Raw genomic sequence first — 55,280 nt, 5'->3', positions numbered from 1 at the left:
GCGTCGGCGGCAAGCACGCGGTGATCCACCCGGAGTTGCCGGTCATCGACAACATCTCCTACCTCGTCGACGACGGGACCCATCGCGCCCGGCTCATGCATCCCGGTGACGCCTTGTACGCGCCAGGCGAACCGGTCGACGTGCTCGCCACCCCCGCGGCCGCGCCGTGGATGAAGATCTCCGAAGCGGTCGATTACCTGCGCGAGGTGGCGCCGACGCATGCGGTGCCCATCCATCAGGGCATCATCGATCCGAGCGCCCGCGGGATCTTCTACAGCCGGCTCACCGAGATGACCGACACCGATTTCCAGGTGCTCGAACCCGAGGACGGCACGCAATTCTGATTCGCGGTTCTTCGAAGTCAGGCCGTGTCACGTGCGGCCGCGCGGCCGGCCGCGCGCCCGGAGAACACACAGCCGCCGAGAAACGTGCCCTCCAGCGACCGATAACCGTGCACCCCGCCACCGCCGAAGCCCGCCGCCTCTCCGGCGGCGAACAGGCCGTCGAACACGTTGCCGTCGGGCTTGAGCACGCGCGCGTCGAGATCGGTTTCCAATCCGCCCAACGACTTTCGCGTAAGGATGTGCAACTTCACCGCGATCAGCGGCCCCGCCTTGGGATCGGTCAACCGGTGCGGTGCCACGACGCGGCTGACGCGGTCGCCGAGGTAGTTGCGTGCCACGCGGATCGAGGCGATCTGCGTGTCCTTGGTGAACTTGTTGGCCACCTCGCGGTCGCGGGCGGTGACCTCGGCCTCGACGGTCGCGTAGTCCAGCGGCAGCACATCGGGGACGTCGTTCATCGCCGACACCAGGCCGCGCAGCGAGTCGGCGCTGACGAAGTCGACGCCACGGTCGACGAACGCCTGCACCGGCGCGGGCGCCCCGGCACGGACCCGCGCCAACACGTCGCGGATGCTGCGGCCGGTGAGGTCGGGGTTCTGTTCCTGACCCGACAGCGCGAACTCCTTGGCGATGATGCGGGCGTTGAGGATGAACCAGGTGTAGTCCTGGCCGGTCTGCGCGATGTGTTCGAGCGTGCCGAGCGTGTCGAAGCCGGGATACAACGGCGACGGCAGCCGGTTGCCGTTGGCGTCCAACCACAGTGACGACGGCCCGGGCAGGATACGGATCCCGTGCAGCGGCCAGATCGGGTCGTAGTTGGTGATGCCCTCGGTGTAGTGCCACATGCGGTCGCTGTTGATCACCCGCGCCCCGGCCGCCCTGGTGATCCCGATCATGCGCCCGTCGACGTGTGCGGGCACACCGGACAGCAGTTGTTCGGGTACGCGGCCCATCCGCTTGGGCCAGTTCTGCCGCACCAGGTCGTGGTTGCCGCCGATACCGCCGCTGGCGACGATCACCGCTTGGGCACGAAATTCGAACTGTCCGACCGGTTCTCGGGAGCTGGCCACGCCGCGGGGCGCGTCGGAGGGTTCGAGCACCGTTCCGCGAACGCCGACGACGGCACCGTGGGAGACGATGAGCTCGTCGACTTTGTGCCGGTGCGCGTACCGGACCCGCGCGGTCAGCCGACGAGCGAAGATGTCGACGATCGCGGGGCCGGTGCCCCAGGTGATGTGGAATCGCGGCACCGAGTTGCCGTGTCCGCGCGCGTCATATCCGCCGCGCTCGGCCCACCCGACGAGCGGGAACGTCTGCAGGCCGCGCTCGCGAAGCCAGCCGCGTTTCTCGCCGGCGGCGAAATCGACGTAGGCGTGCGCCCATTGGCGCGGCCAGTGGTCCTCCGGCCGGTCGAAGCCCGCCGAGCCGAGCCAGTCTTGAAGCGCCAGTTCGTGGCTGTCGCGGATACCCAGCCGCCGCTGCTCCGGGCTGTCGACGAAGAACAGCCCCCCGAACGACCAGTACGCCTGGCCGCCGATGTTGTTGGCGTTCTCCTGGTCGACGATCAGTACGCGGCGGCCACGCTCGACCAACTCGCAGGCCGCCACCAGACCCGCCAGCCCGGCTCCGACGACGATGACGTCAGCATCTGCCATGGCCGCCACGTTAGCGGGCGGGTGCTAAGCGGCGGCAGTCATTGCGGCGTCCGGACGCCACTTGTAAACATCGGGCGCGCATCGGTGCATGAGTGCGAGGTCGACGGCGTCGAGCATCGCGTGTCTGATGCCCGGCCTGCGCAAGTGCCGGGCGGTGACGGCGACTCGAACGATTCCGCCTCGCCGGGCCGTCCGCTCGGCCGACAGCACCAGCGTGCGGCACCACCATGGTTCGCGCAGGAAGCCTTCACCGATACCGAGCACGCGCGACCGCACGGCCGTCCCGCGGACCAGGTCGGCGATGTCGGTCAGCCCGGCGAGAAGTCGAAATCCCTTGCGCAGCAGCATTAGTGCGGTGCCATCGGATACGGTCCATCCCGGCGCCGCGAACAGCCGGGTACGCAAATCCATGTGCTCCATCACGCGGTCGGCGGCCATCAGCCGCAGGCCGGCCTCGTGTGCGGGCAGCGTCGCGAACTCGCCGCGGCGCTTCTTGGTTGCGGCCTCGTCGAAGCCGTGCAACACGATGGCGTCACCGGAGTCCCCCCGGGCGGCGAGCCAGTCGACCGTGGCGGCGTCCTCTTCAAGCCGGTAGCCGCCCTTGATCCTGGGCGCCACCAGCAACGAGACCGGCACGCCCCGGGCGTCCAGTTGGGCGCAGAAGTCCGCGACGTCGGGGATCGTACGATCGCTGATACCGGAGAGGGAGACGATCAGCTGTCCTGCCATGCCGCCAATGTGGCAACCTCAGGTGTCGCAACGGTTTACCACACGCTGACGGCAGGTGACCATCGGGCGCTATCGCGGCAGGACATCCTCGATCGCCGTGATGACCTCGGGGGCGTCGGGTTCGGTGCGCGGCCGGAACCGCTTGACGACCGTTCCGCCCGGCGCCAGCAGAAACTTCTCGAAGTTCCACTGGATGTCGCCGGCCTCACCGCTGTCGTCGGGCGTCTTCGTCAGCTCGGCGTACAGCGGGTGCCGGTCGGCGCCGTTGACGTCGGTCTTGGCCAGCAAGGGGAACGTCACGCCGTACGTCGTCGAGCAGAACTGCTGAATTTCCTCGGCCGAACCGGGCTCCTGGCCCATGAACTGGTTGCACGGCACGCCGATCACGGTCAGCCCGCGGTCGCGGTAGTCCTTGGCCAACTGTTCGAGCGCGGTGTACTGCGGAGTCAGACCGCATTTGGAGGCGACGTTGACCACCAGCGCGGCGCCGTCGGCCAATTCGCCGAGCGTGGTGTCGCGGCCGTCGAGGGTGGTCACAGCGATATCGGTCAGCGGTGTCTGGGGCATGCCCGCACGTTACCCGGTCTCGAACAGCATGCCCGCGACCCGGTGCACGGTCGCTATCGGATCACCCTCGGCGTCGATCGCCTTGTTGAGCCACAACAGCGAAAAGCCGTGCACCAGTGACCAGGCCGCGAGCGCCGCCGCCGCAGGGTCCTCTGCGGCGCGCGGATCGTCGAGAGTGCCGACACCCTGCCTCAGTTGCGCACCCGCCGCGTCCCGGGCCGATTTCAACTCCGCGTCGCCCGGGTCGACGAGCGAGCGGTCGAACATCACCGCGTAGTGCCCGGGATGGTCGAGTGCGAACTGCACGTACGCCAGTGCGGCATCGATGAATTCCGGCTCTGCCTCACCGAGCGCAACGGCCAGCTTGCGCCAGCCCTGTGCGGCCAGCGCGGTGAACAGGCCGCGCCGGTCGGTGAAGTGGTGCGCCGGCGCGGCATGCGACACCCCCGCGACCCGTGCGAGCTCTCGCAGCGAGATTCCGTCGGCGCCGCGCTCGGCGACCAGGCTCGCCGCCTCGGCGAGGATGACCGCCTTCAGATCGCCGTGGTGGTAGGACGCCCTGCTCATGCGGCCATCATAACCGAAATCTTGACACTGGCTAGATTGTTACCTACGTTCGCAACTAGTCACTGTCAAGATTGGAGTTCGTCATGGCTGTACTCGTCACGCTGATACTCGGGACGCTCGGCGCCCGGCTGGTCGGCTTGTCGGGCGTGGACTACGTCGACGGCTGGCCGTCGGCGATCGCCGTCGGATTGGCCGCGATGTTCGCGCTCACCGGGGTCGCGCACTTCGTCAACCCGCTGCGCCGCGACATGATCGCGATCGTTCCGCCGCGGCTGCCCGCCCCGGCGCTGCTGGTCACCGTCACCGGTGTGCTCGAACTCGTCGGCGCGGTGGGTCTGCTCTACCCGCCCACCCGCGCCGCCGCAGCGGTCGGCCTTTTCGTGCTGATGATCGCGATGTTCCCGGCCAACGTCCACGCGGCACGGATGCCCGACCCGCCGAAGTCGATGACGACGCGGCTGGATCTGCGCACCGCCGAGCAGATCGTGTTTCTAGGGGCGGCGCTCGTGATCGGCCTGGGCAGCGTCCAGTAGCCACGCGTACTGGAAGGCGGTTTCCTTCCAGCGTTCGTATCGCCCGCTGATACCGCCATGGCCGGCATTCATCTCCGTCTTCAGCAGCACGGGATGACTGTCGGTCTTGGCATGGCGAAGCGCGGCAACCCATTTCGCCGGTTCGACGTAGTACACCCGGGTGTCGTTGAGCGACGTCATGGCAAGTATTCGCGGGTAGTTCCTCGCCTCGATGTTCTCGTAGGGCGAGTAGGACTTCATGTACTCGTAGACGTCCTTGTTCTCCAACGGGTTTCCCCACTCGTCCCACTCGGTGACCGTCAGCGGCAGCGACGGGTCGAGGATCGTGGTGAGCGGGTCGACGAACGGCACCACCGCGAGGACGCCCGCGAACAGCTCCGGAGCCATGTTGGCCACGGCGCCGACGAGTAGACCGCCGGCGCTGCCTCCGTAGGCCACCAGGTTCTGCGGCCGGGTGACATCGGTCTGCACGAGATGCTGCGCGGCGGCGATGAAATCGGTGAAGCTGTTCTTCTTCTCGAGCATCTTGCCGTGCTCATACCATGGCCGGCCGAGTTCACCGCCACCTCGGACATGCGCGACCGCGAACACCATCCCGCGGTCCAGCAACGACAGTCGCGCGATGGAGAACCGCGGATCTTCGCAGGCCTCATAGGCGCCGTAGCCGTACAGCAGCGTGGGCGCCGGATACTGCAGGCCGATCTTGTGCACGATCGAGATCGGTATCCGCACACCGTCCCGCGCGGTCGCCCAATCACGCCGCTCCACATAGTCTTCGGGCCGGTAGTCGCCGAGCACGGGCTGTTCGCGCAGCAGTGTCCGTTCGCCGGTGGCCAGGTCGACGTCGTAGATGCGCACCGGGGTGGTGTAGGAGGTGGAACCGATGCGCAGTTTGGGTGCGCTCCAATTGGGGTTGGCGCTCAGTCCCGCCGACGTCAGCTCGGATTCGAAGGTGAAGTCTTCTGGACTGCCGTATTCGCCGCCGGGATGGAGGGGCCAGAGCTGGATCCTCGGCAGCGCCTCACTGCGGTAACTGACGACGAGGTGCTTTTCGAAGGCGTCCACGGAGTCGAGGCGGACGTCGGCGCGGTGTTCGATCAGCGTGCGCACCGCGGTGGGGTCGCCGACTGGCGCCTCGACCAGGGTGAAGTTTTCGGCACCGTCGTTGTGCAGGATGAGAAACCGATCCTCGCCGCCCACGACGGCGTGCTCGACGGAGTACTCGACGAAGTCGAGGCGCGGCCACACGATCGTGAATTCTGCGTCCGGGTCGGTCGCGTCGGCGTAGCGCACCTCGGAGGTGACGGCGCTGCCGGCGGCGATGATGACGTACTTGTCGCTGCGGGTGCGCCCGACACCGAGCCAGTACCGTTCGTCGGGTTCGTTGTAGACCTTCTGCGCGGGCCGGCCCGAGCCGAGGCGGTGTCGCCAGATGGTGTCCGGGCGCCATGCCTCGTCGAGGGTCGAGTAGTAGAGCGTGCGGTTGTCGGCCGCCCACGTCGCCCCCGGACCGATACCGGCGATGGTGTCCTCATAGAGTTCACCGGTGCGTAAGTCCTTGAACCTCAGCGTGTACCGCTCGTCGCCTTTGAGGTCGACCGAATAGGCGAGGATGTTGCCGTCCAGGCTCACCGAGGCCGCGCCGAGCGAGAAGAACTCGTGGCCTTCGGCCTCGACGTTCTCGTCCAGCAGTACCTGTTCGCCGGGGATCTCGGTGTTCTCGTCGAGCACCGGAGGTGTCCAGTCGTCGAGATCGGCGACTGGACAACGGCAGTGCACGCTGTACTGCTTGCCCTCGAAGCTGCGGCCGTAGTACCACCACGCGTCGCGCCTGGTCGGCACAGAGAGGTCGGTCTCCTTGGTGCGCGCCTTGATCTCGTCGAAGATGGCCTGTCGCAGGGGCGCAAGGTGCTCGGTGACATGCTCGGTGTAGGCGTTCTCCGCCTCCAGATGCGCGATCACCTCGGGGCTGGTCTTGTCGCGCAGCCACTCGTAGGGATCGAGGAACACGTCGCCGTGATGCTCACGCCGGGTGTCGACGCGCTTGGCCACCGGCGGCTTCATCATCTGTTGATTCGCTCCGCAAGCGTTGCTCATGCACCGATCCAGTCGTCGAACTTTAGACCCGAAATGCGTTCGTAGGCCTCGATGTAGCGGGCGCGAGTGGATTCGACGACGTCCGGCGGCAGTGGCGGCGGAGGTGTATCACCGCTGCGGTCCCACCCCGACTCTTCAGAGGTGAGCCAGTTGCGGACGAACTGCTTGTCGAAGCTGTTCTGCACGACGCCTTCTTTCCAGTCGTCGGCTCGCCAGTACCTGCTCGAGTCGGGGGTGAACACCTCGTCGGCCAGTCGCAGTTCACCGTCCTCGTCCACTCCGAACTCGAACTTGGTGTCGGCGACGATGATTCCCGTGGTCAAGGCATGCTCGGCGCCGCGGCGGTATGTCTCCAATGTCCGATCGCGCAGTTGTTCGGCGCGCTGCTGACCGATCAGCTTGACCACATCGTCGAACGAGATGTTCTCATCATGTTGTCCCAGTTCGGCTTTGGTCGCAGGGGTGAACAGCGGCTCGTCGAACCTGCTGGCCTCGACCAGCCCGGCGGGAAGCGGGATACCGCATACCGCTCCCGTCTTCTGATAGTCGATGAGCCCGGAGCCGGTGAGGTAGCCGCGGGCCACCGCCTCCACCGGCAACATCTCGAGCTCCTGTACGACCAGCGCGCGGCCGAGCACGTCGGCGGGAATGCGCTCGTCGTCGGGTGGACCGGCGAGGTGATTGGGCGTGCCAGCGGTCCGGCTCAGCAGGTCGAAGAAGAACACGCTCATCGCCGTCAGGATGCGGCCCTTGTCGGGGATCAGCGAGTCGAGGACGTAGTCGTAGGCGGAGATGCGGTCGCTGGCCACGAAGAGCAGCGTCTCGTCGTCCACGCGATACAATTCGCGAACCTTGCCGCTGGCCAGATGTTCGTAGTCGGACAGAGCGGGGCGCATCGGGCCAGCCTATCGGGCAGCATCTAGTTCCATGACTTCGCGGTTTATCCCCTATGCCACCACGCCGACGCGGATCTTGGCCCAGCTCGTCAGTGACTTCGTGGTGGTCGCCTGGACCACGGTGTGGGTGCTGGTCGGCATGGCCGTGCATTCGGCGGTCTCCACGATCGCGGCGGTGGGTCGCCAGGTCGAGACCGGCGCCAACGGCGTCGCCGACAACCTCGACGCGGCCGGCGAGCGCACCGACGACTTCCCGCTGATCGGCGACGCGCTCAGCAAGCCGTTGCGCGCGGCCAGCGAGGCAGCACTCGACATCGCAGGCGCGGGTCACAGCCTCGACACCACGGCGTCGTGGTTGGCGTGGGTACTGGCGCTGGCGGTGGCCGCACCGCCGATCCTGTTCGTCGCGATGCCGTGGCTGTACCTTCGGCTGCGTTTCTTCCGCCGCAAGTGGACCGCGATCACGCTGGCCCGCACCCCCGCCGGTGAGCAGCTGTTGGCGCTGCGAGCGCTGGCCAACCGGCCGCTGGCCAAGCTGGTCGCCGTGCACGCCGATCCCGTCGAGGCGTGGCGCCTGCACGACGCAGACGCGATCCGCGGCCTCGCGGCGCTGGAGTTGCGCTCGTCAGGCGTCGCCCGCCACCTCTAACCGGCTCCGCCGCCGCGATTTGTGCACATCGAGGAGCGCTCACCGCTCCCGGATGTGCACAAATCGTTCCGAGGGAACCGTCCGGAGCCGCCGACGCGTCGAACTGGAACATGCTCGACGACCATCTTCGGCAGCACGACGGTGTGATCACGCTGGCGCAGGCTCGACAGTGCGGCCTCAGCAGGCACGCGGTAAATCGGCGTGTGCGATCGGGCCATTGGCTTCGGTGTTCGCCCGGGGTGTTCTTCGCCAATGACCGAACCTTCACCGACTCCGCACGTATCAGGGCTGCGGTGTGGTCTCTCGGTCCGCGAGCGACAGCCAGCGGATTGGCGGCGGCATGGTGGCACGGGATCACCCGGTTCGCGCCAGACAAAGTCGAGATCACGGTTCCGCGGGTGAGCAACTACCGACCGAGGTCCGGCACGCGGCTGCGGCGGCGCGATCTGTCGCCCCGTGACGTCGTCGAGCGGACGGGGCTGCGGGTCACCGCGATGCCGCTGACCGTGATCGAAGCCGCGGTCCGACGCGGCGGCGGACCGAAACTGATGGACGCCGCCCTGCAGCGTCACCTCGAGCTCGCCCAACTGTGGCGCGCGCATCTGCGCAACAAGGGCAGACACGGTTCACCGGCAGCACGGCGACTGCTTCGTGCGGCCGAAGACGGTGCGCGTTCCGAAGCCGAACGACTCCTGGTGAAGCTCCTGCGCGACGCCGGATTCACCGGATGGAGGACGAACTATCCCGTCGGCGGCTACAAGGTCGACGTGGCATTCATCCGAGCGAAGGTGGCGATCGAGGTCGACGGTTGGGCGTTCCACACCGACAGCGAGGCATTCCAGATCGACCGCAATCGGCAGAACGTGATCGCGCTCTTGAACTGGAAAGTGTTGCGTTTCACCTGGCTTGACTTGACGGCTTATCCCGAGCGGGTGATCGCCGAGGTCGCCGCCGCGACCGGTCAACGACCCTCATCCCAACATGCGCCGTAACGTGTGACCGAACGGATAGCGCGCAGTCACAGACCCGAATCGCACCCGGCCGCGCGCCACGAGATGCAGCCTTTGCGAGGGCGGACCGTGCGGCACCTTGAGAGTGGTGCTGCCTGCGAATGTCTCGACGCCGTTGAGGTCGGCGGTGGCGCCGTCGGGCAGGATCAACTCGGTCGAGCTGAAGTAGTCGTCGATGTCCAGGACGACGGTCGGGCTCTGCAATGTCGCGGCGGTGAAGTCGAGCGTGGTGTCGCACATTCGGGTGTTGAGGTCGACGCGCGCAGGTACAGTCCACGGTCCGCGTCGCGAGATCGACGACATCCGGCCGCGCAGCTGTTCGCCTCCGACCGCAACGGGCTGCATCGCATCCGTCGAGGGCAGGTCGGCGATCACCTTGCGCAGCTCTCCGCGGGTCCGCGCGGCAAGCACGGCGTCGATCCGCTCGCTGAACTCATCGAGCGTGAGCATGCCTTGGCCGACTGCCCGTTCGAGCAATTGCCTCACATGATCGCGGTCGGCGTCGGAAATCCGCACGTTCGCGTCATCGATGTCCATGCCCCGAGGGTAGGGGGCGGAACCGCGCGCTCACTCGCAGCACTCCGGCGATCGAGACAGCGATCCACGCAGCAAACGCTATCCAGAAGAACACCAGCGAAATCGTCGGTAGGCCATGCCATCCGGTCTCTACCGCCATGGCGTGGCTGGCCGCCGAGTACATGCCCAGCGGGAAGACCATCGCCCACCACACGCCGGCGAATCGCCGGGCATCCGGCCGTCCGAGGTGCCGCACAGCGAAGTACACGAGCGGCGGGATCCATGCCGACGCCAGACACCACGTCGCGACGGTCACCCCAAGAACGGCGTCGATGCCTGCGCGATGGATGTGGTCGCCCGCCAACGTCGCGATCGCGAGCCCACCCATCAATATCCACGCGTCGGGCTCGAATCCACCGGGATCCAGACGCGCAGCGAACGCACGCGCCAGGATCAGCGCGGTCATGACCCCGTAAATCGCGACGGCAACGATCCATATCGCGACGGCGATCAGCAGTAAGGCATGCCACACCGTGTCGTGCGCAAGGGCGACCGCGACGATCGCCAAACCGGACGAGCCGACGCTGCACAGTTCCCACGCCCCACGTGCTCGTCCCTGCAGCTCCGTCCAAGACCGACTCGCGAAGTTGCGCGCTGTCAAGACGACCAAGACCGACCACACCAGCGCGGCGGGGACGGCCAGAGCCCACATGATCGCCGAGTTCGCCATCAACCGGTTGTCGAGCACCGCACACGCCGCGACGAACGTGAACAAGCCGATCGTCACATCGAGGTCAGACAAATCGGGCGGCCGCCGAAGCCACGAAACCACAGCTGCCGCAACCAGAACCAGCAACGCAAGAACGGCCAGCACGGCCAGAGCGCCACTGACGTATGTCAAACCGTGGTCGACCGCGGCGATGGAGACGATACCGGTCGCCATCACGAACGCGAACGCGTCGGGCCTCACCGCCAGCCGCTCACCGCAACTCGACTACCAGATGGCGGATACCGGTGTGCCGATTGCTCCGCGTCCATTCGACGGGCTTAACCAGACGAGCTTCGGAGAAGCGGGGCAGCAACTCCTCGAACAACACGCGTAGCTCGAGCCGCGCCAGGTTCGCGCCCAGACAGTAGTGCACACCCTGGCCGAAGCCCAGGTGCGGATTGGGCTGACGGGCGATGTCGAACACGTCGGGTTCGGCGAACACCGCATCGTCGCGATTGGCCGAACCCTCCCAGATCTGCACCTTCTGCCCGGCTGCGATCTCGCATCCGCCCAACGTCACGTCGCGAGCTGCGGTGCGCCGCTTGGACGGTGAGGGCGACGACCAGCGCACCATCTCCTCGACCGCCGAACCCAGCAACGCGGAATCGTCGCGCAGCGCTGCCAGCGAGTCGGGGTTCTCGATCAACGCCAGCAGGCCGCCCGCCACCGCGTTGCGTGTCGTCTCGGCACCCGCACTGAACAACAGGCTGAAGAACAGATAAAGCTCCAGGTCGGATAGCGCACCGTCGTCCACCGACGCGTTCGCGACCACCGACAACATGTCGTCGGTCGGCGAGGCGCGCTTGGCGGCGATCAACTCCTGTCCGTAGGTGTACATCCGCGAACCCGCTTCTTCGGCGGTCAACTGGCCGACAGACGCTTTTCGCGATCCTCCGAAGTCGAACTGCGGCTCAATGGCGTGAAACAGCCAATGTCGTTCAGACTCCGGCACTCCCAGCAGGATGCAGATCATCTGCATCGGCAACTCGGCCGCCACGTCGACCAGGAAGTCAAAGGGCTCGCCAGGCGAGACGCAATCCAGCAGGCGTCGTGCCCGCGAGCGAAGATCGTCTTCGACCCTGCGGATCATCCGCGGCGTCAGGCCGGAGCTGACCAGCCGCCGGATCTGCGAATGCCGCGGGTCGTCCATCATGTTGAGCACCTGACCGGCGATCGCCAGATCCTGCAGCAGCGTGCCGCCGTAGGGCCGGGAGCCGCCGGTCACCGACGAGAAGGTCTGCGGATCACGAAACACCGCAAGCGTTTCGGCGTAGGTGGCCACGGACCAGAATCCCTCGCCGTCGGGCGTGTGCTCGGTCGGCTCGTGCCAGTACACCGGGGCCTCGCGCCGATGCAACGCGAACAGTTCGTGCGGAAAACCGTTCGCGAAGTTGTCCAGATCGGTGAAGTCGATCCCGCCCAGGGTCACAAGATGGCACCCGAAGTGTATTTGGCCGCTTCGGGATAGCGGCTCACCAACTCGTCGACGGCCGCAACCACACGGTCCACCTGATCGCCTGCCGCGCCGGTGAACACCTGCTTGTCGGCCAGCGCCGCATCGAGCGCCGGCCGGTCCAGCGGCAGCCGCGAATCGGCCGCCAACCGATCCAGCAGATCGGGTTCCTGACCCTTCTCCCGCATGGCCAACGCCACCGCGACGGCGTGCTCCTTGATGACCTCGTGCGCGGTTTCGCGGCCCACCCCGGCCCGGACGGCGGCGATGAGGATCCGCGTCGTCGCCAGGAACGGCAGGTAGCGATCCAGTTCGCGCTGAATCACCGCGGGATAGGCGCCGAACTCGTCGAGCACCGTCAGGAACGTCTCGATCTGTCCGTCGACGGCGAAGAACGCATCCGGCAGCGCCACGCGGCGCACCACCGAGCAGAACACGTCGCCCTCATTCCATTGCGCGCCAGCCAGTTCGGCCGCCATGGAGCCGTAGCCGCGCAGCACCACCTGCAATCCGTTGACCCGTTCACACGACCGCGTGTTCATCTTGTGGGGCATCGCCGAGGAGCCCACCTGCCCGGGTGCGAAGCCCTCGGTCACCAGTTCGTGGCCGGCCATCAGCCGGATGGTGTGCGCCAGCGACGACGGTCCTGCGCCCACCTGCACCAGCGCGGAGACGACGTCGTGGTCCAGCGAGCGCGGATACACCTGCCCGACACTGGTGAAAATCTCGGTGAAGCCCAGGAATTCGGCGACGCGCCGCTCGAGCTCGGCCAGCCGCGAGGCGTCGCCGCCGAACAGGTCGAGCATGTCCTGGGCGGTGCCCATCGGACCCTTCACACCGCGCAGCGGGTAGCGGTCGATCAACGAGCGCAGGCGCTGCAGCGCGATCAGCAGCTCCTCTGCCGCGGAGGCAAACCGCTTGCCCAGTGTGGTGGCTTGTGCGGCGACGTTGTGGCTGCGGCCGGCCATCACCAGGTCGCGGTACAGCACGGCGCGCTCGGCCAGCCGGGCCACCACCGCCACTCCGTGGGAATGCACCAGTTCCAGCGAGCGCCGGATCTGGAGTTGCTCGACGTTCTCGGTCAAGTCGCGACTTGTCATGCCCTTGTGCACGTGCTCGTGGCCGGCCAGCGCGTTGAACTCCTCGATGCGCGCCTTGACGTCGTGGCGCAGAACGCGCTCGCGGGCGGCGATCGATCCGAGGTCGACCTGTTCGAGCACCCGCTCGTAGTCGTCGACCACGCCGGAGGGCACATCGACGCCCAGTTCGGCCTGGGCGCGAAGCACCGCCAGCCACAGCCGGCGCTCCGCGACGACCTTGGCTTGCGGTGACCAGATCGCCACCATGTCCTCGCTGGCGTACCGATTGGCCAGCACGTTGGGGATCGTCACAAACACTCAGCTTACGACCCGGGTAGTGCAGGCTGGTCCCATGTACTTCGTTGGGCTCGATCTCGCGTGGGCGGAGGGAAACCAATCCGGGGTGGCAGTCCTCGACGACGACGGACGGCTTGTGCAGGTGGGCGCGGCGGTCAGCGACGACGACATCGAAGCGGCCCTCGCGCCGTTTGTCGACGGCCCATGCGTCGTGGGCATCGACGCGCCGCTCATCGTCAACAACCCCAGCGGGTATCGGCTCGGCGAGACGCTCTACAACCGGGACTTCGCACCGTTCGAGGCGACCGCCCAGCCCGCGAACACGGGTAACCGTCTCTTCGATCCACCCCGCGCCGAGGTGCTCTGCCAACGCCTGGGCCTGGATCCCGACCCGCTGTCTCGCGGCGACCGGCGCGCGATCGAGGTCTATCCGCACGCCGCGACGATCTCGCTGTTCAAACTCGGCAAGACGCTCAAGTACAAGCGGCGCGCCAAGGATGTCGCCAAGCGCAAGGACGAGCTGCTGAGAATGGTGGGGCTGATCGAGGGGTTGAACGACGCGACACCGCGGCTTCGCGTGCGCAGCAGCCCCGCCTGGCTCGAACTTCGCAGGAGGATCGAGGCCAGCGATCGAGCCTTCCAGCTGAACGCTTGTGAGGATCCCGTCGACGCGGTGCTCTGCGCGTACGTCGCGCTGTTCTTCGTGCGGCGGCGCGAGGACGTCACGATCTACGGCGACCGCGAAGGCGGCTACATCGTCACGCCCGCACTACCGCCGGGGCTGACGCCCGCTCCCCGATCCCGTGCTGCGGCCAACCCCGAGGGCGGCGACGTGTTACCGCGCCTGGAGCAGGTTCAACAACTGATCGAGCGAGCTCAACGCGAACTCACCGAGATCCGCAGGCAGTTGGGCGGTTAATCCGGCGACTGCGCGAGCTGGGTCGGATCGTTGATGCCCGCGTCCTTGATGCCGAGTCGCCTGTTGATCACCATCGTGATGAGGAAGAGCACGATTCCGATCACCACCAGGATCCCGCCCAGCAGATACTGCGTGCCGGGGCGGCCCGACAGGGGCGTCACCAAATACACCGACGTGATGAATCCGATGATGGGCAATGCCGTGGGTGTTCGGAAGTGCCTGTCATCCTTGGGGACATCGCGACGCAGGACCAACACCGCGACGTTGACCGTCGCGAACACCGCCAACAGCAGCAGCGACGTGGTGCCGCCGAGTACCGAGAGCGCCTTGCTGCTCGCGAACGCCGAGACGTAGAAGATCAGCCCGAACGCGATGATGGTGGTGAAAATGATTGCCACCCAGGGGGTGTGGCGAGTCCGGTGCACCGAACCCAGAACCGGCGGCAGTACATGCTGGCGTGCCATGCCGTAAATCAACCGGCTGGCCATCAACATGTTGATCAGCGCGGTGTTCGAGACCGCGAACATCGTGATGAACGGGAACAACTCATCGATCGGAAGGCCCGGTGCGGCGGCCTCGACAACGCTCACCAGTGGGGTGCTGCTCTCCCTCAATTCGCCGATCGGCACCATCGCCACCGCGATGATGGACACCAGGATGTACACGACACCCGCGATGCTCAGGCCGGTCAACAAGACCTTCGGGAAGATCCGGACGGGGTCTTTGGTCTCCTCGGCCATGTTGACCGAGTCCTCGAACCCGACCATGGCGAAGAAGGCAAGCGAGGTCGCCGCGGTGATCGCGACGAATGTGCTTCGGTCCTCACTGCTTTCGAACATCACGATGCGCGAGAAGTCGTGGTCGCCGGCCTGGGTGAAGGCCCACAGACCGACGAAGATCACCAGCAGCAGACCGCTGATCTCGATGATGGTCAGGCCGACGTTGAGTTTGACGCTCTCACTGACGCCGCGCAGGTTGATCGCGGCGAGGACGGCCATGAAGCTCAGGGCGATGAGGGTAACGCCCGCCTTACCCCAATCCAGGCCGAACCCCTTGATCAGGTTGGCCGCGAACGCCTGTGATGCGGTCGAGGCCGACGTGATACCGGAACACATCACCACGAACGCCACCAGGAATGTGAAGAACTGGATCCCGAATGCCTTGTGCGCGTACAACGCTGCGCCCGCGGCTTGCGGATACTTGGTGACAAGCTCCAGATAGGAGAACGCCGTGACGGTGGCGATGGCGAACGCGAGCAGGAACGGCAGCCACGCCGCCCCACCCACTTCCCCGGCGACCTGACCGGTCAGCGCGTAGACACCGGTACCGAGGATGTCACCGACGATGAACAGCAGCAACAACCCCGGACCCATGACCCGCCGAAGCTCCGGTTGCGTGTCGGTCGGCGTACTCATCGGCCTCCTACGTCACACCTGCGCCACTCGCTCGTCGATTGGTGCCAACACGTCTATCACGTCGATCAGCGTCGCGCGTGCTGTTGCGCGAGGCCCGTCGCCCTCGGCGACGAGCGCCGCCACCACCGCACCGTCGACCGCGTTGACCAATGCGGTGAGGTACTCGGCGCGCACCGAACGACCCGAGCGCTCGATGACCTCGATGACGGCATCGGTGCGCTGGCGCATGATTCGCCGTTGGATGTCGCGCAGCATCGGGTGGCGCGCGCACGCGATGTAGCGCTCGTAGCGTGAGATCAACTGCTCGCTGACCCGTTGCCCCGCCACGTCGTCGACCAACAGATCCACCAGGATGTCGGCGGTCGACTCCGCGCCGCGGCGGCGCCGCGACAGCATCGCCACCCGGGCGCGCAACTGCTCGGCCTCACGCTCGCCGACGTATTCGACGGCCCTGGCGATCAGATCGTCCAGCGACGAGAAGTAGTAGGTCGTCGACGCCAGCGGCAGGCCGGCGCGACGGGCCACCGCGCGATGTCGCACCGCGTCGAAGCCGCCCTCGCACAGCAGATCGGCAGCGGCGCTGACCAGCGCAAAGCGTCGACGTTCTCCCTTGGGAGTGACCGCTGCCGTCACCTTTAGCATGCTGCCAGTCGGGCGGCCCTACCATCGCGCTTTCGCCTAATCGTCAGGTTTTCGAACCGAAGTCGGGGCTGGTGTTTCTGGAGCGACTGTCCAGCCGCCGCTCGTCGGGCAGACAACCCGCGATGGCATCATGTCCGCCATGCCCGAACTGAGCCGCCGTTCGCTTCTGCGCCTCGGGGTCGGTGCGGCCGCCGGAGTGGCGGCGCTGCGGATGGCGCCCGCGGCCCCTGCCGCGCCCGCCGCCCCCACCTACGTCGAGGGGTCCTTCGTCTCGGCGGCCCGCGGCGGGCGGAAGACCAACTGGGCGATCGCCCGGCCGCCAGGCCAGACCGCGCCGCTGCGTCCGGTCATCGCGCTGCACGGTAAGGGGCAGGACGCAGCGGGTGTGATGGCCGGCGGTGTGGAACAGGGCTTGGCCGAGGCGGTCGCCGCGGGCCTGCCGCCCTTCGCGGTCGTCGCCGTCGACGGCGGTGGAAGCTACTGGCACAAGCGAGCCTCCGGTGAAGACTCCGGGACGATGGTGCTCGACGAGCTGATCCCCATGCTGGACTCACAAGGTTTGGACACCTCGCGAGTCGGCTTCCTGGGCTGGTCGATGGGCGGCTACGGGGCGCTGCTGCTCGGAGCGCGGCTCGGCCCCGCTCGCACCGCCGCGATCTGCGCCGTCAGCCCCGCGCTGTGGACGTCCCCCGGGGCCGCCGCGCCCGGTGCGTTCGACAGCGCGGAAGACTATGCCGCCAACAGTGTTTGGGGCCTGCCCACGTTGGCGTCGATTCCGATCCGGATCGACTGCGGGACCGGCGATCCGTTCTACTCGGCGACCAAGGAGTTCATCGCGCAGCTGCCGAATCCGCCCGCGGGCGGCTTCTCGCCGGGTGGGCACGATGCCGGGTTCTGGAGCGCGCAGCTGCCCGCCGAGCTGTCCTGGATGGCCCCGTTGCTGACGGCCTAGACGCTGATGCGCCCCTCGGCCGCGGCGAGGGCGATGTCCCTGCGAAAGTGGCTGCCCGGCAGCCGAATCGACTCGATTACCTGATAGGCGGCCTCACGCGCTGCCGACAGATCCGCGCCGGTACCCACGATGGAGAGCACGCGGCCTCCCGAGGACACGACGGCACCGTCCTCGCGGCGACTCGTGCCCGCGTGCAGCACGCCCTCGACCTCGGCACCGGTGATCACGTCGCCGACACGCGGGCGAGACGGGTAGTTCTCCGCGGCCAACACCACGGTCACGGCGGCGCCGTCGCGCCACTGCAGCGGCGGCTCGTCGGCGAGCCTGCCCGTTGCGGCCGCGTACAGTAGCTGACCGAGCGGCGTCTGAAGCAGGGCCAGCACCGGCTGGGTCTCGGGATCGCCGAAGCGACAATTGAATTCGATCACCGCCGGGCCTCGTGAGGTGATCGACAGCCCGGCGTAGAGCAACCCCGAGAACGAACTGCCGCGCTTGACCAGTTCGGTGGCAACGGGTTTCACAATGTCGTCGACGATGTGGGTGACCATGTTCTCGGGCAGCCACGGCAGCGGCGCGTAGGCCCCCATACCGCCGGTGTTGGGGCCGGTGTCGTCGTCGCCGACCCGTTTGAAGTCCTGGGCGGGCAGCATAGGCACCACGGTCTCGCCGTCGACGACGCAGAACAGCGACACCTCCGGCCCGTCGAGGTACGACTCGAGCAGCACCGGGTGTCCCGCGTCGAGCAGGCCCGCGGCATGAGCCCTGGCGGCCGCGCGATCGGCGGTGACCACCACACCCTTGCCCGCGGCCAGACCGTCGTCTTTGACCACCCATGCCGCCTCGCCGCTGTCGGGGCCGAAGCGGTCGAGCGCCGCGTCGAGGTGAGCGGGGTTGTCGACGACCTCGCTTCTGGCGGTGCGCACACCGGCGGCCGTCATCAGCTCCTTGCCGAACGCCTTCGAACCCTCGATGCGGGCCGCGTCCTTGCTCGGCCCGAAGCAGGCGATCCCGGCGCTGCGCACCGCATCGGCGACGCCGAGCACCAGCGGTACTTCCGGCCCGATGACGACGAGGTCGACCTCCAGCCGCTGCGCCAGCCTGGCGACGGCCTCGCCTGAGGTGATGTCGACGTCGTACTGGTCGGCGATCGCGGCGGTACCCGCATTGCCCGGCGCGATCGACAAATCTTCGACCCGCGGGTCACGCCGCAGCGCCAGCAGCAACGCATGTTCACGGGCACCGGATCCGATTACCAGGACTCGCACAACTGCTCACCCTAACCGCAGTCTCGATCTCGGTTCGGTCGACGACGCCAGTTAGGCCATACACTTGACTAACCAGTGTATGGTCGAGTGTATGACGCAGGCCACATGCCCGTTCGGACCGGGATATGACTTCACCGACCCCGAGGTGCTGCTGCGCGGTATCCCCGTCGCCGAGTTCGCTCAGCTGCGCAAGACGGCACCGGTGTGGTGGAACGAGCAGCCCGAGTCGATCTTCGACGACGGCGGCTACTGGGTGATCAGCCGCCACGAGGACATCAAGGCGATCTCGCGCAACGGCGAGCTGTGGTCGACCAACCGCAAGGGGGCGGTGATGCGCCTTCCCGAAGGCGTCACCTCGGATCAGCTCGAGCTCACCAAGGCGCTGCTGATCAACCACGACGCGCCCGAACACACGAGGTTGCGCAAACTCGTGTCGCGGTTGTTCACCCCGCGAGCAATCACCACGCTCGAGGAGCGGTTGGCGACCGCCGCACGCGAAATCGTCGCCGAGGCAAAGCAAAAGGGCAGTGGCAATTTCGTCGACGACATCGCGATGCGCCTGCCGCTGCTGGCCATCGCCGACCTGATCGGTGTGCCCGAGGCCGATCGCGAGAAGTTGTTTGGATGGACCAACGCGATCATGAACACCGACGACCCCGACTTCGACTCCGATCCGACCGCCGCCAATGCGGAGCTGATGGGGTACGCCTACGCGATGGCCGAGGAGCGCCGTCGGTGTCCGGCCGACGACATCGTGACCCGGCTGATCGAGGCCGACCTCGACGGCGAATCATTGGACGACGTCGAGTTCGCGTTCTTCGTGATCCTCCTGGCCGTAGCCGGCAACGAGACCACCCGAAATGCGATGACCCACGGCATGAACGCGTTCTTCGAGAATCCCGAGCAGTGGGAGCTGTTCAAGCGCGACAGGCCCGCGACCGCGGCCGACGAGATCGTGCGATGGGCCACCCCCGTGCACTGCTTCCAGCGGACCGCGCTGGCCGACACCGAACTGGCCGGCGTCACGATCCGCGAGGGCCAGCGGGTGGGCCTGTTCTACAGCTCGGCCAACTTCGACGAGGAGGTCTTCGACCAGCCGTTCCGGTTCGACATCTCGCGCGACCCCAATCCGCACCTCGGTTTCGGGGGCAACGGCGCCCACTACTGCATCGGCGCAAACCTGGCCCGCATGGAGATCAAGCTGATCTTCAACGAGATCGCCGATCAGATCCCCGGCATCGCCAAAGCCGGTGAGCCTCAGCGCCTTCGGTCGGGCTGGATCAACGGCGTCAAGGACCTGCAGGTCTCTTACACCGGCTGACCGGGAGAGCTGAGTAGGATTTTTGCCGTGCGCACTCACGGTTGGTCCGGCTCGGCGCCGTCGACGGATGAGGAGGCGGTGGCCCGAATCCTCGACGCCGCGGGCAAGGCGATCGACGCGCGCGGTGCCGAGTTCTCGATCAGCGACGTCGCGCGCACACTCGGGGTGACGCGGCAGACGGTGTACCGGTACTTTCCCAGCACCGACGCGCTGCTTCAGGCCTCAGCACAGCGCGCGGCCACCGGCTTTCTAGACCGGCTCGCCGACCACCTGCAGGGGTTGACCGACCCGCAGGAGGCGGTCGCCGAGGGCATCGCCACCGCACTCGAGTGGCTGCCCCAGGACAAACACATGGGACTGTTGCTGATGCCCGCGCGGGCCAGCGAGTTCAGCCAGACGGTCACCTCGGACGTGGCATTGGAGTTCGCCAATTCGATGCTGCGCCGCTTCGACGTCGACTGGGCCGCGCAGGGGTTCGACGACCACGACCTCGACGAACTGGCCGAACACCTGCTGCGGATCATCCAGTCGTTCATCATCGACCCGGGACGTCCCCCGCGCCGCGGCCCCGAGCTGCGGAGCTACCTGCGACGCTGGGTCGGCGCGTCCGTGGCCGTTCCGACCGCGGCCCGCTAGGCGCCGCAATTGGTGCTCGGCCAGCCGTCTGGCGGGCCGTAAACTCACGATCGTGAGTGTCGTCGATGCCTTCCTCTCGACGTGGGCGCGGGCGCGCGCGTCGTTCGGTGAGGGCATCCCGCAGGACGGCGGCGGGCTGGACCACAGCGCCCGCCTGGAGTCCCTGCGGGACGAGGTGGAGTCGGCGACACCGGGTTCGGATTGGACGGGCGCGGGCGCCGAGGGCTATCGAGACCGGAACGCCAGGCAGGCAAGGGCTCTGGGGGCATTGGCCGACCTGGATCGCCGCCTCGCAGCCGAGGTGGACAGGTCGGCCGCGGTCGTCGCGGCCGGCAGGCGTGAGCTCGACGCGGTCCGTCAGTGGGTGCTGGACGCGGCGGCGACGACGCCCGAAACCCCGGCCGGCCAACAGATGCTGTGGCCGGTCATCAGCAAGGGCGCAGGCGAGGTCGCCGAGATCATCCAACGCTCACACAGCGACCTCGCTGCCATTGCGGCCAGGATGCGCACGCTCGGTGCGGAGTACGAGGAACTCGGTAGATCCGCGCGCTGAACAGACGGGTGCGCCCCGCTGATCGCGAGGCTCAGAGCACGGTCAACGGCAATGACTTGCGTTCTTCGAACTCCCATGTCGAACCGCCGCTGACCCTGACAATCGACACCTCGGAGAATTCCTTGGCTTCGCTGTCGGTCTCGACGACCCGCGCGGTCCATTCCTGGGCGGTGCCGGTGACCTCGACATCGAGATGCTTGTCGATCGCCGTGACGGCGGCCTGCAACGGACGCACCTCGTCGGGCGTCACCAGCGACACCCAGGCGCCGTCCTCGTGCGCCGCCGAACGCCGCACGTGCACCACATCCGGACCGAACTCGGCGTCCACATAGGCCGCCGGGTTGAGCATCGGATGCAACTGCAGTGTGCGCACGGCGCCTTCGATGCCGCCGGGCAGTCTCAGCGCGCGGTGGATGCGTTCGGCGGCGATGCCGGCGATGCCGATCAGCTGTTTGGTGCAGATCTCGGTCGCCAGTTCGGTGTTGGTGCCCGCGCGCTTGCCCACCGCGATCACGAACGACAAGTTCAGCAGGTGCATCTGCAGGGTCACCTCGTCGGCAATGCGCACCAGCGCCGAGTGTGAGAATGCCCCGAAGTCGAAGTCCGACACCAGCGGTCCCGAGTAGTCCGACTGGCCCTCGTCGTCACGGTTGATCGGTTCGAATTCGGTTCTGGCGGCGCGGGTTCGGCGCATCACGTCCAACACCGGGTGATCGTCCACCTCGGGATAGGACTCGTCGATCACGACCGTCCACGCACAGTGCGGATGCCGGTCGGCCGGCGTGCGCGGAGGCCGGTGGATCGGACGGATCTGCGCGCGACGATTGGTGGCGGCCGCGGTCGCGTCGAACGTCGGGTCCTCGATGTCGTGGCACATCCCGCGCACGTAGTCCTCGCCCATCGGCTCCACGTCGAGCAGCGCGCCGCAGTGGTCGAGGTGGAACTCGCCGTGCCACCGGTCGTGCACGGTGTAGCGGAAATCCATGAACTGCGGTGGGGCGCCGATGTCGAGCTGCATGCCTTTGAAGATCGTGACGACGTCGTCGCCCTCGAAATCCAGTGCACGCTGCATGCGTTTGGCGTAGATCGGGCTGGCGCCCATCCACTCCTCGATCGCGACCTGCAGCATCTCCTCCCGGCCGAAATTTGCGATGGTCCAGGCCATTCCGGACCGGTCGATCAACTGACCGATCAGCAGCAGCTCGGGCAGCAGGACCGCGAGTTCTTCCCGCGACAGCGACGCATACCTACTCGTCATGGACCGTCCCACCGGAATGCATCTTCACCGCGGCGTTGACATTGGCCTTCTTGTCTTCCGCCGGACGCTTCTTGCGGTTCTTGATCACCTTGCTGACCGCGCCGTCGAGCTTGGACCCGAGCGGGAAACCGAGGTAGTGGGTCAGAAAGACGGCCATCTCCTTGAGTTCGTCCTCGGTCATCTCACCGTTGGCCAGCGCTGCGTTGGCCTGGATTTCGGCGAGATCGGAGTTGCCGACGGCGGTCACGGCGGTCAGCGTCATGATCCGCTTGTCGCGCATCGACAGCCCGGGTCGCGTCCAGATGGTGCCGAAGAGGTGGTCGACGGTGAGATCGAAATACGGATCCCCCTCGATGTTGGGCATCTCCCAGCCGTAGACCTCGTTCATCTTCTCGAGGCCCTTGCGACGCAACTCGTCCATCGTCACTCCTTCGTGTGCGGCACGCCGAGCCCGGCGGCCAGGTTCTGCAGCGCGATCTCGGCCAGCGGGAGTTCGGTCCCGGTGGCCTCGCCCAGCGCGAGCGCCAGGCTGAGGTCTTTCTCTGCGAGTCCACGCGTGTGCGTGAACATGTCGTACAGCCAGTGGTCCGGTGTGAGGTCACTCATGTCGTCGCGCACGATGATCGCGCCCGGCCCACCGCTCTGCGCGTCGCTGTGCCGCACTACCCGACCGAGCTTCTGCAGGTCCAGCCCCGCCGATTCGGCGAGCCGCATCGCCTCGCACGACGCCGCGAAACCGATGAAGGTCAACATATTTCGCGCTAGCTTCATTCGGGTTCCCGCCCCGGGCTCACCGGCCCGGACCACCAACGACGCCCACTTTTTGAACACGGGCTTGACCTTGGCGAACGCCTCATCGTCGGCGCCGACCATCACGGCCAGCTCACCCTTGTCTGCCGCTCCGGCGCCACCGCTGACCGGTGCGTCGACGATGTGAATCCCCTTGTCGCGCAACCGCTCGGCGAGCTCACCGGCCGTGTCGGGCTCGATCGTCGAGTGGATCGCGATCACGGTGCCCGGCGCGGCGTGTTCGCCGAGTTGTCCCACCACGTCGCGCACCTGGGCGTCGTTGAGCACGGTGACGCTGATGATGTCGGCTTTCGCGACGTCGGCGACGCTATCGGCGAGATTGGCCCCCAGTTCGACCAGCGGGGTCATCGCCTCGGCGCGCACATCGAACACGACCAGCCCGCCGGGCCAGTCGACCAGGCGCTTGGCCATCGGCGCCCCCTGGTTGCCCAGGCCGATGTATCCCAGCTTGACGTCGTCGCTCACCTGATGATCTGCCCGCCGTCGACGTTGAAGATCTGACCGGTGATCCACCTGGCCTGATCCGACAGCAGGAAAAGGCACATGCCGACCAGGTCCTCCGGTTGCCCCATGCGCGACAACGGAATTCCCTTGACGATGTCGGCGACCATCTCCTGCGGCGTAGTGGTGCGGTTGGCCTCGGTGTCGATGGGGCCCGGTGCGATCGCGTTGACCCGAATGTTCTGCCCGCCGAGTTCGGTCGCCAACTGCTGGGTCAGCCCGTTGACCCCGACCTTGGCCAGACCGTAAAAATTCGAGTACAGCCACGCCGCCGTCGAGGACTGGTTGACGATCGCGCCGCCGCCGCGTTTGGCCATCTTCTTGTACACCGCCCGGGTGCAGATCAGCGCGCCGTCCATGTTCACGCTCATGAACTTCTTGTAGTAGTCCCAGTCCACGGTGATCAGGAAGTCCAACTTCATGCCGCCGAAGATGGCGGCGTTGTTCACCAGGTAGTCGATGCCGCCGAACTCCGAAAGCGTCTGCGCGGCCATCTCCTTCGCCGATTCCGGGTCGGAGACGTCGACGCGGACCGCGAGCGCGTTGCCGCCCTCGCCCTTGATCCCGTCGGCCACCTTCTGGGCGCCCTCGGTGTTGATGTCGGCAACCACCACTGCGGCGCCCTCGCGCGCCAGCGCCTCGGCATACGCTTGGCCGATACCGCCGCCGGCGCCGGTGACGATCGCCACCTTGTCCTTGAACTGGTCCTCGTAGAGCCCCATCGTGTTCCTTCCTCGTTGCCGAATGTGGGGTTGTGTCACGCCTCGCGACGTTTTGCGTGCGGGTAACCCACGTTCGGCGTGATCGTCACACCGCCGTAGCGATCGCCTTGATTTCCAGGTATTCCTCGAAGCCCGCCAGTCCCATCTCGCGACCGAGCCCGGACTGCTTGTATCCGCCGAACGGCATATCCGCCGAATACCAGACGCCGCCGTTGATGTTGACCGTGCCGACCCGCATCCGTGCCGCGACCCGGTTCGCGCGTTCTTCGTCGGCCGAGAACACCGTGCCTGAAAGGCCGTAGGCCGAATCGTTGGCGATGCGGACCGCGTCGTCGTCGCCGTCGTGGGCGATGACCGTCAGCACCGGTCCGAAGATCTCCTCGCGCGAGACCTTGGCATTGTTGTCCAGTCCGGCGATGACGGTGGGCTCGATGAAGAAGCCGGTATCGCGATCGGCGGGGCGGCCACCGCCGACGGCGAACTTGCCGCCCTCGTCGATCGCCGAGTCAAGGTAGCCCTGAACCCGGTCGCGCTGGCGCGCGGAAATGAGTGGGCCGCAGATCGTTCCGGCGTCCTGAGGGTCGCCCGGCTTGAGTCCGCCCATCGTCGCCGCCGCGGCTTCGACCGCCTCGTCGTAGCGAGCCCGCGGTACCACCAGTCGGGTGGTGATGGCGCATCCCTGTCCGGCGTGCATCGACGCGGTGAATGCCGACATCGAGCAGGCGGCGGCCAGGTCGGCGTCGTCGAGCACGAGGAATGCCGACTTGCCACCCAGCTCCAGGAACACCTTCTTGATCGTGGCGGCGCCGTCGGCCATCACGCTGCGGCCGGTCGCCGTCGACCCGGTGAACGAAACCATGTCCACCCGTGGGTCTTTGGACAGCAGCGCACCGACCCCGTGGTCGCTGGAGGTGACGATGTTGACGACGCCCGGCGGGATGTCGGTGTGCTCGGCGATCAACTCCCCGACCGCGGCAGCACACCACGGGGTGTCCGGGGCCGGCTTGAGCACGATGGTGTTGCCGGCGGCCAACGCCGGGCCGATCTTGGCCAGGTTGATCTGGTGCGGGAAGTTCCACGGCGTGATGGCGCCGACGACGCCGACGGCCTCGCGGGCGAGGCGGCGCCGGGTCTTGATGCCCATCGGCGACGCGACCCCGAGATCGGTGTTCCACTCGTAGGACTCGGCGGTGTCGGCGCAGAAGCTCAGGTCGTCGACCGGCCCCTCGAGCTGAGCCGCCGACGTCAACATCCGGGGCGCGCCCACCTCGCCGATCGTGATCTCGCGCAGTTCCTCGATGTGCTCCTTCAGGACGGCCTGCAACTGGCGAAGGCAACGCACCCGCAAGTCGGTGTCGGTCGACCAGTCGGTCTCGTCGAAGGCGCGCCTGGCCGCCTCGATGGCACGACCCATGTCGTCGGCGGTGGCGTCGGCCGCGACACCGAGCACTTCCTCGGTCGCGGGGTTGACTGTTTCGAACGACCCCCCGCTACCCGCGACGAGCTTGCCGTCGATGAGCAGCTGACTTTCCCGATTCGCCAGCACAGCCATGCCATCTCCGTTCACCAATGCTGGACAAGTGTCCGAATTGTTGGACTGGACGATAGTCCCCTCGCAGTGCGGCTGGCAAGCATAGCGTTTACTAGCTGCATACTTGCGGAGCCGAGCCCGCGTCCGATAACTTGGACAGGTGTCCAGCGAGCCCGTGATAGCGGTCGCAGGCCCGGCGCCTGTCAGCACCGGCGAGACACCGCGGAACCGCCGCCAGGAGGAGACGTTCCGCAAGGTGCTCACCGCCGGCGTCGAGATGCTGCGCGAATCCTCCTACGCCGACCTGACGGTGCGCGCCGTCGCCGCCAGGGCCAAAGTCGCCCCGGCCACCGCCTACACCTACTTCTCGTCGAAGAACCACCTGATCGCCGAGGTGTACCTGGACCTGATGCGTCAGGTGCCGTACTTCACCGACGTCAACGACAGCCGGGTCACCCGCGTCGAGAAGACTCTGCGCGCGATGGCGCTGATGGTCGCCGACGAACCCGAGGTCGCGGCGGCGTGCACCACCGCGCTGCTCAGCGGAAGCGACTCCGCGGTGCGCGCGGTACGCGACCGCATCGGTGCCGAGATCCACCGCCGCATCCGCTCGGCCATGGGCCCGGACGCCGACCCGCGCGCATTGGCCGCCCTGGAGATGACGTTCTTCGGCGCGCTGGTCAACGCGGGTAGCGGCGTCTTCACCTACCACCAGATCGCCGACCGGCTCAGCTACGTCGTCGGCCTCATCTTGGGAGACGAGCAGTGACCATCAGCGAAATCGTGCTTGACCCATACGACTACGACTTCCACGAGGATCCGTATCCGTACTACAAGCGGCTGCGGGACGAGGCACCGCTGTATCGCAACGACGAACTCGGTTTCTGGGCACTGTCGCGGCACCAGGATGTCCTGCAGGGTTTCCGCAACAGCACCACGTTGTCGAACAAGTTCGGCGTATCGCTGGATCCCGCGTCGCGCGGACCGCACGCCTCCAAGACCATGTCCTTCCTGGCGATGGACGACCCCGACCACTTGCGACTGCGCACACTGGTGTCGAAAGGTTTCACGCCTCGGCGCATCCGCGAGTTGGAGCCGCGCGTCACCGAGATCGCCGTGCAGCATCTCGATGTCATGTTGGACAAGGCACGCTCGAACGAGACCGTCGACTACGTCAACGAATTCGCGGGCAAGCTGCCGATGGACGTCATCTCGGAGCTTATGGGTGTGCCCGAGCCCGATCGAGTCCAGGTGCGCGCGTGGGCCGACGGTGTCATGCACCGCGACGAGGGCGTCAGCGACGTACCGCCCTCGGCCGTGGAGGCGTCGATCAACCTGATCGTCTACTACCAGAACATGGTGGCCGAGCGCCGCAAGAAGCCGACCGACGACCTGACCACCGCGCTCCTTGAGGCCGAGATCGACGGCGACCGGCTCACCGACGACGAGATCATCGGCTTCATGTTCCTGATGGTGATCGCCGGTAATGAGACCACCACGAAACTGCTTGCCAATGCGGCATTCTGGGGCCACAGGAACCCCGACCAGCTGACCCCGGTCTACGCCGACCTGCAGCGGATTCCGCTCTGGGTCGAGGAATCGCTGCGATACGACACCTCGAGCCAGATCCTCGCGCGCACGGTCTCGGGCGAGCTGACGTTGTACGACACCACCATCCCCGACGGTGATGTCCTGCTGTTGCTGCCCGGGTCCGCTCACCGCGACGAGCGGGTCTTCGAGGACCCAGACCGTTTCCTCATCGGCCGCGAAATAGGGTCCAAGCTAATGAGTTTCGGCAGCGGTGCCCACTTCTGCCTTGGTGCGCACCTGGCGCGGATGGAGGCCAAGGTCGCGCTGACCGAGTTGTTCAAGCGAATCCGCGGCTACGAGGTGGACGAGGCCAACGCCGTCCGCGTCCACTCGAGCAATGTCCGCGGATTCGCTCACCTTCCCATCACTGTGGAGACTGTCTGATGCCCCGGTTCGACCCCCTGCCCGAACGACGGCCCGTCATCGTCGCCGGCGCCTCATCCGGAATCGGCGAAGCGACGGCGATCGAGATGGCCGCGCGCGGCTTTCCGGTCGCGCTCGGCGCCCGGCGCGTCGAGAAACTCGAAGACATCGTCGGCAAGATCAACGCCGACGGCGGTGAAGCCGTCGGGTTCCATCTCGACGTCACCGACCCCAACTCGGTGAAAACGTTTGTCGCCCAATCGGTGGAGGCACTCGGCGAGATCGAGGTATTGGTGGCCGGTGCTGGTGACACCTACTTCGGCAAGCTGGCCGAGATCAGCACCGACGAGTTCGAGTCGCAGCTGCAGATCCACCTCGTCGGGGCCAACCGGCTGGCGTCGGCGGTGCTCCCGGGCATGCTCGCGCGCCAGCGCGGCGACCTGATCTTCGTGGGATCCGATGTGGCGCTGCGTCAGCGGCCGCACATGGGCGCCTACGGGGCGGCGAAGGCGGCGCTTCTGGCCATGGTCAACAATTTCCAGATGGAACTGGAGGGCACCGGTGTGCGCGCCTCGATCGTGCACCCCGGCCCGACGAAGACCAGCATGGGCTGGAGTCTGCCCGCCGAGAAGATCGGCCCGGCACTCGAGGATTGGGCGAAGTGGGGCCAGGCCCGGCACGACTACTTCCTGCGGGCGGCCGACCTGGCCAGGGCCATCACCTTCGTTGCGGAGACACCTCGCGGCGGGTTCATCGCCAACATGGAACTTCAGCCCGAGGCGCCGCTGGCCACCGCGCCGGCGGAACGCCAGCAACTCAAGTTGAACGAGGAGAACCTGAAGTCATGACGACGGCGATCGTGCCCCGGGTTTCCGGTGGTGAAGAAGAGCACGGACACCTCGAGGAGTTCCGCACCGACCCGATCGGCTTGATGCAACGGGTCCGCGACGAGTGCGGTGACGTCGGCTGGTTCCAGTTGGTGGACAAGCACGTCATCCTGCTGTCCGGCGCCGAGGCCAACGAGTTCTTCTTCCGTTCGGCCGACGAGGATCTCGACCAGGCCGAGGCCTATCCGTTCATGACGCCGATCTTCGGCAAGGGTGTGGTGTTCGACGCCAGCCCCGAGCGGCGCAAGGAGATGCTGCACAATTCGGCGCTGCGCGGTGAGCACATGAAGGGCCACGCGACCACCATCGAGGGCGAGGTCCGCAAGATGATCGCCGACTGGGGCGACGAAGGCGAGATCGAGCTGCTCGACTTCTTCGCCGAGCTGACGATCTACACCTCGACGGCCTGCCTGATCGGGCTGAAGTTCCGAAACGAACTCGACCACCGGTTCGCCGAGTACTACCACGATCTCGAGCGCGGCACCGACCCGCTCTGCTATGTCGACCCCTACCTGCCGATCGAGAGTTTCCAGCGCCGCGACGAGGCGCGCGTCAAACTCGTTGCGCTGGTTCAGGAGATCATGAACCACCGGTTGGCCAATCCGCCGACCGACAAGTCCGACCGTGACATGCTCGACGTGCTGGTGTCGATCAAGGACGAGGACGGCAACCCGCGGTTCTCGGCCGACGAGGTCACCGGCATGTTCATCTCGCTGATGTTCGCCGGGCACCACACCAGTTCCGGAACCTCGGCGTGGACCCTGATCGAGCTGATCCGCCACCCAGAGATCTACGCCAAGGTTCAGGCCGAGCTCGACGAACTCTACGCCGACGGTCAGGAAGTCAGCTTCCATGCGCTGCGCCAGATTCCGTTGCTGGACAACGTCGTCAAGGAGACGCTGCGGCTGCACCCGCCGCTGATCATCTTGATGCGGGTGGCCCAGGGTGAGTTCGAGGTAGCCGGCTTCCCCATTCACAAGGGCGACTTCGTGGCTGCCTCGCCGGCGATCAGCAACCGGATTCCCGAGGACTTCCCGGATCCGGACGGTTTCAATCCGGACCGCTACAACAAGCCTGAACAGGCCGACATCGTGAACCGCTGGACGTGGATCCCGTTCGGCGCGGGCAGGCACCGTTGCGTCGGCGCGGCGTTCGCCCAGATGCAGATCAAGGCGATCTTCTCGGTCCTGTTGCGCGAGTACGAGTTCGAGATGGCGCAACCGGCTGACAGCTACCGCAACGACCACTCGAAGATGGTGGTGCAGCTACAACGACCCGCGAAGGCCCGCTACCGCAGGCGTGTCAAGTAGGGGATCGAATGGGCTGCTACAGAGTAGAAGTAGACCTGGACCTGTGCCAGGGGCACGCGATGTGCGAGCTCGAGGCGCCGGACTACTTCACCGTCCCCAAACGCGGCAAGGTCGAGATCCTCGACGCCGAACCGCCCGACGACGCCCGCGACGAGATACAGAACGCGGTCGATATGTGCCCGACCCACGCACTGGCCATCAAAGAAACAGGAGAATGACAATGCCGTCACTGCCCCGCGAAGCGCTCGACAACTGGGTCGAGCAGTGGCTGGAGGCCAACCGAGACGCCGAACGCAACGGCGACTGGAAACCGTTGGCCGAGTTCTACACCGATGATGCGACCTACGGCTGGAACATCGGCCCCAAGGAAGACGTGATGTGTGTCGGCGTGGATCAGATACGCGAAATCGCCTTGGGTTTGGAGATGGAGGGCCTGGAGAACTGGGTTTACGAGTACCAGAAGGTGCTCGTAGACGACAAGCAGGGCGAGATCGTCGGCTTCTGGAAGCAGGTCGCGAACAAGTCCGACGGCACTACCGACGAGATCTACGGTATCGGGGGCAGCTGGTTTCGGCTCAATGCCGACCTGAAGATCGAATGGCAGCGCGACTTCTTCGATTTCGGCCACGTCGCCAAGGGGTACGCGAAACTGATCGAGTCCGGCGACCTGTCGCCCGGAATGCAGAAGCGCATCGAGCGCTCCCTGGCCGGCGAGAAGTTGCCCGGTTACTACCCCCTCGGCCAGGCCCCGGTACCGATCTGGTGACCCGGCCAAGCAGTTGATTGGGGGTGGGCGTGACCTACCTAACTACTGCCTCTAGTCTGAGGTCACCGGTACTAGCGGAAGGCACGTTCGAATGAAGACAAAAGGTGCTCTCATCTGGGAGTTCAACCAGCCGTGGTCGATCGAGGAGATCGAAATCGGGGACCCCGTCAAGGACGAGGTCAAGGTGCAGATGGAAGCGTCGGGGATGTGCCACTCCGACCATCACCTGGTGACCGGCGGCATCCCGATGGCCGGTTTCCCGGTACTCGGTGGCCACGAGGGCGCGGGCATCGTCACCGAGGTCGGTCCGGGCGTCGAAGACCTCAAGCCCGGCGATCACGTCGTGATGTCGTTCATCCCGTCCTGCGGCAACTGTCCGTCGTGTCAGGCCGGTATGCGCAACCTCTGCGACCTTGGCGCCGGCCTGCTCGGGGGCACCGCGGTCTCCGACGGCACCCACCGCATCCACGCCAAGGGACAACCCGTCTTCCCGATGACCCTGCTGGGCACGTTCTCGCCCTACATGGTCGTACACAAGAGTTCGGTGGTGAAGATCGACGAGTCGATCCCGTTCGAGGTTGCGTGCCTGGTCGGTTGCGGCATCACCACCGGGTACGGCTCGGCCGTCCGCAGCGGTGACATCCGGCCCGGTGAGGACGTCGCGATCGTCGGCGTCGGCGGCGTCGGCATGGGCGCCCTGCAGGGCGCAGTCACCGCGGGCGCACGTCGCATCTTCGCGATCGACCCGGTGGAGTGGAAGCGTGACCAGGCGCTCAAATTCGGTGCCACACATGCCTATCCGGACTGGGAGTCCGCGATGGCCGGTATCGGCGAGGTCACCTGGGGACTGATGGCCCACAAGGTGATCATCACCGTGGGCGAGCTGCACGGCAAGGACGTCGAGAACTACCTCAGCCTGACCGCCAAGGGTGGCACCTGCGTGGTCACCGCCATCGGCAGCCTGCTCGACACCGAGGTGAACCTCAACCTGGCGATGCTGACCCTGCTGCAGAAGAACCTGCAGGGCACCATCTTCGGTGGGGGCAACCCGCACTACGACATTCCGCAGCTGCTGTCGATGTACAAGGCAGGCAAGCTGAACCTCGACGACATGGTCACCCGGCAGTACAAGCTGGAACAGATCAACGACGGTTACTCCGACATGCTCGAGGGCAGGAACATCCGCGGCGTCATTCGCTATACCGACGACGACCGGTAGAGCTCATGGCTCAGGAAACCGTCGAGAAGACACCGGCTTTGGCGGCCTCCCACAATTCGTGGAGATGCGTGCACTCCCACGACAAAGAGGGCTGGTTGGCCCTCATGGCCGACGATGTCGTCATCGAGGATCCGATCGGGCCGTCTTTCACCAACCCCGACGGCACGGGAATTCGCGGGAAGGAGGCGGTGTCCGGCTTCTACGATGCCAACATCGCCTCCAACGATCTGCGGATCACCTGCGAGGAGACATTTCCGTCCAGTTCCCCGCACGAGGTGGCTCATATCCTGGTGCTGCGCAGCAAGTTCGACAACGGAATGACCAGCACGGTGCGCGGAGTGTTCACCTACAAGGTCAACGACGCCGGTCTGCTCACCAACCTTCGTGGCTACTGGAACATGGACATGATGCAGTTCGGTCAGGCGGCCAGCCAGTCAACGGATGCCAAGTAGCCCGTCACTGTCCGAGCGTGGCGCGGTCGTCGTCGGCGGATCGCGCGGCGTGGGGCTGGCGGTGGCTGAACTGCTCGCTGCCGATGGTGCCGGGGTGGTCGTCAACGGCCGTGACCGGGAGGCCGTAGCCCAAGCGACGCAACGGATTCCGGGCGCGCACGGAGTCCCCGGCTCGCCCGCCGATCCGGAGATCGCCGACCTCCTGATCGAGACGTGCGTTCAGGAGTTCGGTCGCATCGACATCCTGATCAACTGTGCGGGCACAGCCGAGCCCGTCGGATCGTCGATTCTCACGATCACGTCGGGCCAGTTCCGCGAGCTGATCGACGCACATCTCAATACGGCCTTCGAGACTTGCCGAGCCGCCGCGCCCAGGATGGTGGCCCAGGGTGGAGGCGCGATCGTGAACACGAGTTCGTTCGCGTTTCTCGGCGACTACGGCGGTACGGGGTATCCGGCGGGCAAGGGCGGCGTCAACGGGCTGACCCTGGCGATCGCCGCCGAACTCAAGGAGCACGGCGTGCGCGCGAACGTCGTCTGTCCCGGCGCCAGGACGCGGCTTTCGACCGGAGCGGATTACGAGGCGCACATCGCCGACCTGAACCGTCGCCGCCTGTTGGACGACGTGAGCATGCAGGGTGCCCTCGACGCCGCGCCGCCGGCGTACGTCGCCCCGACCTACGCTTATCTGGCGAGTGACCTGGCCAAGGACGTGACGGGGCAGATCTTCATCGCCGCCGGCGGGTTCGTCGGGCGCTTCGACAGGCCGACGCCGACGATTCTGGCCTACCGCGACCACCACGACACTCCGCCATGGTCCGTTGCCGAGCTTCACGACCACATTCAGCGGAATACCCGACACAGCTGACCGCTCAACGACAGCCTTGGTCCCGTGAGTTCGCTCGAAAATTACACCCTTCGACCTGTGCGAGTTTCGAGCGAATATTGGGCAGACATCACTCGTCCGTCGAGTAGCAAACGTCATTCCTGATCGGGTCGACGTTCGCCTTTACGGCCAGCGCGCTACGGCGTGCAGAAGAACGGCGTGCAGTCGATGGTCACGGGGATTACACATCCCGATGTCAGCGTGACAATCAACGTCAAGATCAGAAAAAGGAAAAGTTTGGCGTTGCGATGTGACATGGCAGTACCCCCTTTGCTCAAGCGACGATCACGATGCGATTACTGTAAGCCGCAAACGGCAGAAATGAATTGAATTCAGGGAGAAAGTGTCGAATCCCTTTTACGCGGAATGCTGCGATCGTGCGCCTATTGAATGGTAAGCGACACAAGCAAAGCGCGCGAAATTAACTGCAATCTATTTCTGATCTTGAACATGGAATTCAGTTCGGCTTTTGCGATGTTGCTAGAAATGCATCCACGCGCCGAACGCGGCCGTCAATTATTGCGAGGACGCCTGCGGTCCGTTTTCCGCTCCTCGTTTGCAGGCGCACCCCGGGAACGACTCGCCTCGCTTGCTCGATCACACTCCCGCACGTCGCAACGCTTACCGCACCGGCGGCCGGTCAGCCGACGCGCCCTCGACCGCGGCGAGTCGCTCACTATGCTCGACGCCATGGCGAGCGTGTTCACGAAGATCATCAACGGGGAGCTACCAGGCCGGTTCGTCTACGAGGACGACGACATCGTCGCCTTCCTGACGATCGCCCCGATCACCCAGGGCCACACGCTCGTTGTGCCGCGAGCCGAGATCGACAACTGGCAGGACGTCGAGCCCGCGGTCTTCGGCCGCGTCATGGAGGTGTCACAGCTGATCGGCAAGGCCGTGGTCAAGGCGTTCCCCGCCGAACGGGCCGGGGTGATCATCGCCGGGATGGAAGTGCCTCATCTGCATGTGCACGTCTTTCCCACCAACAATCTCGCCGATTTCGGGTTCGCCAACGCCGACCAGAACCCGTCGCAGGAATCCCTCGACGAGGCCCAGACCAAAATCAAGGCGGCACTGGCTCAGCTGACCTGAGCCGCCACGTCGACGATGCGTGGCAGGCTGACCCGAAACGTGCACCCCTGCCCCGGCGCGGTGGTGACATCGACCGTTCCGCCGTGGGCCAGAACCAACGAGTCGACGATCGACAGTCCCAGTCCGGTGCCGCCGCTTGCCCGGGTGCGCGACGAGTCCGCGCGATAAAACCGTTCGAACACCCGTCGCGCGTCGTCCTCCGTCATACCCGGCCCCTCGTCGCACACCTCCAGCACCGCGCGGTCGCCCGCGGTGCCCACCCGCACCGTCACCCCGGCGGTTTCTGGAGTGTGCTGAAGCGCGTTGCCCATCAGGTTGCCCAGCACCTGGCGCAGTCGGGCTTCGTCGCCAAGCACTTCCGGGGTGCCGGGCCCATCGAGCACCTCCAACCTGATCGCTCGCTTGGGGGCGATGGAGCGCCCGTCGTGGACCGCGTCGGTGGCCAGGGTCAGCAGATCGACGCGCCGGCGCTCGAGTGGGCGTTGCGCGTCGAGGCGGGCGAGAAGCAGAAGGTCCTCCACGAGCAAGCCCATCCGGCCGGACTCGCTCTCGATGCGGCTCATCAGCATCTCGACGTCGCGTACCGCGCCCTGCCGGTACAACTCGGCGAATCCACGGATGGTGGTCAGCGGCGTGCGGAGCTCATGGCTGGCGTCGGTGATGAACCGTCGCATCCGCTCCTCGGAACTGCGGGCCTGCTCGGCGGAGGCCTCGGAGGCCGCCATGGCGGTCTGGATCTGGGCGAGCATGCCGTTGAGCGCTGACGACAGTCGGCCCACCTCGGTGCGCGGATCACGCTGGGGGACACGGCGATCGAATTCGCCTGCCGCGATCGCCGCCGCGGTCTGCTCGACTTCGACCAGCGGACGCAGGCTGCGGTGCACCACCGCATAGCCGACCACCCCGAGCACCACCAGCACCGCCAGCCCGATCCCCACCTGCGCGTAAATCAACTCGCGCACTGTGGTCTGCACAGCGGAGAAGTCGACGGCGACAGTGACCACCCCGTCGGGGCTGCGGACCGTCATCGCGCGCCACTGCACATCGGAGCCGTGCAGCGAGCCGATGGTGACCGGCTCCGAACCCACGTCGTTGTCGGCGGGCAGCGCCGGTTCCGCATCTCGGTCGTTGACGGCGATCCAGATGTGGCCGTCGGCTCCGACGCCGCGGACATAGAAATTCGTCGGCGGCCGTGCGGGGTTGGGACTTTCCAGCGCATCGTCGGACCCCTGGCGCGGCGCCTGGGCCCACCCTCGCGAAGCGTCGAGCAGTTCTTGGTCGACGCGGTTGCTCAGCGTGTGGCGCAGGATCGTGGTGACCGCCACGCCGGATGCGAGCAGACCGCACGCCACCAGCAGCAGGGTGGCCGCCACCAACGCCACCCTCAGCGGCACACGTGCGGTCATCTACTCATTGTCGGCGCGCCTGCGGTTCCGCTCATCACGGTTGTCTGTTCTTCGCGCAAGCGCTCATCACCGTGGCTCGCGGAGCACGTACCCCACGCCGCGCAACGTGTGCAACAGGCGCTTTTCGCCCGTGTCGACTTTTCGCCGCAGATAGGACACGTAGGACTCGACGACGTTGACGTCACCGCCGAAGTCGTAGCGCCAGACGTGGTCGAGGATCTTGGGCTTGGACAGCACCGTCCCCGCGTTGATGATGAAGTACCGCAGCAGCGTGAACTCCGTCGGCGACAACGACACCGGCTCCCCCGCCTTCCACACCTCATGGGTGTCCTCGTCGAGTTCGATGTCGGAGAAGGACAACCGCGAGTTGCGAGGCTCCTCGACACCACGGCCGGAGCGGCGCAGGATCACCCGCAACCGGGCCACCACCTCTTCGAGGCTGAACGGTTTGGTCACGTAGTCGTCGCCGCCGAGGGTGAGACCGGCGATCTTGTCCTGGAGCGAATCGCGGGCGGTGAGGAACAGCGCCGGGGCGTCGATACCGTCGGCGCGCAGTCGTCGCAGCAGCCCGAAACCGTCCATCCCGGGCATCATCACGTCAAGGATGACGGCGTCCGGGCGTACCTCACGCGCCTTGTCCAGCGCGGCGGGTCCGTTGGAGGCGGTGTAGACCTCGAACCCCTGGAACTTCAGGCTGACGGACAGGAGTTCGACGATGTTGGCCTCGTCGTCGACGACGAGGACCTTGGCCTCCGGTGTGTTCTCGGGTAGTGCAGGCATGGCCACCTATTCACTGTCCGTCTGTCGCCGGTGATGTTCCTGCCAGCAGGCTGTGTACTTCCTGTGAGTCTTCATCTTGCGCCGTCCATAGACTGAGGTGATGAACTTCGGCAAAGCGCTGACCGATATCGCGACCGCACCGGCGCGAGCCGCCCTGGCCGTCGCCGACGCGGGCCTGGCCATGGCGACCGGGGCGGTGAGCATGGCGCAGCGCACGCTCGGCGACGCCGTCGAGGGTGGGCCCGGATCGGCGTCGTTCGCCACAATGCTCGGCCTGAACGACGCGGTCGAGCGGGCGAACCGACTGGCACGTCTGATGGACGACGACGCCCCGCTGGGCCGGGCGCTGGCACCCAACGGACCCCTGGACCGGCTGCTGCGACCGGGCGGACTGGTCGACCAGCTGACCACCGAGGGTGGCCTGCTGGATCGCGTGACCGCGGAGAACGGTGCGGTCGCCCGGGCGGTGGCTCCCGGCGGGCTGGTGGACCAGCTGATGGCCGAAGGCGGCCTGGTGGACCGCATGACCACCGACGACGGCGCACTGTCGCGGGTGATCGCCCCGGGCGGGCTGGCCGATCAGCTACTGGCCAACGATGGCCTCGTGGAGCGGGTGCTACGCGAGGACGGCGTGGCCGACCGCTTACTGGCCGAGGACGGCCTGTTGGACACGCTCACCGATCCCGACGGTCCCCTGCTCAAGCTGGCCGACGTCGCGGACACGCTGAACCGGTTGGCGCCCGGTCTAGAGGCGCTGGCGCCAACGATCGACGCCCTCCACGATGCCGTCGTGACGTTGAGCCAGGTCGTGAACCCGCTGAGCAATATCGCGGACCGGATCCCGTTGCCCGGTCGCCGGCCGCGCGCCCGTTCGACGTCGAGGACGGTGACCTCTCAACGCATCATCGACGTCGGGGAGTGAGCTCACGCGTCGGCTTCGACCGCCTCGATCGCCACTGACACGCTCTCCGGAGTCGGGGGCTGGTCTTCGGGCTGCCAACGCTGCAGCAGCAGCACGGTGGCACCCCGCAGCATCCGCACATAGTCGTCGACATCGGTTTGCTTGTAGGACTCGATGCGCGCGGCAAGCTCAGGAACCAGCGGCTTGATGGCGGTGGCGATGCTGAGCCCGAGGCCGCCTTCAGTGCTCGCGCTCTTGTCGAGCAGCGTGAGTAGCCGTTCGACCTCGGGCCGCTCGAGTGTGGGATACACGTGCGGGAAGTCGCTGAGCAGATCGTCCTTGACAGTCACGGGGAGCGGAGTTCCCCGAACGGGTGACCCGATAAACTCGGGCACCCGTCAATACGACTGGCCGTCGGCGTATCGCTGTCGCCGGTAGTGGCGGCCGCTACCGCGATTCCTTGCCTTATAAGTAGGCAGTTGACTGTCGCAGTTTGGACAAACCAGCCGCAGGTTTTCACGGCGGTTGTCGGTCGCGTCGCCATTTATGTGGTCGATTATCAGTGCGAGCGTTGAGCCATTCCACTCAGCCGTGATGCCACAGATTGCGCAACGGCTGGCCTGCTGTTCAAGCAGGTAGTCCCGAACAAAGTTGCCCTGGTAGGAAGTGCGGCCGCAGACGCCGGACTCAAGCCAAGCATTCAGAAGTACCCGCCGGCGATGTGACTGCTGACATGCACTGGAGCAGAAGACTTTCTGTTTACGGCCAACCAACTCGCGGCCGCACCCGAGACAGGCCTTCAACATAGAGCGACCCTAAGCAGGTCGGCCGACAAACGGAGCCGCGTGAGAGACTCGAACTCTCGACATTCGCCTTACAAGGGCGATGCTCTACCAACTGAGCTAACGCGGCCGACTCGGTGAGCCTCGGCCATTCTACGACGGCATAATCATGCGATCCGCGGGACGCCCGCGCCAGCGGTTAGTAGTGCACCCACTCCATGCCGATATACGTATCATTACAGACCTAAGCGCATCAGCTCGCAGCGGCGAGGAAAGATGCTTTGACCTGACTTCTCAACGTTTCCAACGCCTTTGCGAGCAGGCGCGACACATGCATCTGCGAACAGCCGATCTGCGCGGCGATCTGACTCTGCGTCATGTCCTCAAAGAAGCGCAGCGTCAGCACGTCGCGTTCGCGGCTCGGTAGGGCCGCGATCAACGGCCGCACGGTCTCGACGTCGAGTACCTTGTCGAAGCCGGCGTCGTCACCGCCGAAACTGTCCCCGATGGACGCCGAATCGTCATCGCGCATCGCCGGTATGTCGGTCGACAACGTCGAATAGTTCGACCCGGCGATCACCGCTTGCACCACCTGTTCGCGATCGACGCCGAGATCCTCGGCGATTTCGCTCGCGGTCGGTGCGCGCCCCAGGCCCTGCGCCAGCTTCGCGGTGGCCTTGTTCACCCGCATCTGGAGGTCTTTGACGGTGCGCGGGACCTTCACCGCCCACGCGTGGTCACGGAAGTGCCGACGGACCTCGCCCATCATCGTCGGTACGGCGAACGACAGGAATTCTGTTCCGTTGTCGACGTCGAATCGATTGAGCGCATTGACCAGCCCGACACGTGCTGCCTGCACAAGATCTTCGTGCGACTCACCGCGGTTGCGATAACGACGTGCGATGTGATCGGCCAGCGGTAGGCAACGCTCACAGATCAGATCGCGTTGCCGGTGGTAGGCACCCGACCCCTCATCCAGTGTTTTGAGGTGACGGAACATCTCCGTCACATCGGAATAATCGGAATTTGGTCCAGCCACGGGTACGTCCGTCCCTCGAAGAATTGCAATGCGGGCTCGCGGATCTGAACCTGATCGAGCACGTATACCCCCGTAGTGACCAGCCGAAACGCCCTGACAGCCCGGGGCGGGAGGCACAGTCGAGGGACGGTGGCTTTTAAGCTGCTGGTCATGGACGTTTGGACCCGGAACAACATCAAGATCGTTGGAAACCAGAGCGGTCCGACGCTGTTCCTAGCCCACGGTTTCGGGTGTGACCAGAACTTGTGGCGGCTCATCGTCGACCGGCTGCAGTCGGACTTTCGCATTGTGTTGATGGACCACGTCGGCTCCGGGGCTTCGGACCCCAAGGCGTGGGACGACACCAAGTACTCGTCGCTGGACGGCTACGCCGACGACGTCGTCGAGATTCTGCGCGACCTTGATCTGCGCGACGTGGTGTTCGTCGGCCACTCGGTGGCGGCGATCATCGGTGTCCTCGCGGTCATCACCGAGTCCGACCGGATCGCCAAACTCGTCATGGTCACTCCGTCGCCTCGCTACATCGACGACGACGGCTACCGCGGCGGGTTCTCGAGGGCTGACATCGACGAACTTCTGGAGTCCCTGGAACTGAATTACCTTGGCTGGTCGCATGCCATGGCTCCGGTGATCATGGGTAATTCCGACCGGCCGGAGTTCGCCGAGGAACTCGAGGCGTCGTTCTGCCGAACCGATCCCGACTGCGCGCGGGTATTCGCCCGCGCCACATTCCTGTCCGACAACCGCGCCGACCTGCCGCGGGTCTCGGTACCCACGCTGATCCTGGAGTGCTCCGAGGACGCGATCGCACCGGCATCCGTCGGAGCCTATGTGCACCAACATATTTCCGGCAGCCAGCTGGTCACGCTCGATGCGACCGGCCATTGCCCCCACGTCAGCGATCCGGACGCCACGGCCCAAGCGATCGCCGAGTTCGCCCTACCGGCATGACCGGGTTGGATCTCGACGATCACTGGGAGAACGCGCCCACCGGCAACGCGATCGCCCATCCCAACGGCCGCATCATTCGAGCCAACGCGACCCTGGCCAGCTGGCTCGGCTATGAGCGAAAACACCTGCACGGCAAGCTGATCACAGACCTGTTGACCGTCGGCGGGCGCTTGCACTACGACACCCATTTCCGGGCGATCCTGCGGATGAGCGGAAAACTCGATGGCGTGACGCTGGATTTCCTGACCGCCGACGGCACGCGGCTACCGATATTCCTCACCGCCAACATGGCCTACGACGCCGAAGGACATCCAGAGCTGTTGCGCGTCAGTGCGGTCGACGCCAAGGACCGACGATCGTACGAGCGGGAGCTGCTGGCGCAGCGTGAGCGCGCCGAGACCGAGCGCAGCCGGGTGCAGGCGTTCGCCGAAACCCTGCGCCGCTCACTGCTTCCGCCGCTTCTCGCACCGCCGCCGGGACTGGACGCCGCCGCGTACTACCACACCGCGTCGGACGACGACGTCGGCGGCGACTTCTATGACCTGTTCCCGCTGTCACGCTCCACGTGGGGTTTCTTCCTCGGTGACGTCGCAGGAAAGGGCGTCGACGCCGCGGTGGTCGCCGGCCTGGCACGGTACGTGCTTCGCTCGGCCGCGGTCGCCGACCACGATCCGGTAAAGGCGCTTCACGTACTCAATTCGGTGCTGATGCAGGACGTCGAGATCGGCGGCAATCGGCTGTGCACGGTGATCGACGGAAGCCTCACCATGCGCGGCGACGGTTTCGACGTGTCCCTGGCCAGCGGCGGTCATCCCCCGCCGCTGCTTCTCCGCGCCGACGGATCGGCCCATTACGCCGACACCGTCGGTGGCCATGCCGCCGGGATCACCGATGACGCGCGGTTCGTCGCTCACAGATTTCACTTGGTGCCCGGGGACACCTTGGTGCTCTACACCGACGGTCTGACCGAGGCGAGCACCGGAATCGGCCATCAGCGCTACGACGACGAGGGTGCCCTGCTCGCGTTCGTCGACGCCCGCGCACCCGCCACCGCCGACACCATCGTCAACGCGTTGAAGGACCTGCTCACCAGCTTCGGGCCCGGAGTCAAGGACGACGCCGCGGTGCTCGCGCTAGGGGTGCCGGCGAACGCCTAGTCAGGTCTCGTCGGCGACGTCGTGGCGGTCCTGATGTCCACCGGGGGCCTCCGGTTCGTCGTCGCGGTGGTCCAGGTCGTCCTGCAATGCACGTTGTTCCTCGGTCGCCTTGGTGGCGTCCATCGGAGTAGCGGGTGGGTCATTCGGCGTTGACATCCGACAGGGATCGACCGCCCGCCCCCGGACAAAACCCCGTGTGACCAGAAGTACATTGCTAGGACACAAACTATTTGGCCACGATGGAGTTGTGTCCACATCAACTCCGGCGCGGGTCGACCCGCTCGCGCTCGAGCAGCAAGTCTGCTTCGCGCTAGCGGTCACGAACCGAGCCGTGCTGGCGATATACCGGCCGCTGCTCGAACCGCTCGGCCTCACCCACCCCCAGTACCTCGTCATGCTGGCGCTGTGGGACCACTACAAGACCTCAGAGGCCGCAGAGCCGCCCACAAAACCGCTGTCGGTCAAGGACATCGCGAGCGCTTTGCAACTCGACTCGGCGACACTGTCCCCGATGCTCAAACGCCTCGAGTCGCTCGGCTTCATCACCAGGGCACGCAGCGCCGTCGACGAACGGGCCACGGACGTGCGGCTCACCAAGGAAGGTGTGCGGTTGCGACGCCGTGCGCTCCAGATACCGCCTGCCGTCGTCGAGCGCCTGGGTGTGGACCTCGACGAACTCGAAACGCTTCGCAACGTCTTGAACCGTGTGAACACCGCGGCCCTCGCCGCGGGCGCACTCGACAACTGACCACTCAAGGAGGATTCGTGCCTGCCGCCCGCCCCAACATCGTCCAATACATCACCTATTCGTATGGACGCCGGCTTCCGGACTCCATGCGCGAGTGGGTGGCGCGCGACCTGGCCGGTCCTGGCGCGCTGCGCCGCCACATGATCCGGATGGCGATTCCACCTCTGTTCGTGCTGGCCCCGTTCTGGTTGCTTCCGGCGTCGCTGTACGTACACCTGGAAATGACTGCGCCGATCTACATTTGGGCGATCCTCATGGCGCTCGCGCTCAACAAGATCTGGCGTCGGCACCGCCTCGCCCAGCACGGACTGGACCAGAACCTGGTCGACGAGATCAAGCGCAAGAAGGATGCGCGGATGCACGAGGACTACATCCGCCGCTTCGGCCCACGCCCCGAAGAGGCTCGCTGGCAGCAGAACAGCAGCCCCTTCTAGCCACGCGGAGTCGTCGGCTGCGCGTGCAGTCACCGAACCTCGTTCGCCGCGGCGACCAGGTTGCGCAACGAGGCGGTTACCTCGTCGGTCCTGCGCGTCTTCAGACCGCAGTCCGGGTTCACCCAAAGACGCTCGGCAGGAACGGAGTTCAACGCTTCTCGTAACGAAGAGGCCATCTCGCCGACGGCGGGTACCCGTGGCGAGTGGATGTCGTACACGCCGGGGCCGACGCTGTTGGCGAACCCGGCCGCGTTGAGGTCGCCGAGCACCTCCATGTGCGAACGCGCCGCCTCGAGGGACGTCACATCGGCATCGAGATCGGCGATTGCGCCGATCACCTCGCCGAACTCCGAGTAGCACAGGTGCGTGTGGATCTGTGTCGAGTCATCGACACCCGATGTCGACAACCGGAATGCGTCGACCGCCCAGCGCAGATAGGCATCCTTGTCCTTGGAGCGCAGAGGCAGCAGTTCGCGAAGCGCGGGCTCGTCGACCTGGATGATCGCGATACCCGCCTTCTGCAGATCGATGGTCTCCTCGCGAATCGCCAGCGCCACTTGGGCCGCCGTCTGGGCCAACGGCTGGTCGTCGCGCACGAACGACCACGCCAGGATCGTCACGGGCCCGGTCAGCATGCCCTTGACCGGCTTGTCGGTCAGTGACTGCGCATAGGTGATCCATTCGACCGTCATCGGTTCGGGTCGACTGACGTCGCCGTACAGGATCGGCGGGCGAACGCACCGGCTGCCGTAGGACTGCACCCAGCCGTTCTGTGTGGCGAAGAATCCGTCGAGCTGCTCGGCGAAGTACTGCACCATGTCGTTGCGCTCGGGCTCGCCGTGCACCAGCACGTCCAGGCCGATCTCCTCTTGCAACCGGATTACGGCGGCGATCTCGGCCTGCATCCGGCGCTTGTATTCGGCGGCGTCGATCTTGCCCGCGCGCAGGTCCGCTCGGGCCAGGCGGATCGCCGATGTCTGCGGGTACGACCCGATGGTCGTCGTGGGCAGGACGGGCAGGTTCAGCCGCGCCTGCTGCGCTGCGCGGCGCCGGTCGGCGGGACCGCGTTCGGTGCCGGAGGCGGTGATGGCCGAGATCCGCTCTCGCACATCGTCGTTGTTCAACCGGGGATCGGCGCGCCGCGACGCGATGGCCGCGTTAGACGCCGCGATCTCACCGTCGATCGCCTCGCGTCCGCTCTTCAAGCCGCGGGCGAGCGCCACGACCTCGGTCACTTTTTCGAAGCCGAAGGCCAACCAGCTGCGCAAGGCGCTGTCGATAGAGGGCTCCGCATCGAGCGTGTACGGAACGTGCAGCGTCGAGCACGACGTCGAAACCGCGACGTGCCGCGCCGACCCCCGCAGTGTAGTCAGGGTGCCGAGAGCCGATTCCAGGTCGGTGCGCCAGATGTTGCGGCCGTCCACGACGCCGGCGACGAGGAGTTTGTCGGCCAGTTCGGGCACCGCGGCGACCGCGGACACCCCGCCCGCGACGAGGTCGACACCGATCGCTTCGACCGGCGTTCGCGCCAGCGCGGGCAAGGCATCCGAGAGCTCGCCGAAGTAGGTGGCCACCAAGATCGCCGGCCGATTCGTCAGCCGACCGAGCTGTGCGTAGGTGCGCTCCGCGAGTTCGGCTGCGGTGTCGACGAAGTCGGTCACCAGAACGGGTTCGTCGATCTGCACCCACTCCACGCCCCGCTCAGCGAGAAGTGCCAGCAGCTCCCCGTATACCACGGTCAAGTCGGCGAGCCGGTCGATCGGGGGGCCCGCGCTGTGCACCGCCTTGCTCAAGGCAAGGAAAGTGATCGGCCCGATGACGACAGGGCGGGTCGGAATACCCTGCGCGCGAGCTTCTTCGAGTTCACCGAGAATCTTGGCCGGGTTCAGCGCGAAATGCGTGTCCGGAGCGAGTTCGGGCACGATGTAGTGGTAGTTGGTGTCGAACCACTTCGTCATCTCCAGGGGAGCGATGTCGTCGTTGCCACGCGCGGCAGCGAAATAGCGGTCCAGTTCATCGGACACGTCCGCGACTCGCGGGGGCAACGCACCCACCATGGCGGCGGTGTCGAGCACCTGGTCGTAGTAGGAGAACGTGTTCACCGGAACGGAATCCAGCCCCGCGGCGACGAGCGCCTCCCAGGTGTCGCGGCGCAGTTCGGCGGCGACGGACTCGAGTTCGTCGCGTCCGACGGTGCCGGCCCAGTACTTCTCGACGGCTCGTTTGAGTTCACGGTTCGGGCCGATGCGCGGGGAACCGAGGATGGTGGCATAGAACGGTGTTGCGGTCATGACGACGTCCTCATCGGTACGGCGGATGTTCATCGCCGGAGGGTGTCGTGCCGAGCGGTCACGCCATGAGCAACCCGCTTCGGCCACAGCCCATTCCGCGAGGCGATGAACCACCGGACGCGGCGCGCCCGGTACATCTGGCAGGTCTTCGGACTCGCAGGCTCGCACATGGTCGTGCACCTAATGGCCGTCGCTTCCCAGCCCGTGGGGCCAGTGCTGTTGACGGCGGTCGTTCCTGCATACCGCTGCGGGACAGTCCCGGATTCTCACCGGGTTCCCTCTCGCACCGCACCCGAATCGGCTGCGGCACTCGATGCCGACGGCCCTCCCTCGAATCCGAGATCGGTTCGCCCGCAAACCAGCTGCGCGACCAGCCTACCCCTACCGCCGGGCCAGCCACTCGGCCAGGGACCTGCCTGCCTCCAACACATGACGTTCGGCGATGTCCCGCGCGGCGTCGGCATCACGACGCTCGAGCGCATCCAGTAGCTCCTCGTGCTCGGACAGCGAGTGCTTCTCATGTTCGGGGAATACGGTGAGGAAATTCGTGGGCACCACCCGCGCGGCCTGCCGGATCTGCGTCAGCAACCGTGGTGAGTGGGCGGCACGGTGGATGGCCTGGTGGAACAGCCAGTTCGCTTCGCCGATCGTGTCGTCCCCCGACCGCGTGACGACATCGGCGGCCAGCTGCCGCAGCTGTGCGAGCTCGTCGGCGGCCACCCGCTCGGCCGCCCACGCGGCCGCCTGCCCGGTGAGCACACCGAGGATGGTGAAGCTGTCCTGCACATCGCGCGGACTGATTCCGATGACTGTGATGCCGCTGCGCGGCGCCACTTTCACCAAGCCCTCAAAGGACAGTTCGAGCAACGCTTCCCGCACGGGCGTACGGCTTGTCGAGAACTCCTCGGTGATCGCGTCGAGGTCGACGCGGGTGCCAGGAGGCAGCGCTCCGGTGAGGATGCGGTCCCGCAACTCCCGGGCGGCGCGTTCACGCACCGTGCCGGAGATGTCGACTGACCGGGTCATGTTCCGACTCTAGCAGGCAAAACATCCCACATTTGAAATCTGATATATCAAATGTTAACTTTCGGACCATGACCCGGACCGACCACATGGCGCTCGTCGCCTTCATGCAAGCCGGCAGCACCTCGGTGTACGCCGGATCGTGGCGTCACCCCGCCACCGAGCACGGCTACCTCGACGCCGGCTACTACGCCAAGATCGGCAGGCAACTCGAAGAGGGCTGCTTCGACCTGATGTTCTTCGACGATCGGCTCGCGATGCCGGGCATCTACGGCGGGTCGGTGGCCGAGGCCGCGCGGTACGGCGCCCGCCCGGTCAAGCTCGATCTTGGTGTCGTGCTCGGCGTGCTGGCCCATACGACGTCGCACATCGGGCTCGGCGCCACCTACTCGACCACCTACTACGCCCCGTTCCACGTCGCGCGCACGTTCGCCACGCTCGATCATCTGTCCGGCGGCCGCGCCGCGTGGAACGTGGTGACGTCGGTCAACGACAGTGAGGCGCAGAACTTCGGCGTCGACAGCCACCTCGGCCACGACGAACGGTACGACCGCGCCGACGAATTCCTGGACGTGGTGACCGGCTTGTGGGACACGTGGGAAGACGACGCGGTGCTGCACGACCGGACGTCAGGTCAATATGCGGATCCGGCGAAGGTGCACGAACTGGGCCACGTCGGCCAGTACTTCCGCGCGCGCGGACCGCTGACCGTCCCTAAAACACCGCAGGGACGTCCCGTCATCATCCAGGCCGGCTCGTCGGGCCGCGGACGCGAATTCGCCTCGCGCTGGGCCGAATTGATCTTCACCGGCGACCCCGGCCTTGAGGTGGCGCGTGAACACTACGCCGATCAGAAAGCGCGCATCGCCGCCGCTGGGCGCGACCCTGACGCGGTGCGCATCTGCCCGATGGCTTATGCGGTCGTCGGCGAGACGGAGTCGCACGCCAAAGAGCGCGAGGCGATGTTCCTCAACGATCTGGTGCACCCGATGGCCTCGCTAACCCTGCTGTCGGAGCTGATGAACTACGACTTCGCCCGACACGACCTCGACGACCCGGTGACCGACGAGATGATCGCATCGGTCTCCGGAATCCGCGGACTCGTACAGAACCTGCGCAATCACATCGGCGGTGACACCGTCACGGTGCGCGACCTCGCCGGCCACCGCGCCACTCTGCTGCAGGGACCACGATTCGTCGGCACCGGTGAACAGGTCGCCGACCAGATGGCCGAGTGGTTCACCGGTGACGCCTGCGACGGGTTCGTCCTGGCCGCAACGCATTTACCCGGCGCGTTCGAAGACGTGGTCCGCATGGTCGTTCCGCAGTTGCAGCGCCGCGGCCTGTTCCGCACCCGGTACGAGTCCTCGACGCTGCGTGGGCACCTTGGGCTGCAGCGCCCAACCGCCCGGGTTCCGGCGTGATGCTCGACGGCCTGCGGGTACTCGAGTTCGCGACGCTGGCTGCGGCCCCACTGGCGGCGACCTACCTCGGCGAGTTCGGCGCCGAGGTGATAAAGGTCGAGGACCCCAGATGCGGCGACCCCATCCGCACCTGGGGCCATCAGCGCAACGGCGTCGGTCTCATGTGGAAGTCCTTGTCGCGCAACAAGAGATCCATCACCTTGAACCTGCGCTGCGCCGACGGACAGGCCATCGCCCGCCGCCTGGCCGAACAGGCCGACGTCGTCGTCGTCAACACCCGACCACAGACCCTGCAGAAGTGGGGCTTGGATTACGAGAGCCTGCGCGCGGTCAACGACCGGATCGTGATGCTGCACATCACCGGCTACGGGCTGACCGGGCCGAAGAGCGAGCGCCCCGGCTTCGGCACGCTCGGCGAGGCGATGAGCGGTTTCGCCCACATCACCGGAGAGGCCGACGGCCCGCCGACGCTGCCGCCGTTCATGCTCGCCGACGGGGTGGCGTCTCTGAACGCCGCGTACGCGGTGATGATGGCGCTCTACCACCGCGACGTGCACGGAGCGCCGGGCCAGTTGATCGACATCAACCTGATCGACCCGCTGGCCAGGTTGTTGGAACAGACGCTGCTCGGCTACGACCAGCTGGGGTTGGTGCCCGAACGGGCCGGCAATCGGTGGGACATCTCCGCGCCGCGCAACACCTACCGCACCGCCGACGGCAAGTGGCTGGCGATGTCAGGCAGTTCACCGGCGTTGGCGCTGCGGGTTTTCCGCGCCATCGGTCGCGACGACCTGGTCGCCGACGCCGACTTCTCGGATCCGCAACGCCGCCTCGCCCGGGCCCGCGAAGTCGACGCGGTGGTCGCCGACTGGGTCGCCACCAAAACCCTTTCCGAGGCGATGGCGGTGTTCGAATCCCAGGAGGTGGCGGCCGCACCCGTCTACGACATCACCGATCTGATCGCCGACGAACAACTTCGATATCGGGAGGTGTTCGTTCCGGTCGACGACGCGGAGTTGGGGGCGATGACCGTGCAAGCACCGGTCCCGCGGTTCTCGTCAGCACCCGGCCGAGTCGGCCATCTCGGGCCGCGCCTGGGTGAACACAACGCCGAGGTGTACGGCGAACTGCTCGACATGTCCGTGTCTGACATCGCACAACTGCGCGCCGACGGCGTGCTCTGACCACGAAAGAACATCGATGACCAACCTGCTCCGGCGTTCCGAACTGGCGCTGCCCGCAAGTAACGACCACATGTTCAACAAGGCTGCCGGCAGCGGTGCAGACCTGGTGTTCCTCGATCTGGAGGATGCGGTACCACCGGCCTTCAAGGTGCAGTCACGCGCCAAGGCGATCACGGCGCTCAACGAGATCGACTGGGGCAGTACAGCACGCGCGATCCGCATCAACGGCCTCGACACACCGTGGTGTCACGACGATCTGATCGAGGTCGTCACCCATGCGGGCCGCAACCTCGACACCGTCGTGATTCCGAAGGCGCGTACGGCCCGCGATGTGTGGTGGGTCGACGTGCTGCTGACCCAGCTGGAGTCGAAGCTGGGTCTGGACAACCGGATTCGGCTGGAGGTGCTGATCGAAGAGGTCGAAGGCCTGGCCAACGCCGAAGCCATCGCCACGGCCAGTTCCCGTCTCGACGCGCTCATCTTCGGGGTCGGTGACTTCTCCCTGTCGCAGGGCGCGCGGGTGGACACCAACTTCGACCCGCTGGGCGAATACGTCGGCGACTTCTGGGCCTACGCCCGCAACAAAGTCATCGTCGCCGCTCGCATCGCCGGCATCGACGCGGTCGACTCGCCCTACCCCGACTTCGGCAACCTCGCCGGATACGAGCGCGACGCGCGCCGGTCGGCGCTGATGGGCTACACCGGCAAGTGGGCCATTCACCCCGACCAGGTGCCGATCGCCAACGACGTGTACGCACCGACGCCCGACCAGATCGCCCTGGCCGAACGCAACGTCGCCGCATACCGCGAAGCGGAGAACAACGGCCGCGGCGCGGTGGGCGTTGAAGGTGTGCTGGTCGACGCCGCGCACGTCAAGATGGCCGAAGAGACGCTGGCCCGTGCGGCGTTGATCGCGTCGAAATCCTGATCCGGCGCCTAGGACAACAGCGTCTGGCCCAGGTAGGCGCCCGGCTCGACTCCCGGCAGGATCGCGAACGTCGCCGACCCGATCGTGGTGATCCACTCGTTCAGCGCATCGGCCGCGGCGAGCCGCCGCTGCACCGGTGTGAACTGCACGGCCGGATCACGCTGGTACGCAGCGAAAATGAGCCCACTGTCCGTGATACGCCCGGCGGCCGGCGAATCGTCATAGTTGTAGGGCCTGCGAAGAAATCGTTCGTCGTCGCTGTGCGGACGGGCGAGCGCGACATGCGCATTCGGCGGGATCACTGGTATGCCGTCCTCGGCCGCGTTGAAGTCCGGAACGTCGTCTTCCCGGCTCCCGGTCAACGGGGCGCCGCTGTCGAGGCGACGGCCGACGCTGAGTTCCTTGCTGGTTCGGTCGAGCTCGTCCCAGGTGTCCATCTCCGCGCGGATGCGGCGCAACACCAGCGTCGTCCCCCCGGCGAACCACAGCTGATCGTCACCGTCGTCCCAGACGTACCGAGCGAAACCTGCCCCGTCGACGATGTTGGCAGTCCCGTCGACCTGGCCCATCAGATTTCGCATGCTGTGCGCAGCCGAGCCCGCTGCTTGCCGAAACCCCTTCTGCCGCCATCGCTGCCGGGTCATGGTGCGCACGTTCTTCAGCAGCACTCGGCTGGTGTGAGCGACGGTGATCGGGTCGTCGGCACAGATCTGCAGCAGGAGCTCACCGCCGCACCACTGCGGTTCGAGCCGGTCGGTGGCGAAGGCCGGCGGATCGGCGACCGCCCGTGGGCGCCGATTCCCGAGCCCGATCCGGTCGAACAGGCTCGGCCCGACACCGACGGTGACGGTGAGCCTGGCCGGCCGTTGCGCCAGTTCGGGTTCGGTGTCAGCCAGCGCGGGAGTGCCCTGAGTCAATCGCTCGGCGTCCGAGGTCCACAGCCTCAGCACAGCGCCCAACGTCTCCCGCGGGCCGCGATGCGGCTGCGCTTTGAGGTCGAGTGCGACGAACAACGCGTGCGCCTGCGGGGACGTCGCGACACCGGCCTGATGCCGCCCGTGAAACGGTTCGACGGCCCGGTCGACGGCGTCGGCAGTGACGGCGGATTGGGCGATCCCACTGTGGGACAGCGTCGCCCCGGCCGCCACCGCGACGGCGCCGCCCGCGAGAAGGCGACGCCGGTTGAGGTGGAACCGACCACCGGCCACACCGTCACCCATGGTCATGGTGTGGTGCGGAACCACCCGTGGCCGGCTGATAATCCTCGTTGGCACCGGCGAAGTCACGCACCTGCGCGGTGATCGGCAGCGTCGAACCGTCCTCGAACTCGACGGTCAGCGTTACCTCAGAACCAGGCAGCAGCGGCTGTTTGAGGTCCATCAGCATCAGGTGGTCACCGCCCGGCACCAACGCGTGTGAGCCGCCGGCCGGGATCACCAAGCCTCCGTCCTTGGGGCGCATCGTCCTGGCACCCGCATCGGCGGAGACCTCATGCACCTCGACCCGTCCGGCCGCGTCCGAGCGCCCCGAGACGATGCGCGCGTCGTGGTGCCCGACGTTGGTGAGCGTGCCGAACACCGCGGCCATACCGGTCTCGGCCGAGCTGGCCCACTGGTCGGCGAGCGTTACCTCGGAGGCCATCGGCCCTTCGTCGTGTTGGCCGTGTGCCGTGCAAGCCGCCACGACGGCCGCAGCGATGACAAGTACCAGTGCGTGATAGATCCTGTTAGACATCGACTTTCGCCTCCTTCCCGGTGCCCCGCTTCTTGACCGCTGCGACGATGAGGTCGACGACGACGAATGCGGCGAGGCTGAGGCCGAACAACGGCAACGCCCAGCCCACCGCCACAGCGCCGGCGACGAGCAACACGATCACCCCCGGGTGCAAACCACGCAGGACGCCGCGCAGCGGCGGCCGTCCGGCCGCCCACGCCGAACCCCTTGTCGGCCTGCGTTGCCACCACATGAGGTAACCGCGGACGATGATCGTGATCAGCCCGATCGCGGTGAGCACCAACACGATCTGGTTCACGACACCGAACAACACACCCATGTGCGCGTCGATCGCCCAGTTGGTGAGTTTGGCCAGCAGCGGCCACTCGGCTTGGTTCACCCGGTCGATGATCGCTCCGGACGAGGGGTCCACCGAGACCGCGTCGTACCGGGTGGGCCAGTCGCGCTTGTTCTCCGCGACTTCCCAACCCTGGCCGTCGCCACTCGGAGGGTACATCCACATCGGTCCGGACAGGCCCGCGGCGCGGGCCGCGCTCAACGCTGCGTCCGCACCGTGCAGTGCGGCGTCACCGCCGCCGACGACGGCTCCTCCGTGGTGATGCCCATGGCCCGCGTGGGTGTCGGCCGGCTGCATGAGTGCGGTGTCCACCGACGGCGCTGTGGTGTTCAGCCTTTCCTGCAGCAGATTGACCGTCTCACCGCCGTAGCGCGACCAGGTGATGCCGGTGACCGACAGCCCGAGCAGCGCAACGATGATCCAAACCCCCACCGCGCCATGCCAGGACAGGGTGCGGCGACGGTCTGTCTTGTCTCGGTCGGGAAGCGCGATGCGACGCAGCTTCTTGGTGTCGCGGCGGTGCAGATACCACAGCGCCAGACCCGCCAGCGCGATCACCCACAACCAGCTCGCCGCAAGCTCGCTGTAGTTGCGGCCCACGGCCCCGAGATGCAGGTTGCGGTGCAGCTCGTCGAACCACGCGCGCACCGGCAGCCACTGGCCGTAGGTGGTCAGCGCGCCACGGATCTCACCGCTGTACGGGTCGACGAATACCGTTCTCGCGTAGTCGGGCGGAACGTCGTCGACCGCGAGCACGACGCGCGTGGTGTCATCGGCCGCGACGGGCGGGCCGATCTGCTCCACCGTCCCCTCGGGGTATGCGGCACGCACGGTGCGCAGCTGTTCGGCCAACGGGAGTCGCTGCTCCCCGACGTTGTCGACGGTGACCTTCTCGCGGTAGACCGCGTCGTCGATCTGGGGAATGACCGCGTACAACAAGCCGGTGACAGCGGCGATCAGGATGAACGGACCGACGAAAACGCCGGCGTAGAAGTGCAATCGAAGGAGCAGTGGACGCAGGCCACGCTGACGCTGACTCGCGGGCGTACCGAGGGTGGGGGTCGTTGTCATTAATGGCGAACCTTCAGCCGGCGGCCCGGCGAGCACACTCGACGAGCCGGAAATTGAGGTGAGGTGAGTTACGTCGAAAGCCGCGACACCTGTCGCGGCCGATCTCGGTGCGCGGCGGGGGCTAAGCCGCCCGATGCCGCGTGGCCAACCTCAGAGGCGGAGCGCGCATGCCGAGTCCGCAACTCAACAGGACGGATTCGGCGACAACGGTTTTGACGACACGGTGCACCCGCCGCACGCGCGGGCGCAATCCGGACGTGGCGAAGATCCGCAGCCACTGCAGCACCGATACGCAGACGACGTAGAGGTATTCGACGGCCGCGATCGCCGTTCCCAGGATCGCGGCGGCCCCGATGTGCGCCGCCGCCATGGTGGGCGTCAGGCCTAGTGCGGCGGCCGAGTGCACGTGCCCACCGGCGAGGACGAAGGACAGATGGCCGAGGAGTTGCGCGAGGCTCAGGGCGCCGACAGCGGCGAGCAGCCGCGCGTGACGACCGTCGAGTGCGGGTCGGGCGACCACGGCGCCCACGGTGGCGCAGACGAGCATCGCGACGATCAACGCCGACCCCGCGGGGAGCTGACCGCCGGCGAAGGTGTGCGCGGTCGCGGTCAAGACGGCAGAACACGAACCGACCAGGCCCCCGCGCACCCAACGTGCGCGCGATTTCGGCGTGTTCACCTGCAGAACTCTACCGCCGGCGCCACCGGGTCACCCCTGGACCACCACTCCGGCGGCGGCTTCGATGGGTTTCACCACCGCCGTGAAGTCGGAGTCGGCTCCCTGGCTGGCCATCGTCGCCTCCCACACCCGGCCCACGGCGTCGGCGAGTTCGGTCGGCAGGCCCAGCGCCCTGGCCTCGTCGAGGTAGAGCCGGACGTCCTTGACCATCAACCCCGTCGCGAAGCCGTAGTCGAACGTGCGGGGCAGCACCGCGCGCGGGAACTTGTCCCGACTGGCGTGAGTGCCGCCGGAGCCGGCGTTGAGGACGTCGATCATCACCCGGGCATCGAGTCCGGCCTTCACACCGGCCACCATCGCCTCGGCGGTGACAGCCAGTGTCGTCGCGGCGATGACGTTGTTGACGAGCTTCATCGTCTGCGCCGCGCCGGGCTTCTCACCGACGAACGTCACCCGCCCGAGGGTTTCGAACAGCGGTGCGCACCTCTGGTAGTGAGCCCGCGGCCCCGACACCATGATGGCCAGGGTGCCCGCCTCGGCCCCGTGCACACCGCCGCTGACGGGACTGTCGAGCGCCGCGATCCCGCGCTCGGCCAACAGCGCGCTGTTGCGCTGCGCGGCTTGGCTTCCCACCGTCGACAGGTCGACGAAACGCTCGACGACGGTCCCGCAGGCGACCTCTGCGGCGACGGACTCCGACACCTGCGGGCTGGGCAGGCTCGCCAGTATCGTCGGCGCGCGGTCGGCGACCTCGCGCGCCGAGGCCGCCCGCTCGGCACCGGCGTCAACCGCCCTGTCGACCACCTCGGGGCGGGCGTCGCAGACGACCACCCGATGCCCGGCCGCCCGCAGGCGGTCTGCCATCGGGAAGCCCATGTTGCCGAGTCCGACGAATCCGATGTCCATGCCGTGCCCTACCGCTGTTCGGCGTCGTCGAAGGCGGCGCGCGCGGTGCGGAAGGCCTCCACCGCAGCGGGCACACCTGCGTAGACCGCGACCTGCATGAAGATCTCGCGGATCTCTTCGGGGGTTACGCCGTTGGTCAGGGCGCCTCGGACGTGGGTGCGAAGCTCGTTGGGGCGGTTCAACGCCGCGAGCATCGCAAGGTTGAGCATGCTGCGCGTCTTGTAGGACAGGCCGTCGCGTCCCCAAACCGCTCCCCAGCAGTACTCGGTCACCAAATCCTGGAACGGCCCGGTGAAATCGTCGGCACTGTCTGCCGCCTTCTGCACATAGGCCTCACCGAGCACCGCCGTGCGGATCTCGCGGCCCTTGTCGTACACGTCTTGGTCCACCACTCGAGAGTGGCAGACCGCGACGAGCCGTGCTCAGCCGGCAGGTGCGGGGGCCGGAGCCGGAGGCGGCGGTGCGGGCGCGGGTGCGGGTGCCGCGAACGGCGCGGGGGCCGGAGGCGGAGGCAGTGGCGGCGCGGCCAACGGTGCAGGAGCCGGCGCTGGGGCCGGAGGCGGCGGGGGTGCCGGAGCCGGCTCGAGACGCGCCACCGCGTAGGCCGCACCCTCGGCGGCCATCCCATTCACGATGTAGGAGTTGTGCGCGAAGCTCGGCAGACCGATGGGAGCGCCGTTGCAGATCGTGTCCCCCTCGGCACACAGGTCCAACGTCTTGTCCTGATACGACGGTCCGATGACGATCGCGGGCGCGCCGGCATCGGTGAGGAACTGATCCGAGGGCCTGCCGAACAGCACGACAGCGGCAACGTGGTCGCCGACTTCCTCCGACATCGGCTCGGGGATGAACTCGCGGTACTCGGCGGGGATCTCCTCGGGGATCTCAGCGGACGTCACATATCCGGCGACCGCGGCACCTTGTGAGAATCCGCCGAGCACGATGTCGGTGTCGGGGCATGCCGCGGCCGTCGACTCGACTTTCTGTCCCGCATCGCGGATTCCGTCGACGACCGTGCGTGCGAACTGGATGCGGTTGCCGAAGTCGCCGCTGGCCAGGTAGTTGACCGGATAGACGTCGATGGACCGTGGGCCGGCCTGGGCGCGCAGCTGGTCGACGAATGCCTGCCCGACCCCGCCGACACCGACCGGCTCGCCGGTCCCGCGCGCGAACACCACCTGCACGTCGCGTTGAAGGAGCACTGCCCCAAGGGCGTCGACGTGTACTTCGACAATGTCGGCGGGCCGATCC

60 protein-coding genes, 1 tRNA gene and 1 riboswitch (1 of these 62 running past the window's edge) are annotated in these 55,280 nt (G+C 66.5%); of the genes, 27 read left to right on the top strand and 34 right to left on the bottom strand.

What is annotated here, in order from left to right; genetic code table 11:
• A protein-coding gene (locus tag AU192_RS07730) for an MBL fold metallo-hydrolase (RefSeq protein WP_064395208.1) crosses the window boundary here: on the top strand, positions 1–344 show its 3' portion. It extends 310 nt beyond the left edge of the window; the window shows 344 of its 654 coding nt (coding positions 311–654); the start codon falls outside the window, past its left edge; the stop codon is at positions 342–344.
• 17 nt (positions 345–361) lie between these two features.
• On the opposite strand, the gene AU192_RS07725 is transcribed toward AU192_RS07730, so the two are convergent.
• From AU192_RS07725 to AU192_RS07710, 4 genes are all read right to left on the bottom strand, one after another.
• Positions 362–1,999, bottom strand: a complete 1,638-nt coding sequence (locus AU192_RS07725) for an FAD-binding dehydrogenase (protein WP_064395240.1) — start codon at positions 1,997–1,999, stop codon at positions 362–364.
• Between the two features lie 24 nt (positions 2,000–2,023).
• Entirely contained in the window at positions 2,024–2,728 is a 705-nt protein-coding gene (locus AU192_RS07720; RefSeq protein WP_064395207.1) for a DUF2334 domain-containing protein, read from the bottom strand.
• Positions 2,729–2,797: 69 nt separating this feature from the next.
• On the bottom strand, positions 2,798–3,295 hold the full coding sequence (locus AU192_RS07715; RefSeq protein WP_064395206.1) for a glutathione peroxidase: 498 nt from the start codon (positions 3,293–3,295) through the stop codon (positions 2,798–2,800).
• A 9-nt stretch (positions 3,296–3,304) separates the two neighbouring features.
• Positions 3,305–3,862, bottom strand: a complete 558-nt coding sequence (locus tag AU192_RS07710; RefSeq protein WP_064395205.1) for a TetR/AcrR family transcriptional regulator — start codon at positions 3,860–3,862, stop codon at positions 3,305–3,307.
• Positions 3,863–3,945: 83 nt separating this feature from the next.
• Between AU192_RS07710 and AU192_RS07705 the strand changes: the two genes are divergently transcribed.
• Positions 3,946–4,395: a DoxX family protein gene (locus AU192_RS07705; protein WP_064395239.1), complete on the top strand. Its 450-nt coding sequence runs from the start codon at positions 3,946–3,948 to the stop codon at positions 4,393–4,395.
• On the opposite strand, the gene AU192_RS07700 is transcribed toward AU192_RS07705, so the two are convergent.
• A complete protein-coding gene (locus tag AU192_RS07700) occupies positions 4,354–6,459 on the bottom strand; it encodes a S9 family peptidase (protein WP_064395238.1) in 2,106 nt (701 codons plus the stop codon). The two genes, AU192_RS07705 and AU192_RS07700, sit on opposite strands and share 42 nt — an antisense overlap.
• Before the next feature lie 29 nt (positions 6,460–6,488).
• Entirely contained in the window at positions 6,489–7,388 is a 900-nt protein-coding gene (locus AU192_RS07695) for a phosphoribosylaminoimidazolesuccinocarboxamide synthase (protein WP_064395204.1), read from the bottom strand.
• A gap of 31 nt (positions 7,389–7,419) precedes the next feature.
• Between AU192_RS07695 and AU192_RS07690 the strand changes: the two genes are divergently transcribed.
• Positions 7,420–8,037: a hypothetical protein gene (locus tag AU192_RS07690; RefSeq protein ID WP_064395203.1), complete on the top strand. Its 618-nt coding sequence runs from the start codon at positions 7,420–7,422 to the stop codon at positions 8,035–8,037.
• 110 nt (positions 8,038–8,147) lie between these two features.
• The gene (locus AU192_RS07685; protein ID WP_064395202.1) at positions 8,148–9,029 is read left to right on the top strand and encodes a type IV toxin-antitoxin system AbiEi family antitoxin domain-containing protein; all 882 of its coding nucleotides are present in this window, start codon (positions 8,148–8,150) and stop codon (positions 9,027–9,029) included.
• Here the strand turns inward: AU192_RS07685 and AU192_RS07680 are convergent.
• From AU192_RS07680 to purB, 4 genes are read right to left on the bottom strand one after another with little or no spacing between them, the layout of a single operon-like run.
• The gene (locus tag AU192_RS07680) at positions 9,009–9,584 is read right to left on the bottom strand and encodes a DUF1707 SHOCT-like domain-containing protein (protein WP_064395201.1); all 576 of its coding nucleotides are present in this window, start codon (positions 9,582–9,584) and stop codon (positions 9,009–9,011) included. The two genes, AU192_RS07685 and AU192_RS07680, sit on opposite strands and share 21 nt — an antisense overlap.
• Positions 9,571–10,533, bottom strand: coding sequence for a tellurite resistance/C4-dicarboxylate transporter family protein (locus AU192_RS07675; RefSeq protein WP_082694942.1), 963 nt, complete (start codon positions 10,531–10,533; stop codon positions 9,571–9,573). Before AU192_RS07675 ends, AU192_RS07680 begins: the two co-directional genes overlap by 14 nt.
• A 10-nt stretch (positions 10,534–10,543) precedes the next feature.
• Positions 10,544–11,761 carry a cytochrome P450 gene (locus tag AU192_RS07670; RefSeq protein ID WP_064395200.1) on the bottom strand — a complete coding sequence of 406 codons (1,218 nt, stop codon included), beginning with the start codon at positions 11,759–11,761 and terminating at the stop codon, positions 10,544–10,546.
• Positions 11,758–13,176, bottom strand: a complete 1,419-nt coding sequence (gene purB / locus AU192_RS07665; protein WP_064395199.1) for an adenylosuccinate lyase — start codon at positions 13,174–13,176, stop codon at positions 11,758–11,760. The genes AU192_RS07670 and purB overlap by 4 nt, the downstream gene beginning before the upstream one ends.
• A gap of 40 nt (positions 13,177–13,216) precedes the next feature.
• Here purB and AU192_RS07660 point away from each other — a divergent pair, with 40 nt between their 5' ends.
• Entirely contained in the window at positions 13,217–14,080 is an 864-nt protein-coding gene (locus AU192_RS07660) for a DUF429 domain-containing protein (protein WP_064395198.1), read from the top strand.
• Here AU192_RS07660 and AU192_RS07655 read toward each other — a convergent pair.
• Complete coding sequence (locus tag AU192_RS07655; RefSeq protein WP_064395197.1) at positions 14,077–15,495, bottom strand: APC family permease; 1,419 nt, start codon at positions 15,493–15,495, stop codon at positions 14,077–14,079. The two genes, AU192_RS07660 and AU192_RS07655, sit on opposite strands and share 4 nt — an antisense overlap.
• A gap of 12 nt (positions 15,496–15,507) precedes the next feature.
• On the bottom strand, positions 15,508–16,137 hold the full coding sequence (locus tag AU192_RS07650; protein WP_064395196.1) for a TetR/AcrR family transcriptional regulator: 630 nt from the start codon (positions 16,135–16,137) through the stop codon (positions 15,508–15,510).
• Between the two features lie 127 nt (positions 16,138–16,264).
• On the opposite strand from AU192_RS07650, the gene AU192_RS07645 reads away from it, so the two are divergent.
• Entirely contained in the window at positions 16,265–17,089 is an 825-nt protein-coding gene (locus AU192_RS07645; RefSeq protein WP_207544915.1) for an alpha/beta hydrolase, read from the top strand.
• Here the strand turns inward: AU192_RS07645 and purD are convergent.
• The gene (gene purD / locus AU192_RS07640) at positions 17,086–18,354 is read right to left on the bottom strand and encodes a phosphoribosylamine--glycine ligase (protein ID WP_064395194.1); all 1,269 of its coding nucleotides are present in this window, start codon (positions 18,352–18,354) and stop codon (positions 17,086–17,088) included. The two genes, AU192_RS07645 and purD, sit on opposite strands and share 4 nt — an antisense overlap.
• 91 nt (positions 18,355–18,445) lie before the next feature.
• Between purD and AU192_RS07635 the strand changes: the two genes are divergently transcribed.
• The 3 genes from AU192_RS07635 to AU192_RS07625 are packed head-to-tail and all read left to right on the top strand — an operon-like array spanning position 18,446 to position 20,864.
• Positions 18,446–19,675: a cytochrome P450 gene (locus AU192_RS07635; RefSeq protein ID WP_064395236.1), complete on the top strand. Its 1,230-nt coding sequence runs from the start codon at positions 18,446–18,448 to the stop codon at positions 19,673–19,675.
• Between the two features lie 27 nt (positions 19,676–19,702).
• A complete protein-coding gene (locus tag AU192_RS07630) occupies positions 19,703–20,311 on the top strand; it encodes a TetR/AcrR family transcriptional regulator (protein WP_064395193.1) in 609 nt (202 codons plus the stop codon).
• Between the two features lie 52 nt (positions 20,312–20,363).
• Positions 20,364–20,864, top strand: a complete 501-nt coding sequence (locus AU192_RS07625; RefSeq protein ID WP_064395192.1) for an EspA/EspE family type VII secretion system effector — start codon at positions 20,364–20,366, stop codon at positions 20,862–20,864.
• Positions 20,865–20,895: 31 nt separating this feature from the next.
• On the opposite strand, the gene AU192_RS07620 is transcribed toward AU192_RS07625, so the two are convergent.
• From AU192_RS07620 to AU192_RS07600, 5 genes are all read right to left on the bottom strand, one after another.
• Entirely contained in the window at positions 20,896–22,122 is a 1,227-nt protein-coding gene (locus tag AU192_RS07620; RefSeq protein ID WP_064395191.1) for a hypothetical protein, read from the bottom strand.
• On the bottom strand, positions 22,112–22,543 hold the full coding sequence (locus AU192_RS07615) for a carboxymuconolactone decarboxylase family protein (RefSeq protein WP_064395190.1): 432 nt from the start codon (positions 22,541–22,543) through the stop codon (positions 22,112–22,114). The genes AU192_RS07620 and AU192_RS07615 overlap by 11 nt, the downstream gene beginning before the upstream one ends.
• Before the next feature lie 2 nt (positions 22,544–22,545).
• Positions 22,546–23,397, bottom strand: a complete 852-nt coding sequence (locus tag AU192_RS07610; RefSeq protein ID WP_082694941.1) for an NAD(P)-dependent oxidoreductase — start codon at positions 23,395–23,397, stop codon at positions 22,546–22,548.
• A complete protein-coding gene (locus AU192_RS07605; protein WP_064395189.1) occupies positions 23,394–24,155 on the bottom strand; it encodes an SDR family oxidoreductase in 762 nt (253 codons plus the stop codon). The genes AU192_RS07610 and AU192_RS07605 overlap by 4 nt, the downstream gene beginning before the upstream one ends.
• Before the next feature lie 85 nt (positions 24,156–24,240).
• Positions 24,241–25,707, bottom strand: a complete 1,467-nt coding sequence (locus AU192_RS07600) for an aldehyde dehydrogenase (protein WP_064395188.1) — start codon at positions 25,705–25,707, stop codon at positions 24,241–24,243.
• Between the two features lie 154 nt (positions 25,708–25,861).
• On the opposite strand from AU192_RS07600, the gene AU192_RS07595 reads away from it, so the two are divergent.
• The 10 genes from AU192_RS07595 to AU192_RS07550 all read left to right on the top strand — a co-directional run bounded on the left by AU192_RS07595 (position 25,862) and on the right by AU192_RS07550 (position 34,254).
• Positions 25,862–26,455, top strand: coding sequence for a TetR/AcrR family transcriptional regulator (locus AU192_RS07595; RefSeq protein ID WP_423202677.1), 594 nt, complete (start codon positions 25,862–25,864; stop codon positions 26,453–26,455).
• Complete coding sequence (locus AU192_RS07590) at positions 26,452–27,660, top strand: cytochrome P450 (protein WP_064395186.1); 1,209 nt, start codon at positions 26,452–26,454, stop codon at positions 27,658–27,660. The genes AU192_RS07595 and AU192_RS07590 overlap by 4 nt, the downstream gene beginning before the upstream one ends.
• The gene (locus AU192_RS07585) at positions 27,660–28,487 is read left to right on the top strand and encodes an SDR family oxidoreductase (protein WP_064395185.1); all 828 of its coding nucleotides are present in this window, start codon (positions 27,660–27,662) and stop codon (positions 28,485–28,487) included. The genes AU192_RS07590 and AU192_RS07585 overlap by 1 nt, the downstream gene beginning before the upstream one ends.
• Entirely contained in the window at positions 28,484–29,836 is a 1,353-nt protein-coding gene (locus AU192_RS07580) for a cytochrome P450 (RefSeq protein ID WP_064395184.1), read from the top strand. Before AU192_RS07585 ends, AU192_RS07580 begins: the two co-directional genes overlap by 4 nt.
• An 8-nt stretch (positions 29,837–29,844) precedes the next feature.
• Positions 29,845–30,054, top strand: coding sequence for a ferredoxin (locus AU192_RS07575; protein WP_064395183.1), 210 nt, complete (start codon positions 29,845–29,847; stop codon positions 30,052–30,054).
• 2 nt (positions 30,055–30,056) lie between these two features.
• Positions 30,057–30,602: a nuclear transport factor 2-like protein gene (locus AU192_RS07570; protein ID WP_064395182.1), complete on the top strand. Its 546-nt coding sequence runs from the start codon at positions 30,057–30,059 to the stop codon at positions 30,600–30,602.
• Between the two features lie 91 nt (positions 30,603–30,693).
• The gene (locus AU192_RS07565; protein ID WP_064395181.1) at positions 30,694–31,821 is read left to right on the top strand and encodes an NDMA-dependent alcohol dehydrogenase; all 1,128 of its coding nucleotides are present in this window, start codon (positions 30,694–30,696) and stop codon (positions 31,819–31,821) included.
• Positions 31,822–31,826: 5 nt separating this feature from the next.
• Complete coding sequence (locus AU192_RS07560; protein WP_064395180.1) at positions 31,827–32,273, top strand: nuclear transport factor 2 family protein; 447 nt, start codon at positions 31,827–31,829, stop codon at positions 32,271–32,273.
• The gene (locus tag AU192_RS07555) at positions 32,263–33,141 is read left to right on the top strand and encodes an SDR family NAD(P)-dependent oxidoreductase (RefSeq protein ID WP_064395179.1); all 879 of its coding nucleotides are present in this window, start codon (positions 32,263–32,265) and stop codon (positions 33,139–33,141) included. Before AU192_RS07560 ends, AU192_RS07555 begins: the two co-directional genes overlap by 11 nt.
• A 708-nt stretch (positions 33,142–33,849) precedes the next feature.
• Complete coding sequence (locus AU192_RS07550) at positions 33,850–34,254, top strand: HIT family protein (RefSeq protein ID WP_064395234.1); 405 nt, start codon at positions 33,850–33,852, stop codon at positions 34,252–34,254.
• On the opposite strand, the gene AU192_RS07545 is transcribed toward AU192_RS07550, so the two are convergent.
• The gene (locus AU192_RS07545; protein ID WP_064395178.1) at positions 34,242–35,660 is read right to left on the bottom strand and encodes a sensor histidine kinase; all 1,419 of its coding nucleotides are present in this window, start codon (positions 35,658–35,660) and stop codon (positions 34,242–34,244) included. The genes AU192_RS07550 and AU192_RS07545 overlap by 13 nt on opposite strands.
• Positions 35,661–35,726: 66 nt before the next feature.
• Entirely contained in the window at positions 35,727–36,440 is a 714-nt protein-coding gene (locus tag AU192_RS07540) for a response regulator transcription factor (RefSeq protein WP_174522706.1), read from the bottom strand.
• A gap of 100 nt (positions 36,441–36,540) precedes the next feature.
• Here AU192_RS07540 and AU192_RS07535 point away from each other — a divergent pair, with 100 nt between their 5' ends.
• Positions 36,541–37,362, top strand: a complete 822-nt coding sequence (locus tag AU192_RS07535; protein ID WP_064395176.1) for a hypothetical protein — start codon at positions 36,541–36,543, stop codon at positions 37,360–37,362.
• A 2-nt stretch (positions 37,363–37,364) separates the two neighbouring features.
• Here the strand turns inward: AU192_RS07535 and AU192_RS07530 are convergent, their stop codons facing one another.
• From AU192_RS07530 to AU192_RS07520, 4 genes are all read right to left on the bottom strand, one after another.
• A complete protein-coding gene (locus AU192_RS07530; RefSeq protein WP_064395175.1) occupies positions 37,365–37,691 on the bottom strand; it encodes a hypothetical protein in 327 nt (108 codons plus the stop codon).
• Positions 37,692–37,739: 48 nt separating this feature from the next.
• Positions 37,740–38,147: an HNH endonuclease gene (locus AU192_RS25020; RefSeq protein ID WP_082694940.1), complete on the bottom strand. Its 408-nt coding sequence runs from the start codon at positions 38,145–38,147 to the stop codon at positions 37,740–37,742.
• Between the two features lie 33 nt (positions 38,148–38,180).
• Positions 38,181–38,253, bottom strand: a tRNA-Thr gene (locus tag AU192_RS07525).
• Between the two features lie 123 nt (positions 38,254–38,376).
• Positions 38,377–39,162: a SigB/SigF/SigG family RNA polymerase sigma factor gene (locus AU192_RS07520; RefSeq protein WP_082693676.1), complete on the bottom strand. Its 786-nt coding sequence runs from the start codon at positions 39,160–39,162 to the stop codon at positions 38,377–38,379.
• A gap of 150 nt (positions 39,163–39,312) precedes the next feature.
• Between AU192_RS07520 and AU192_RS07510 the strand changes: the two genes are divergently transcribed.
• Together AU192_RS07510 and AU192_RS07505 are read left to right on the top strand one after the other, a co-directional pair.
• Positions 39,313–40,113 (top strand): alpha/beta fold hydrolase, encoded by an 801-nt coding sequence (locus tag AU192_RS07510; RefSeq protein WP_064395173.1) that lies wholly within the window; start codon positions 39,313–39,315, stop codon positions 40,111–40,113.
• Positions 40,110–41,270: a SpoIIE family protein phosphatase gene (locus tag AU192_RS07505; RefSeq protein WP_064395172.1), complete on the top strand. Its 1,161-nt coding sequence runs from the start codon at positions 40,110–40,112 to the stop codon at positions 41,268–41,270. Before AU192_RS07510 ends, AU192_RS07505 begins: the two co-directional genes overlap by 4 nt.
• Here the strand turns inward: AU192_RS07505 and AU192_RS26110 are convergent, their stop codons facing one another.
• Complete coding sequence (locus tag AU192_RS26110; RefSeq protein WP_278183955.1) at positions 41,271–41,393, bottom strand: hypothetical protein; 123 nt, start codon at positions 41,391–41,393, stop codon at positions 41,271–41,273.
• Positions 41,394–41,517: 124 nt separating this feature from the next.
• Between AU192_RS26110 and AU192_RS07500 the strand changes: the two genes are divergently transcribed.
• Both AU192_RS07500 and AU192_RS07495 read left to right on the top strand, forming a co-directional pair.
• Positions 41,518–42,018: a MarR family winged helix-turn-helix transcriptional regulator gene (locus AU192_RS07500; protein ID WP_064395171.1), complete on the top strand. Its 501-nt coding sequence runs from the start codon at positions 41,518–41,520 to the stop codon at positions 42,016–42,018.
• Positions 42,019–42,035: 17 nt separating this feature from the next.
• Positions 42,036–42,452: a DUF5313 domain-containing protein gene (locus AU192_RS07495; RefSeq protein WP_064395170.1), complete on the top strand. Its 417-nt coding sequence runs from the start codon at positions 42,036–42,038 to the stop codon at positions 42,450–42,452.
• Positions 42,453–42,481: 29 nt separating this feature from the next.
• Here the strand turns inward: AU192_RS07495 and metE are convergent, their stop codons facing one another.
• Both metE and AU192_RS07485 read right to left on the bottom strand, forming a co-directional pair.
• On the bottom strand, positions 42,482–44,743 hold the full coding sequence (gene metE, locus AU192_RS07490; protein WP_165593279.1) for a 5-methyltetrahydropteroyltriglutamate--homocysteine S-methyltransferase: 2,262 nt from the start codon (positions 44,741–44,743) through the stop codon (positions 42,482–42,484).
• 133 nt (positions 44,744–44,876) lie between these two features.
• Positions 44,877–45,060: riboswitch (cobalamin riboswitch) on the bottom strand.
• A 64-nt stretch (positions 45,061–45,124) separates the two neighbouring features.
• The gene (locus AU192_RS07485; protein ID WP_064395168.1) at positions 45,125–45,769 is read right to left on the bottom strand and encodes a GntR family transcriptional regulator; all 645 of its coding nucleotides are present in this window, start codon (positions 45,767–45,769) and stop codon (positions 45,125–45,127) included.
• Positions 45,770–45,837: 68 nt separating this feature from the next.
• On the opposite strand from AU192_RS07485, the gene AU192_RS07480 reads away from it, so the two are divergent.
• From AU192_RS07480 to AU192_RS07470, 3 genes are read left to right on the top strand one after another with little or no spacing between them, the layout of a single operon-like run.
• The gene (locus AU192_RS07480) at positions 45,838–47,190 is read left to right on the top strand and encodes an LLM class flavin-dependent oxidoreductase (RefSeq protein ID WP_064395167.1); all 1,353 of its coding nucleotides are present in this window, start codon (positions 45,838–45,840) and stop codon (positions 47,188–47,190) included.
• The gene (locus AU192_RS07475; RefSeq protein WP_064395166.1) at positions 47,190–48,374 is read left to right on the top strand and encodes a CaiB/BaiF CoA transferase family protein; all 1,185 of its coding nucleotides are present in this window, start codon (positions 47,190–47,192) and stop codon (positions 48,372–48,374) included. Before AU192_RS07480 ends, AU192_RS07475 begins: the two co-directional genes overlap by 1 nt.
• Positions 48,375–48,390: 16 nt before the next feature.
• Positions 48,391–49,302, top strand: a complete 912-nt coding sequence (locus AU192_RS07470) for an HpcH/HpaI aldolase/citrate lyase family protein (RefSeq protein WP_064395165.1) — start codon at positions 48,391–48,393, stop codon at positions 49,300–49,302.
• An 8-nt stretch (positions 49,303–49,310) separates the two neighbouring features.
• Here AU192_RS07470 and AU192_RS07465 read toward each other — a convergent pair whose 3' ends face one another.
• From AU192_RS07465 to AU192_RS07435, 7 genes are all read right to left on the bottom strand, one after another.
• Positions 49,311–50,522 carry a Dyp-type peroxidase gene (locus AU192_RS07465; protein WP_064395232.1) on the bottom strand — a complete coding sequence of 404 codons (1,212 nt, stop codon included), beginning with the start codon at positions 50,520–50,522 and terminating at the stop codon, positions 49,311–49,313.
• A complete protein-coding gene (locus AU192_RS07460) occupies positions 50,515–51,012 on the bottom strand; it encodes a copper chaperone PCu(A)C (protein ID WP_207544914.1) in 498 nt (165 codons plus the stop codon). Before AU192_RS07460 ends, AU192_RS07465 begins: the two co-directional genes overlap by 8 nt.
• Before the next feature lie 16 nt (positions 51,013–51,028).
• A complete protein-coding gene (locus AU192_RS07455) occupies positions 51,029–52,444 on the bottom strand; it encodes a PepSY-associated TM helix domain-containing protein (protein ID WP_064395163.1) in 1,416 nt (471 codons plus the stop codon).
• Between the two features lie 121 nt (positions 52,445–52,565).
• Positions 52,566–53,123, bottom strand: a complete 558-nt coding sequence (locus AU192_RS07450; RefSeq protein ID WP_064395162.1) for a hypothetical protein — start codon at positions 53,121–53,123, stop codon at positions 52,566–52,568.
• Between the two features lie 30 nt (positions 53,124–53,153).
• Positions 53,154–54,029, bottom strand: a complete 876-nt coding sequence (locus AU192_RS07445) for an NAD(P)-dependent oxidoreductase (RefSeq protein ID WP_064395161.1) — start codon at positions 54,027–54,029, stop codon at positions 53,154–53,156.
• A gap of 8 nt (positions 54,030–54,037) precedes the next feature.
• On the bottom strand, positions 54,038–54,418 hold the full coding sequence (locus tag AU192_RS07440) for a carboxymuconolactone decarboxylase family protein (protein ID WP_064395231.1): 381 nt from the start codon (positions 54,416–54,418) through the stop codon (positions 54,038–54,040).
• Between the two features lie 33 nt (positions 54,419–54,451).
• The gene (locus AU192_RS07435) at positions 54,452–55,231 is read right to left on the bottom strand and encodes a cutinase family protein (protein ID WP_165593278.1); all 780 of its coding nucleotides are present in this window, start codon (positions 55,229–55,231) and stop codon (positions 54,452–54,454) included.
• Between the last annotated feature and the right edge of the window lie 49 nt (positions 55,232–55,280).

It is taken from the genome of Mycobacterium lehmannii, assembly GCF_001499925.1.
GTDB classification, from domain to species: domain Bacteria; phylum Actinomycetota; class Actinomycetes; order Mycobacteriales; family Mycobacteriaceae; genus Mycobacterium; species Mycobacterium lehmannii.
Note: the sequence above shows the minus strand (reverse complement) of the source record. Positions and strands in the feature narration are given on the sequence as shown.

What these genes read in the sequence shown, in the direction of transcription:
- AU192_RS07720 (WP_064395207.1), bottom strand. Translation starts at nt 2,728, where the DNA reads ATGGCAGGACAGCTGATCGTCTCCCTCTCCGGTATCAGCGATCGTACG.
- AU192_RS07455 (WP_064395163.1), bottom strand. Translation starts at nt 52,444, where the DNA reads ATGACAACGACCCCCACCCTCGGTACGCCCGCGAGTCAGCGTCAGCGT.
- AU192_RS07560 (WP_064395180.1), top strand. Translation starts at nt 31,827, where the DNA reads ATGGCTCAGGAAACCGTCGAGAAGACACCGGCTTTGGCGGCCTCCCAC.
- AU192_RS07580 (WP_064395184.1), top strand. Translation starts at nt 28,484, where the DNA reads ATGACGACGGCGATCGTGCCCCGGGTTTCCGGTGGTGAAGAAGAGCAC.
- AU192_RS25020 (WP_082694940.1), bottom strand. Translation starts at nt 38,147, where the DNA reads ATGTTGAAGGCCTGTCTCGGGTGCGGCCGCGAGTTGGTTGGCCGTAAA.
- AU192_RS07600 (WP_064395188.1), bottom strand. Translation starts at nt 25,707, where the DNA reads ATGGCTGTGCTGGCGAATCGGGAAAGTCAGCTGCTCATCGACGGCAAG.
- AU192_RS07605 (WP_064395189.1), bottom strand. Translation starts at nt 24,155, where the DNA reads ATGGGGCTCTACGAGGACCAGTTCAAGGACAAGGTGGCGATCGTCACC.
- AU192_RS07660 (WP_064395198.1), top strand. Translation starts at nt 13,217, where the DNA reads ATGTACTTCGTTGGGCTCGATCTCGCGTGGGCGGAGGGAAACCAATCC.
- AU192_RS07535 (WP_064395176.1), top strand. Translation starts at nt 36,541, where the DNA reads ATGAACTTCGGCAAAGCGCTGACCGATATCGCGACCGCACCGGCGCGA.
- AU192_RS07615 (WP_064395190.1), bottom strand. Translation starts at nt 22,543, where the DNA reads ATGGACGAGTTGCGTCGCAAGGGCCTCGAGAAGATGAACGAGGTCTAC.
- AU192_RS07635 (WP_064395236.1), top strand. Translation starts at nt 18,446, where the DNA reads ATGACGCAGGCCACATGCCCGTTCGGACCGGGATATGACTTCACCGAC.
- AU192_RS07570 (WP_064395182.1), top strand. Translation starts at nt 30,057, where the DNA reads ATGCCGTCACTGCCCCGCGAAGCGCTCGACAACTGGGTCGAGCAGTGG.
- AU192_RS07545 (WP_064395178.1), bottom strand. Translation starts at nt 35,660, where the DNA reads ATGACCGCACGTGTGCCGCTGAGGGTGGCGTTGGTGGCGGCCACCCTG.
- AU192_RS07445 (WP_064395161.1), bottom strand. Translation starts at nt 54,029, where the DNA reads ATGGACATCGGATTCGTCGGACTCGGCAACATGGGCTTCCCGATGGCA.
- AU192_RS07485 (WP_064395168.1), bottom strand. Translation starts at nt 45,769, where the DNA reads ATGACCCGGTCAGTCGACATCTCCGGCACGGTGCGTGAACGCGCCGCC.
- AU192_RS07475 (WP_064395166.1), top strand. Translation starts at nt 47,190, where the DNA reads ATGCTCGACGGCCTGCGGGTACTCGAGTTCGCGACGCTGGCTGCGGCC.
- AU192_RS07725 (WP_064395240.1), bottom strand. Translation starts at nt 1,999, where the DNA reads ATGGCAGATGCTGACGTCATCGTCGTCGGAGCCGGGCTGGCGGGTCTG.
- AU192_RS07550 (WP_064395234.1), top strand. Translation starts at nt 33,850, where the DNA reads ATGGCGAGCGTGTTCACGAAGATCATCAACGGGGAGCTACCAGGCCGG.
- AU192_RS07565 (WP_064395181.1), top strand. Translation starts at nt 30,694, where the DNA reads ATGAAGACAAAAGGTGCTCTCATCTGGGAGTTCAACCAGCCGTGGTCG.
- AU192_RS07715 (WP_064395206.1), bottom strand. Translation starts at nt 3,295, where the DNA reads ATGCCCCAGACACCGCTGACCGATATCGCTGTGACCACCCTCGACGGC.
- AU192_RS07650 (WP_064395196.1), bottom strand. Translation starts at nt 16,137, where the DNA reads ATGCTAAAGGTGACGGCAGCGGTCACTCCCAAGGGAGAACGTCGACGC.
- AU192_RS07620 (WP_064395191.1), bottom strand. Translation starts at nt 22,122, where the DNA reads ATGACGAGTAGGTATGCGTCGCTGTCGCGGGAAGAACTCGCGGTCCTG.
- AU192_RS07470 (WP_064395165.1), top strand. Translation starts at nt 48,391, where the DNA reads ATGACCAACCTGCTCCGGCGTTCCGAACTGGCGCTGCCCGCAAGTAAC.
- AU192_RS07555 (WP_064395179.1), top strand. Translation starts at nt 32,263, where the DNA reads ATGCCAAGTAGCCCGTCACTGTCCGAGCGTGGCGCGGTCGTCGTCGGC.
- AU192_RS07585 (WP_064395185.1), top strand. Translation starts at nt 27,660, where the DNA reads ATGCCCCGGTTCGACCCCCTGCCCGAACGACGGCCCGTCATCGTCGCC.
- AU192_RS07575 (WP_064395183.1), top strand. Translation starts at nt 29,845, where the DNA reads ATGGGCTGCTACAGAGTAGAAGTAGACCTGGACCTGTGCCAGGGGCAC.
- AU192_RS07695 (WP_064395204.1), bottom strand. Translation starts at nt 7,388, where the DNA reads ATGCGCCCCGCTCTGTCCGACTACGAACATCTGGCCAGCGGCAAGGTT.
- AU192_RS07685 (WP_064395202.1), top strand. Translation starts at nt 8,148, where the DNA reads ATGCTCGACGACCATCTTCGGCAGCACGACGGTGTGATCACGCTGGCG.
- AU192_RS07480 (WP_064395167.1), top strand. Translation starts at nt 45,838, where the DNA reads ATGACCCGGACCGACCACATGGCGCTCGTCGCCTTCATGCAAGCCGGC.
- AU192_RS07680 (WP_064395201.1), bottom strand. Translation starts at nt 9,584, where the DNA reads ATGGACATCGATGACGCGAACGTGCGGATTTCCGACGCCGACCGCGAT.
- AU192_RS26110 (WP_278183955.1), bottom strand. Translation starts at nt 41,393, where the DNA reads ATGGACGCCACCAAGGCGACCGAGGAACAACGTGCATTGCAGGACGAC.
- AU192_RS07505 (WP_064395172.1), top strand. Translation starts at nt 40,110, where the DNA reads ATGACCGGGTTGGATCTCGACGATCACTGGGAGAACGCGCCCACCGGC.
- AU192_RS07655 (WP_064395197.1), bottom strand. Translation starts at nt 15,495, where the DNA reads ATGAGTACGCCGACCGACACGCAACCGGAGCTTCGGCGGGTCATGGGT.
- AU192_RS07540 (WP_174522706.1), bottom strand. Translation starts at nt 36,440, where the DNA reads ATGCCTGCACTACCCGAGAACACACCGGAGGCCAAGGTCCTCGTCGTC.
- metE (WP_165593279.1), bottom strand. Translation starts at nt 44,743, where the DNA reads ATGACCGCAACACCGTTCTATGCCACCATCCTCGGTTCCCCGCGCATC.
- AU192_RS07710 (WP_064395205.1), bottom strand. Translation starts at nt 3,862, where the DNA reads ATGAGCAGGGCGTCCTACCACCACGGCGATCTGAAGGCGGTCATCCTC.
- AU192_RS07465 (WP_064395232.1), bottom strand. Translation starts at nt 50,522, where the DNA reads ATGGGTGACGGTGTGGCCGGTGGTCGGTTCCACCTCAACCGGCGTCGC.
- AU192_RS07705 (WP_064395239.1), top strand. Translation starts at nt 3,946, where the DNA reads ATGGCTGTACTCGTCACGCTGATACTCGGGACGCTCGGCGCCCGGCTG.
- AU192_RS07510 (WP_064395173.1), top strand. Translation starts at nt 39,313, where the DNA reads ATGGACGTTTGGACCCGGAACAACATCAAGATCGTTGGAAACCAGAGC.
- AU192_RS07690 (WP_064395203.1), top strand. Translation starts at nt 7,420, where the DNA reads ATGACTTCGCGGTTTATCCCCTATGCCACCACGCCGACGCGGATCTTG.
- AU192_RS07700 (WP_064395238.1), bottom strand. Translation starts at nt 6,459, where the DNA reads ATGAAGCCGCCGGTGGCCAAGCGCGTCGACACCCGGCGTGAGCATCAC.